The sequence below is a fragment of the Nitrobacter vulgaris genome, assembly GCF_002028545.1.
Lineage (GTDB): Bacteria > Pseudomonadota > Alphaproteobacteria > Rhizobiales > Xanthobacteraceae > Nitrobacter > Nitrobacter vulgaris.
The window spans coordinates 172,096-229,766 of record NZ_MWPQ01000040.1 but is presented as its reverse complement, the minus strand read 5'-3'; the positions used below and the strand labels follow the sequence as shown (position 1 = coordinate 229,766).

General features: G+C 59.6%; 48 protein-coding genes, 1 tRNA gene and 2 pseudogenes (2 of these 51 only partly in view). 34 read left to right on the top strand and 17 right to left on the bottom strand.

From position 1 onward, the window contains the following. The 8 genes from hsdR to B2M20_RS10255 all read left to right on the top strand — a co-directional run. On the top strand, nt 1-1,482 hold the 3' portion of the coding sequence (gene hsdR, locus B2M20_RS10290) for an EcoAI/FtnUII family type I restriction enzme subunit R (protein WP_079446935.1). The gene continues 957 nt to the left of window position 1, outside the view; the window shows 1,482 of its 2,439 coding nt (coding positions 958-2,439); its start codon lies off the left edge, out of view; the stop codon is at nt 1,480-1,482. 3 nt (nt 1,483-1,485) lie between these two features. Then, nucleotides 1,486-2,943, top strand: coding sequence for a type I restriction-modification system subunit M (locus B2M20_RS10285; RefSeq protein WP_079446934.1), 1,458 nt, complete (start codon nt 1,486-1,488; stop codon nt 2,941-2,943). Then, nucleotides 2,940-4,649 (top strand): restriction endonuclease subunit S, encoded by a 1,710-nt coding sequence (locus tag B2M20_RS10280; RefSeq protein ID WP_079446933.1) that lies wholly within the window; start codon nt 2,940-2,942, stop codon nt 4,647-4,649. Before B2M20_RS10285 ends, B2M20_RS10280 begins: the two co-directional genes overlap by 4 nt. Continuing rightward, complete coding sequence (locus B2M20_RS10275; protein ID WP_079446932.1) at nt 4,646-5,908, top strand: Mic19 family protein; 1,263 nt, start codon at nt 4,646-4,648, stop codon at nt 5,906-5,908. Before B2M20_RS10280 ends, B2M20_RS10275 begins: the two co-directional genes overlap by 4 nt. A gap of 2 nt (nt 5,909-5,910) precedes the next feature. Next, a complete protein-coding gene (locus tag B2M20_RS10270; RefSeq protein WP_201789016.1) occupies nt 5,911-6,249 on the top strand; it encodes a hypothetical protein in 339 nt (112 codons plus the stop codon). Then, nucleotides 6,246-6,695 (top strand): hypothetical protein, encoded by a 450-nt coding sequence (locus B2M20_RS10265; protein ID WP_079446931.1) that lies wholly within the window; start codon nt 6,246-6,248, stop codon nt 6,693-6,695. The genes B2M20_RS10270 and B2M20_RS10265 overlap by 4 nt, the downstream gene beginning before the upstream one ends. Before the next feature lie 45 nt (nt 6,696-6,740). Then, the gene (locus tag B2M20_RS10260; protein WP_173815975.1) at nt 6,741-8,369 is read left to right on the top strand and encodes a recombinase family protein; all 1,629 of its coding nucleotides are present in this window, start codon (nt 6,741-6,743) and stop codon (nt 8,367-8,369) included. A 556-nt stretch (nt 8,370-8,925) separates the two neighbouring features. Then, nucleotides 8,926-9,186, top strand: a complete 261-nt coding sequence (locus B2M20_RS10255; RefSeq protein WP_079446930.1) for a helix-turn-helix domain-containing protein — start codon at nt 8,926-8,928, stop codon at nt 9,184-9,186. Between the two features lie 650 nt (nt 9,187-9,836). On the opposite strand, the gene B2M20_RS10245 is transcribed toward B2M20_RS10255, so the two are convergent. Continuing rightward, nucleotides 9,837-11,519 (bottom strand): DUF262 domain-containing protein, encoded by a 1,683-nt coding sequence (locus tag B2M20_RS10245; protein WP_079446928.1) that lies wholly within the window; start codon nt 11,517-11,519, stop codon nt 9,837-9,839. Then, nucleotides 11,512-11,703, bottom strand: a complete 192-nt coding sequence (locus B2M20_RS18750) for a plasmid mobilization protein (protein ID WP_087881153.1) — start codon at nt 11,701-11,703, stop codon at nt 11,512-11,514. Before B2M20_RS18750 ends, B2M20_RS10245 begins: the two co-directional genes overlap by 8 nt. A 129-nt stretch (nt 11,704-11,832) precedes the next feature. Between B2M20_RS18750 and B2M20_RS10235 the strand changes: the two are divergent. From B2M20_RS10235 to B2M20_RS10225, 3 genes and pseudogenes are all read left to right on the top strand, one after another. Beyond that, a pseudogene (locus tag B2M20_RS10235) lies at nt 11,833-12,453 on the top strand (IS1 family transposase); the annotation flags it as partial. Nucleotides 12,454-12,863: 410 nt separating this feature from the next. Continuing rightward, entirely contained in the window at nt 12,864-13,262 is a 399-nt protein-coding gene (locus B2M20_RS10230) for a hypothetical protein (RefSeq protein ID WP_139372879.1), read from the top strand. Between the two features lie 104 nt (nt 13,263-13,366). Then, nucleotides 13,367-14,086, top strand: a complete 720-nt coding sequence (locus B2M20_RS10225; RefSeq protein WP_079446924.1) for a hypothetical protein — start codon at nt 13,367-13,369, stop codon at nt 14,084-14,086. A gap of 548 nt (nt 14,087-14,634) precedes the next feature. On the opposite strand, the gene B2M20_RS10220 is transcribed toward B2M20_RS10225, so the two are convergent. Further along, entirely contained in the window at nt 14,635-17,040 is a 2,406-nt protein-coding gene (locus B2M20_RS10220; RefSeq protein ID WP_079447040.1) for a heavy metal translocating P-type ATPase, read from the bottom strand. A 55-nt stretch (nt 17,041-17,095) separates the two neighbouring features. On the opposite strand from B2M20_RS10220, the gene B2M20_RS10215 reads away from it, so the two are divergent. The 6 genes from B2M20_RS10215 (at nt 17,096) to B2M20_RS19085 (ending at nt 23,460) form a co-directional block, all read left to right on the top strand. Beyond that, complete coding sequence (locus B2M20_RS10215) at nt 17,096-17,371, top strand: metal-sensitive transcriptional regulator (RefSeq protein WP_079446923.1); 276 nt, start codon at nt 17,096-17,098, stop codon at nt 17,369-17,371. A gap of 99 nt (nt 17,372-17,470) precedes the next feature. Next, nucleotides 17,471-17,839: a hypothetical protein gene (locus B2M20_RS10210; RefSeq protein ID WP_079446922.1), complete on the top strand. Its 369-nt coding sequence runs from the start codon at nt 17,471-17,473 to the stop codon at nt 17,837-17,839. A 97-nt stretch (nt 17,840-17,936) separates the two neighbouring features. After that, complete coding sequence (locus tag B2M20_RS10205) at nt 17,937-18,329, top strand: FixH family protein (protein WP_079447039.1); 393 nt, start codon at nt 17,937-17,939, stop codon at nt 18,327-18,329. Nucleotides 18,330-18,408: 79 nt separating this feature from the next. Next, nucleotides 18,409-19,830, top strand: a complete 1,422-nt coding sequence (locus B2M20_RS10200; RefSeq protein WP_079446921.1) for an efflux RND transporter periplasmic adaptor subunit — start codon at nt 18,409-18,411, stop codon at nt 19,828-19,830. Beyond that, the gene (locus tag B2M20_RS10195) at nt 19,827-23,000 is read left to right on the top strand and encodes an efflux RND transporter permease subunit (RefSeq protein ID WP_079446920.1); all 3,174 of its coding nucleotides are present in this window, start codon (nt 19,827-19,829) and stop codon (nt 22,998-23,000) included. The genes B2M20_RS10200 and B2M20_RS10195 overlap by 4 nt, the downstream gene beginning before the upstream one ends. A gap of 196 nt (nt 23,001-23,196) precedes the next feature. Further along, on the top strand, nt 23,197-23,460 hold the full coding sequence (locus tag B2M20_RS19085) for a hypothetical protein (protein WP_139372878.1): 264 nt from the start codon (nt 23,197-23,199) through the stop codon (nt 23,458-23,460). Between the two features lie 1,300 nt (nt 23,461-24,760). Here the strand turns inward: B2M20_RS19085 and B2M20_RS10185 are convergent. Both B2M20_RS10185 and B2M20_RS10180 read right to left on the bottom strand, forming a co-directional pair. After that, entirely contained in the window at nt 24,761-25,834 is a 1,074-nt protein-coding gene (locus B2M20_RS10185) for a DUF3616 domain-containing protein (RefSeq protein ID WP_079446918.1), read from the bottom strand. A gap of 81 nt (nt 25,835-25,915) precedes the next feature. Then, a complete protein-coding gene (locus B2M20_RS10180) occupies nt 25,916-28,219 on the bottom strand; it encodes a 3-keto-alpha-glucoside-1,2-lyase-like domain-containing protein (RefSeq protein WP_158081526.1) in 2,304 nt (767 codons plus the stop codon). Between the two features lie 75 nt (nt 28,220-28,294). Here B2M20_RS10180 and B2M20_RS19520 point away from each other — a divergent pair, with 75 nt between their 5' ends. After that, complete coding sequence (locus tag B2M20_RS19520) at nt 28,295-28,681, top strand: hypothetical protein (RefSeq protein ID WP_158081525.1); 387 nt, start codon at nt 28,295-28,297, stop codon at nt 28,679-28,681. Between the two features lie 75 nt (nt 28,682-28,756). Here the strand turns inward: B2M20_RS19520 and B2M20_RS10175 are convergent, their stop codons facing one another. The 7 genes and pseudogenes from B2M20_RS10175 to B2M20_RS10140 all read right to left on the bottom strand — a co-directional run bounded on the left by B2M20_RS10175 (nt 28,757) and on the right by B2M20_RS10140 (nt 38,949). Beyond that, nucleotides 28,757-29,647: a DUF1259 domain-containing protein gene (locus B2M20_RS10175; RefSeq protein WP_079447038.1), complete on the bottom strand. Its 891-nt coding sequence runs from the start codon at nt 29,645-29,647 to the stop codon at nt 28,757-28,759. Between the two features lie 71 nt (nt 29,648-29,718). Next, nucleotides 29,719-31,125, bottom strand: a pseudogene (gene chrA, locus B2M20_RS10170) (chromate efflux transporter). Nucleotides 31,126-31,858: 733 nt separating this feature from the next. Continuing rightward, a complete protein-coding gene (locus B2M20_RS10160) occupies nt 31,859-33,109 on the bottom strand; it encodes an MFS transporter (RefSeq protein WP_079446915.1) in 1,251 nt (416 codons plus the stop codon). 124 nt (nt 33,110-33,233) lie between these two features. Continuing rightward, a complete protein-coding gene (locus tag B2M20_RS10155; protein ID WP_079446914.1) occupies nt 33,234-33,608 on the bottom strand; it encodes a hypothetical protein in 375 nt (124 codons plus the stop codon). 35 nt (nt 33,609-33,643) lie between these two features. Beyond that, a complete protein-coding gene (locus B2M20_RS10150) occupies nt 33,644-36,763 on the bottom strand; it encodes an efflux RND transporter permease subunit (protein ID WP_079446913.1) in 3,120 nt (1,039 codons plus the stop codon). Nucleotides 36,764-36,771: 8 nt separating this feature from the next. Beyond that, on the bottom strand, nt 36,772-38,463 hold the full coding sequence (locus B2M20_RS10145) for an efflux RND transporter periplasmic adaptor subunit (protein WP_079446912.1): 1,692 nt from the start codon (nt 38,461-38,463) through the stop codon (nt 36,772-36,774). A 51-nt stretch (nt 38,464-38,514) separates the two neighbouring features. Further along, nucleotides 38,515-38,949 (bottom strand): hypothetical protein, encoded by a 435-nt coding sequence (locus B2M20_RS10140; RefSeq protein WP_079446911.1) that lies wholly within the window; start codon nt 38,947-38,949, stop codon nt 38,515-38,517. 296 nt (nt 38,950-39,245) lie between these two features. Between B2M20_RS10140 and B2M20_RS10135 the strand changes: the two genes are divergently transcribed. After that, nucleotides 39,246-39,482, top strand: a complete 237-nt coding sequence (locus tag B2M20_RS10135; RefSeq protein ID WP_079446910.1) for a hypothetical protein — start codon at nt 39,246-39,248, stop codon at nt 39,480-39,482. A gap of 251 nt (nt 39,483-39,733) precedes the next feature. Here the strand turns inward: B2M20_RS10135 and B2M20_RS10130 are convergent, their stop codons facing one another. Then, nucleotides 39,734-40,108 carry a DUF2934 domain-containing protein gene (locus B2M20_RS10130; RefSeq protein ID WP_079446909.1) on the bottom strand — a complete coding sequence of 125 codons (375 nt, stop codon included), beginning with the start codon at nt 40,106-40,108 and terminating at the stop codon, nt 39,734-39,736. A 427-nt stretch (nt 40,109-40,535) separates the two neighbouring features. On the opposite strand from B2M20_RS10130, the gene B2M20_RS10125 reads away from it, so the two are divergent. Next, a complete protein-coding gene (locus tag B2M20_RS10125) occupies nt 40,536-41,048 on the top strand; it encodes a hypothetical protein (protein ID WP_079446908.1) in 513 nt (170 codons plus the stop codon). 159 nt (nt 41,049-41,207) lie between these two features. On the opposite strand, the gene B2M20_RS10120 is transcribed toward B2M20_RS10125, so the two are convergent. Together B2M20_RS10120 and B2M20_RS10115 are read right to left on the bottom strand one after the other, a co-directional pair. Next, a complete protein-coding gene (locus B2M20_RS10120; protein WP_158081523.1) occupies nt 41,208-42,458 on the bottom strand; it encodes a tyrosine-type recombinase/integrase in 1,251 nt (416 codons plus the stop codon). A 186-nt stretch (nt 42,459-42,644) separates the two neighbouring features. Further along, nucleotides 42,645-42,719 (bottom strand) — tRNA-Asn (locus tag B2M20_RS10115). Nucleotides 42,720-42,969: 250 nt separating this feature from the next. Between B2M20_RS10115 and B2M20_RS10110 the strand changes: the two genes are divergently transcribed. The 6 genes from B2M20_RS10110 to surE all read left to right on the top strand — a co-directional run bounded on the left by B2M20_RS10110 (nt 42,970) and on the right by surE (nt 48,128). Next, nucleotides 42,970-43,635 carry a protein-L-isoaspartate O-methyltransferase family protein gene (locus B2M20_RS10110; protein ID WP_079446906.1) on the top strand — a complete coding sequence of 222 codons (666 nt, stop codon included), beginning with the start codon at nt 42,970-42,972 and terminating at the stop codon, nt 43,633-43,635. Nucleotides 43,636-43,796: 161 nt separating this feature from the next. Further along, complete coding sequence (locus B2M20_RS10105) at nt 43,797-44,009, top strand: twin-arginine translocase TatA/TatE family subunit (RefSeq protein ID WP_079446905.1); 213 nt, start codon at nt 43,797-43,799, stop codon at nt 44,007-44,009. Nucleotides 44,010-44,209: 200 nt separating this feature from the next. Further along, complete coding sequence (tatB, locus tag B2M20_RS10100) at nt 44,210-44,731, top strand: Sec-independent protein translocase protein TatB (RefSeq protein WP_079446904.1); 522 nt, start codon at nt 44,210-44,212, stop codon at nt 44,729-44,731. Next, complete coding sequence (gene tatC / locus B2M20_RS10095; RefSeq protein ID WP_079446903.1) at nt 44,728-45,537, top strand: twin-arginine translocase subunit TatC; 810 nt, start codon at nt 44,728-44,730, stop codon at nt 45,535-45,537. The genes tatB and tatC overlap by 4 nt, the downstream gene beginning before the upstream one ends. Nucleotides 45,538-45,642: 105 nt before the next feature. Continuing rightward, nucleotides 45,643-47,142 (top strand): serine--tRNA ligase, encoded by a 1,500-nt coding sequence (gene serS, locus B2M20_RS10090; protein ID WP_079446902.1) that lies wholly within the window; start codon nt 45,643-45,645, stop codon nt 47,140-47,142. A gap of 218 nt (nt 47,143-47,360) precedes the next feature. After that, entirely contained in the window at nt 47,361-48,128 is a 768-nt protein-coding gene (gene surE / locus B2M20_RS10085; RefSeq protein WP_079447037.1) for a 5'/3'-nucleotidase SurE, read from the top strand. Between the two features lie 80 nt (nt 48,129-48,208). On the opposite strand, the gene B2M20_RS10080 is transcribed toward surE, so the two are convergent. Then, a complete protein-coding gene (locus tag B2M20_RS10080) occupies nt 48,209-48,589 on the bottom strand; it encodes a response regulator (RefSeq protein WP_079446901.1) in 381 nt (126 codons plus the stop codon). A 224-nt stretch (nt 48,590-48,813) separates the two neighbouring features. Between B2M20_RS10080 and B2M20_RS10070 the strand changes: the two genes are divergently transcribed. From B2M20_RS10070 to chrA (B2M20_RS10060), 3 genes are all read left to right on the top strand, one after another. Further along, nucleotides 48,814-49,467 (top strand): protein-L-isoaspartate(D-aspartate) O-methyltransferase, encoded by a 654-nt coding sequence (locus tag B2M20_RS10070; RefSeq protein ID WP_079446899.1) that lies wholly within the window; start codon nt 48,814-48,816, stop codon nt 49,465-49,467. Between the two features lie 142 nt (nt 49,468-49,609). Continuing rightward, nucleotides 49,610-50,929, top strand: a complete 1,320-nt coding sequence (locus tag B2M20_RS10065; RefSeq protein ID WP_079446898.1) for a M23 family metallopeptidase — start codon at nt 49,610-49,612, stop codon at nt 50,927-50,929. Between the two features lie 254 nt (nt 50,930-51,183). Next, nucleotides 51,184-52,377, top strand: a complete 1,194-nt coding sequence (gene chrA, locus B2M20_RS10060; protein ID WP_079447036.1) for a chromate efflux transporter — start codon at nt 51,184-51,186, stop codon at nt 52,375-52,377. Between the two features lie 16 nt (nt 52,378-52,393). Here chrA (B2M20_RS10060) and B2M20_RS10055 read toward each other — a convergent pair whose 3' ends face one another. Continuing rightward, on the bottom strand, nt 52,394-53,365 hold the full coding sequence (locus B2M20_RS10055; RefSeq protein ID WP_079447035.1) for an ATP-binding protein: 972 nt from the start codon (nt 53,363-53,365) through the stop codon (nt 52,394-52,396). A 187-nt stretch (nt 53,366-53,552) separates the two neighbouring features. On the opposite strand from B2M20_RS10055, the gene yajC reads away from it, so the two are divergent. The 5 genes from yajC to B2M20_RS10030 all read left to right on the top strand — a co-directional run. Then, nucleotides 53,553-53,954, top strand: a complete 402-nt coding sequence (gene yajC / locus B2M20_RS10050; protein ID WP_079446897.1) for a preprotein translocase subunit YajC — start codon at nt 53,553-53,555, stop codon at nt 53,952-53,954. 42 nt (nt 53,955-53,996) lie between these two features. Further along, nucleotides 53,997-55,598 (top strand): protein translocase subunit SecD, encoded by a 1,602-nt coding sequence (gene secD / locus B2M20_RS10045; RefSeq protein ID WP_079446896.1) that lies wholly within the window; start codon nt 53,997-53,999, stop codon nt 55,596-55,598. A 16-nt stretch (nt 55,599-55,614) separates the two neighbouring features. Continuing rightward, the gene (gene secF / locus B2M20_RS10040) at nt 55,615-56,655 is read left to right on the top strand and encodes a protein translocase subunit SecF (RefSeq protein WP_079446895.1); all 1,041 of its coding nucleotides are present in this window, start codon (nt 55,615-55,617) and stop codon (nt 56,653-56,655) included. After that, the gene (locus B2M20_RS10035; RefSeq protein ID WP_079446894.1) at nt 56,652-57,038 is read left to right on the top strand and encodes an Mth938-like domain-containing protein; all 387 of its coding nucleotides are present in this window, start codon (nt 56,652-56,654) and stop codon (nt 57,036-57,038) included. The genes secF and B2M20_RS10035 overlap by 4 nt, the downstream gene beginning before the upstream one ends. Before the next feature lie 161 nt (nt 57,039-57,199). Beyond that, nucleotides 57,200-57,671 carry the 5' portion of a phytoene/squalene synthase family protein gene (locus B2M20_RS10030; RefSeq protein WP_079446893.1) on the top strand. 389 nt of this gene lie beyond the right edge of the window, so 472 of the gene's 861 nt are visible here — the first part of the coding sequence; the start codon lies at nt 57,200-57,202; its stop codon lies off the right edge, out of view.

The following is a 57,671-nucleotide window of genomic DNA, read 5'->3' as shown; positions in this document are numbered from 1 at the left end:
GCGGATTCGGCCTGGCGCGAAATCCTCGATCATTTCTCGGGTGCAACGCAGATCGGCCTCACCGCCACGCCGAAGGAAACCGAATACGTCTCCAACAGCGATTATTTCGGCGAACCGGTCTTCACCTATTCCTTGCGGCAAGGCATTAGCGACGGCTTCCTTGCGCCTTACAAGGTCATCAAGGTTCACATCGACCGCGACGTGGAGGGCTATCGCCCGGAACTCGGCCAGCTCGACCGCGACGGCAACGAGGTCGAGGACCGCATCTACAACGCCAAGGATTTCGACCGCCACATCGTGCTCGACGACCGCACGGTGCTGACCGCGAAGAAGATCACCGAGTTCCTGAAGGAGAGCGGCGACCGCTTCCAGAAGACCATCGTGTTCTGCGTCGATGAGGAGCACGCGGCGCGGATGCGGCAGGCGCTCATCAACGAAAACGCTGATCTGGTGGCGGAAAACCAGCGCTATGTCATGCGCATCACCGGCAGCGACAAGGAAGGCCAGGAGCAACTCCCGAACTTCCTCGACCCGGAAAATGATTATCCTGTCATCGTAACAACCTCTCGACTGCTCTCGACCGGCGTCGATGCACAGACCTGCCGGCTGATCGTGCTCGACCGCGCGGTGGGTTCGATGACCGAGTTCAAGCAGATCGTCGGACGCGGCACCCGCGTGCACGAGGACACCAAGAAGTTCTTCTTCACGGTGATCGACTTTCGCGGCGCGACCAGCCATTTCGCCGACCCGGATTTCGACGGCGATCCGGTGCAGATTTACGAGCCCGGCGACGACGATCCGATCACGCCGCCCGATGACGCGCCGCCCACCGGCGACGACGCGATCCCGCCCACACCCGGCGCGGATGAAACCGTGGTCGATCAGCCGGGCTTGCCGTTGCCGCCCGGCGATCCGATCCGCAAGATTTATGTCGATGGCGTCGGCGCGCGTATCCTCGCCGAGCGCGTCGAATATCTCGACGAGAACGGCAAGCTCGTCACCGAATCCCTGCGCGACTTCACCAAGACGGCGCTGAAAAAGCGCTTCGCCAGCCTCGACGATTTCCTCAAGCGCTGGAAATCGGCGGAGCGCAAGCAGGCGATCATCGAGGAACTGGAAGCCGAGGGCTTGCCGCTCGACGCCATCGCCGATGAACTGGGAAAGGGTCTCGATCCCTTCGATCTGATCTGCCACGTTGCCTTCGACAAGAAGCCGCTCACCCGCCGCGAGCGGGCCGAAAACGTGAAGAAGCGCGACGTGTTCACGAAGTATGGCCCGCAGGCCCGCGCCGTGCTCGACGCGCTTCTGGAAAAGTATCGCGATGAGGGAATGCTGAACCTCGACGATACGAACGTTCTACTGATCCCGCCCCTCAATACCCTCGGCACTCGGCGCGAGCTTCTTCAAGCGTTCGGTGGGAGGGTGGCTTTCGAGCAGGCCGTTCACGAGATGCAAGACGCAATTTATCAGGAAGCCGCATAGCCCATGATTGTCCGCACCACCGTCAAATCCATTCAGGACATCATGCGCCAGGACGTGGGCGTCGATGGCGATGCGCAGCGCATCAGCCAGCTCACCTGGCTGTTCTTCCTCAAGATTATCGACGATCAGGATCAGGACCTGGAGGAAACTTATTCCGATTATCGCTCGCCGCTCCCGAAGAAGTTCCAGTGGCGCAACTGGGCGGCGGACCCGGAGGGCATCACCGGGCAGGCCCTGCTCGATTTCATTAACGATGAACTGTTTCCGGCGCTGAAGGGCTTGCAGGTTTCAGCGAAGCCCGGCGACCGCCGCCGCGTGGTGCGCGACGTGTTCGAAGACGCCTACAACTACATGAAGTCCGGCCAGTTGCTGCGGCAGGTGGTGAACAAGATCAATCAGGTCGATTTCAACAATCTCGACGAGCGGCGGCACTTCGGCGAGTTTTACGAGCAGTTGCTCAACGACCTGCAATCGGCCGGCAATGCCGGCGAATACTACACGCCGCGCGCCGTCACCGCCTTCATGGTCGATCGCATCGACCCGCATCCGGGCGAAATCCTGTTCGATCCCGCCTGCGGCACGGGCGGCTTTCTCACCTGTGCCATCCGCCACATGGAAGCCAAGGGCTATGTCCGCACGCCGAAGCAGCGCGAGAAAATGCAAGGCGCCCTGCGCGCCGTGGAGAAGAAGCAGCTGCCGCACATGCTCTGCGTCACCAACATGCTGCTGCACGGCATCGAGGACCCGAGCTTCGTGCGCCACGACAACACGCTAAGGCGCGCGCTGATTAGTTGGACGAAGGATGAGCGAGTTGACATCATCGTCACCAATCCGCCGTTCGGCGGAAAGGAAGAAGACGGCATCGAGAATAATTTCCCGACTTTCCGCACCAAGGAAACCGCCGACCTGTTCCTCGCCCTGATCGTGCGCCTCTTGAAACAGGACGGCCGCGCCGCCGTGGTGCTGCCCGACGGCACGCTGTTCGGCGAGGGCGTCAAGACGCGGCTCAAGGAACATCTGATGGAGGCGTGCAACCTCCACACCATCGTCCGCCTGCCCAATTCGGTGTTCAAGCCCTATGCCTCGATCGGCACCAACCTGTTGTTCTTCGAGAAGGGCCAAGCCACCAAGGACATCTGGTTCTACGAGCACCGGGTGCCGGAAGGCCAGAAAGCCTATTCGATGACCAGGCCGATCCGGCTGGAGCATTTTCAAGAGTGCATCGACTGGTGGTGCGGCAAGGACCGGAAAGGCCGGCAGGTGTCGCCGCAGGCGTGGCGCGTCACGGCCGAGGAGGTGAAGGCGCGCGGCTACAATCTCGACATCAAGAATCCGCACAGCGTTGCCGACGATCACGGCGACCCGGAGATTCTGCTGGCGGACTTGGGCCGCGCCGAAGCCGAGACGGCGGGCTTGCGGGACCAGTTGAAGGCGATCCTCGCCGAGGCGCTGGCAAGATGAACGCGGATTGCCTGCTGGCGCATTACGAGAAGATCGCCGACGCGCCGGACGCGATCGCGCGGCTGCGCCGCTTCATTCTCGATCTGGCGGTGCGCGGCAAGCTGGTGCCGCAAGACCCGAACGACGAACCGGCGTCGGAATTGCTGAGGCGGATCGCGAAGGAGAAGGCGCGGCTGGTGAAAGCAGGCGAGATCAAGCGCGAGAAACCCACTGAGCGCGCCAGCGCCGACGATCTTGACTTCGATGCGCCTGCCGGATGGTCAGTAACTTGCCTGTCGGAAATCACGATTTGCCTTGACTACCGCCGAGTCCCTATCAACGGCACCGAACGGGACGCTCGGAATGTGGGCAAGTCGCAGAAAGAGCTTTTCCCTTACTATGGAGCCACACAGCAACAGGGCTGGATCGACGACTACCTCTTTGACGGCGAGTTCATCTTGCTCGGCGAGGACGGAGTGCCGTTCCACGATCAGCTCCGGACAAAAGCGTATCTCATTACTGGCAAGTCGTGGGTAAACAATCACGCCCATGTCTTTCAAGGCATTCTCGCGTCGCCCCGATTCTTGGTTCACTACCTCAATGTGTTTGACTACGCTGGGCGCGTCGTTGGCGCGACGCGCGCCAAGCTGAATCAGGCGCAAGCGGTTACGATACCTGTTCCCCTCCCGCCGCTCGCCGAACAACACCGCATCGTCGCCAAGGTCGATGAGTTGATGGGCCTGTGCGACCGGCTGGAGGCGGCGCGGGCAAACCGCGAGGGGGTGCGCGACCGACTGGTGGCGGCGAGCCTCGTCCGCCTCAACGCGCCCGATCCCGAGACCTTCCATGCCGACGCCCGCTTTGCCCTCGACGCGCTGCCGGCGCTCACCACGCGCCCCGACCAGATCAAAGCCCTGCGCCAGACCATCCTCAACCTCGCCGTGCGCGGCAAGCTGTTGACGCAGGATGAAAACGACGAACCGGCCTCGGAACTGCTGAAGCGGATCGCGAAGGAGAAGGCGCGGCTGGTGAAGGCGGGGGAGATTCGAAAAGAAAAGGCGCGGCCGCCTATATCGGATGACGACAAATCTTTTGACCCTCCGAACAGTTGGTCTTGGGTTCGCCTGGGAGACTTGAGTCAACTGGTGACGAGTGGTTCACGCGATTGGGCGCAACACTACGCGACCGAAGGTGCGATTTTTGTTCGCATGGGAAACCTGTCGAAGGATCACTATCGCCTTCGGCTCGATCATATTCAGCGCGTCAAAGCGCCAAGCGATGGCGAAGGCACCCGAACGCGATTGCAGCCAGGTGACATTCTGATTTCTATTACCGGCGATGTTGGAATGTTGGGGCTCATACCGGAGGGATTTGGCGAAGCCTACATCAATCAGCATACCGCGATGGTTCGGCCGATAACGGAAATAAAGGGCCGCTATCTCGCCGAACTGTTCCGTTCGCCATTCGCACAAGGGCAATTCAATCAGCCACAGCGCGGCATCAAAAATAGCTTTCGCTTAACTGATGTGACCCAGTTTGTGGTTCCCCTCCCACCACTCGCCGAACAGCACCGCATCGTCGCCAAGGTCGATGCGCTGATGGCGCTGTGCGACCGGCTGGAGGCGAGCCTCACCGCCACCGCCGCCACCCGCCGCCGCCTGCTCGACGCGCTGCTCGCCGAGGCGCTGGCGTCGGTGGAAGCGCGCGAACTGGAGGCGGCGGAGTGACAGACGCGCTTTTCCGTTCGCTCGATTCCGCCGCCATCGCCCGCGACATCCGCAAGGCCCAACATTCGGTGTGCTACGCGGCGCCCGGCATCCAGCAGGAACCCGCGAAAGCCATGGCGGAACTGGCGCGGCGGATAGGGCCGGAACTCATCACGGTTTGCCTGGATTTCGACGAGCGCGTGATGCGCATGGGTTTCGGCGACCTTGCCGCCGTCAAGACGCTGCTGGACGCGGGGATCGCCGTCAGTTCAACGCCCGGTTTGCGCACGGGCCTCGTCATCGTGGATCACGATGGATTCATCTTCACGCCGACCGCTCTCTACCTCGAAGCCGACGAGCGCCCTACCGAAGCGCCGAATGCACTGCGCCTGTCTCGCGATCAAGTCACGGAGGCGCTGGCTCGCCTGTCACCGGCTGCAAAGGCGATCGCAATGGTATTGGCGAAAACGCCCGCCGAGCGTGAACGCATTCGGGAACAAGCCGTCGAAGTACCTTCAACCGTTGTGATGGATGTTCAGTTCGCCGCAATCCAGACGAAGCTCGCCGAAGCGCCACCGGTTCAGTTTGACGTAGCGCGTCAGGTCCGCGTTTTCGAACCATACTTTCAGTATGTCGAACTTCGATTGACCGGCGCTGCGATCCACCGCCATCGCATAGCGATTCCCAAAGTCATCCAGAATTTCGGAGCCGATGAAAGCGTTCAATCGCGCCTCAAGACCACGTTCGACCTGATCGAGCGGGAAAGCGCTCTTTCCTCGAAGCCGATCGAGGACGAACTCAACACGATCAGGAAGAATTTAACGCATTCTCTGGGCAAGGATCACGGCCGCGTCCTTTCCAAAGCGCAAAAGCCGCTGTTCGAAAAGCGCCTGAGCGAGCTTCGGGCGAAACTGGAAAAATTCCAAACCGAGGTTCGCAGCAAACTTCAGGAGAAGCTCGATTCCTCGCGCGACGAGATCGTCAAGTATTATGTGACGCGCGTCGTCGAGAATCCTCCAGACGCTTTCGCGGGCCAACTGCTTACGGAGAAGCCGACCGAAGACGACGCGCGCCGATGGCTCGGCCTCCAGCTTGATCGCGTTTTCCCGAAAGCAGAGCAACTGATCCAGAAAATGGATCTTGAACAGACCTACAAGGACGTGACGTTCGAAACATTGAACAAGCCGGATTTCCTTTCGTGCATCAAGGTTGCCTTCCCGGGTGTCAATTGGGATCGCGCCTATGAGGAATATCGGGCAGCCGGCGAGAAGAAGGCGTAGCGGTGGCCGCCTTCGCTCGCACCATCGGCATCGTCTATTCGGGCGCGGAAACGCCCACTGCTAGCCTGAAGGGCTTGCGCGTCTATTTGGCCGATGGCGATGGGCTTCCGCTAGAAGTTCCGCCGCCGCCGAGTCCTCGGAAATACTGGACCCGTAAGGGCATCGCCGAATGGCTGGTGGAACGGCTTGCCGAAGACGTGCCGACGCTGGTCGGCATCGACCGCGGCTTTTCCTTTCCGCTGCGCTATTTCGAAACGCATGGGCTATTGCCCAACTGGGCGCGCTTCCGCGCGTTCACGCCCTCTTTGGCGCTGATAGTTGCTAGGTCCGACCCCGCATGAATACGGGGCCATCGACCTACCCAGGCGAGCTGGCGACGCCCGACCAAGTGAGACGCCTCGCCGATGAATATCGAAAGGCGGCTCACCACCTGTTGGGCTTGGGCCGCAAGGGAGAGCCGCTATCGCGGGCACCCTTCAGGTTTGCGGCGATTCACGCGGTCGAGCTGTATCTCAACGCCTTTCTACTGCAGCAAGGACAAGATGCCGCCTTAGTGCGGGGCCTTCAGCACAATCTCGCCGCCAGGACCGATCTCGCACTTCAAAAAGGGCTCGTCCTGCGCCAGCGTACGGTTGCTCACCTTCACTCGATGGCCACCAACCGCGAGTATCTCGTGATGCGTTATGGCCCGGAGACAACCGCCACGGCCTCGCAGGTGAACCGTCTGTCCGCGACGCTTGATGAGGTGGCGGCGAAAGTCACCACCGCAATACTGGTGACGAACTAACGTCCAGCCTTGCGATTCGAGTCTGTTTAGGTTATACTAAACGACATGAAAAGAGCCGCCAAACACGCACCCGCCGCCGATCCCGCCCGCAAGCAGGCGGTGATCTATGCGCGCGTCTCGTCGAAGGAGCAGGAGAAGGAAGGCTTCTCGATCCCGGCGCAGTTGAAGCTGCTCAAGGAATATGCGGCGGCGAACGGCTTCGCGGTGGCGCAGGAATACATCGACGTTGAAACCGCCAAGCAGACGGGCCGCGCCGCATTCGGCGAAATGGTCGCCTATCTCAAGGCGCACCCGTCGATCCGCGTAATGCTGGTCGAGAAGACCGACCGGCTCTATCGCAACCTCAAGGATTGGGTGACGGTCGATGAACTCGACGTGGAAATCCACTTCCCGAAAGAAGGGGTGGTGCTGTCGCGCGAGTCGCGTTCCTCGGAAAAGTTCATGCACGGCATCAAGGTGCTGATGGCGAAAAACTACATCGACAACCTGTCCGAGGAAGCCCGTAAGGGCATGCAGGAAAAGGCCGAGCAAGGCATCTGGCCGACCAAGACGCCGCTCGGCTACCGCAACATCACCGGCCCGGACGGAAAGAAGATCATCGCCGTCGATCCGACATTGTCGCCAATCGTGTCGCAGATGTTCGACTGGTATGCGCGCGGCGACATTTCGTTGAAGGAAGCGGCGCGCAAGGCCCATGCGGCGGGCCTCACCTATCCCAAAAGTGGCGCAAAGGTGCCGGTGAGCACGGTTCACACCATCCTGCGCAACCGGCTCTATACGGGCTGGTTCGAGTGGCACGGCAAGCTCATTCACGGCAAGCACGAGGCGCTGGTGCCGGTCGAGCTATGGGAACGGGTGCAGGGCGTGCTCGACGGCCGCTTCGCAAGCAAGGCCAAGCGCGGCAAACATGACTTCGCCTTTTCAGGGCTCATCGCCTGTCATGCCTGCGGTTGCGCGGTGGTTGGCGAGATCAAGAAGCAGCGCTACGTCTATTATCACTGCACCGGCTACGCGGATAAGTGCCAGGGCAACCCGGCATCCTGCCGCCGCAAGCATGTGCGCGAGGAAGCGCTCGAAGCGCAGTTTACCGAACTGCTCGGGCGGCTTCGCTTCGATGACGAGGTTCTGGAATGGGTGCGCGATGCGCTGCACGCCAGCCATGCCGACGAGCGCCGAGAGCACGAGGAGGCGGTCAAGCGCCATCAGGCCGAACACAAGCGGCTGAACGATCGCATTCACGCGATGTACGTCGATAAGCTCGACGGGCTGGTGGACACCGCGTTCTTCGAAAAAATGTCGAACCAGTGGCGCGAAGAGCAGAACCGCTGCCAGCGCGAGATCGAACGGCATCAAAACGCCGACAAATCCTATCTTTCCGAAGGCGTTGCGCTTCTGGACCTCGCCCGCAACGCTCAAAGGCTGTTTGAAAAGCAGCAACCGCGCGAAAAACGCCGCCTGCTGAACTTCGTGCTATCGAACTGCACTTGGGAGGATGGCGAAGTGGTCGCCACCTTCCGCGAGCCCTTTGACATGCTTGCGGAAACAACAACCGCCGCCGCCCGCATCGAGGCGGGCGAGGGAGCCATATCGGCGAAAACTGAGATTTGGCTCCCCGGGCTGGAGTCATACTACGCCTCGATCTATTTGGAAAAACGTCAGAAATCCGATAGTTGAGATCTGGATACCAACAAAGCTACCAACGACTGTTTGAGCTGGGGACGGCTTGACGCTAAAAGACGGTCGCGCAGCCGCCGTTAACGCTTCCTGTCCTCATCGCAGCGTTTCAAGAACCGCGTAGTTGGCGCGGGAGGCGTTCCATCGCTGCGTGCGGCAGCCTGCTCGTAAAGCAGGGACAGTTCATGCACATCTCGGTGGAGCCCGACGAGCTACTAACTTGGCTGGCACAGCCCGCTCCCGATTTGGATCAGTCAGCGACAATTCGAGTGCTTTGTCTCGCTTACGCACGCCAACAGCCTTTCGGCCGACTTGGGCTGCTGCTCAACATCAGCGATTCAGCAGCGGAATCTTCCTCTCCGAGATCTACGTGCTGTCGAAACGTTACGAGCCATAGGCTCTAGAAGCTGTGGATAGTCTCGGACGCGAGCAGAATAGAAGGCGGGCTATTCTGGACGATGCACCCAAGCTGCTCTACTAAAAATATTGTCGTAAAACACGGCATTTCGATTTTTTCTCCTGCGTAGGACGCGCTGGCAACCCGAAAGGGTCATCTATGCGCGTCACCCAGGCTCATTCTTCGGCCGAGCCAACCTCTTGCTCGGCGGATAAACAACCAACAATTCCCGTTCAAATCTCGAGCAGTCTCGAACGCCTCGCGTACGGAATTGCGGACGCCGCGCTCGTCTCTGGTATTTCGCGCTCGAAAATCTACGAGCTGCTCAACAGCGGTGTGCTGCCTTCGGTGAAAATCGGCGCGCGGCGACTCATCCGTGCGCGCGATCTTGCTGATCTGCTCGACCTCGGCTGCGGCTGACGGCACTCGACTCCATCATCATAGAGACATAGCCAGCCCGCCGTTGGGCCGAACCCTGGGAACATGACCGGGGGGAAGATTTGGAAGGGCATCCAAAAAAAGGGAAGAAGTTCCCAGGAGTGAGCAACGGCTTGCGCCGACTCACGGATAATCCCCAAGCTGGCAGATCGGCGAAGGGTGTTTCTGCGCCAGAGCAAGCGCGTGTAAAGGCCGACCGCCTGACCCCGGCCTTCCCATAAGGGTTGCGTCGATCTGCCTGTGACCGAGCCATACGCCGGCTCCGACGGTCATGGTTTCGCCGCCGAAGGCGAAGCTATGCCCAACCACCGCCTCACCAACGGTCATGGACCGGAGCAGACCGGAGCAGGTAGCTTCGAAACGAAGACGAACGAGTTGACGATCCCCGACGTGATTTTGTTTTTAGTAGCAGCCAGACGCCATACGTCGGCAGATCGATGACGGAAAATTGAAGCTCCGGCACTCCCGCGTAGATATTCCCTTATTGATACCAGCAGCCATGATACTTCCGGCCTCACCCACCGTACTGGAATGCCAGCCGCTCGGATGCCATATAGGAAATATGACCAAGACGCCCAAACGCCCGCGCGATCCGAATTAGCTTGCGAAGCTGATCATTGATCAGGCCAGGTCTAACGAAGCGGCCACGCCTTTAACGCAAGATCGGCAAGACGCTTCTGGCGCGCAACCACGTCCTCCGGAAGCCAGCGCGAATTTTCGCCGACCATCGAAGTTGTTTCATACGGCGATTGGCTTAATTGAGTTTGCTTGTCCGCGAACGACGAGCTTTTCAACGTCGAGTTTGCTTGCGCGGTGAGCAGAACCATGTTCCCAATTCGCTTCACGTAAGCCTTAACGTCATCAGCAGTCCACGATGGCCAGTTTGCTTCCGGCTTTTGAGGGCAGACGTGTTCCAAGGTAATAATGTTGGCATCGTCGTTCGGGATTAGCCAAGGTTCTGGCTCTTCCTTCGCTACGCGCTCTAGAGAGCGCAGATAATATCGAGCGAATTGCGCGTTCGATACCGTTGCGCTTTCGAACGCTTCTTTAAATTGCTGGTCGTTAGGTATGGATGGCGCGAGCGCGACAACGACGCCCTTACTATCCTTGATTTCCTCTTTCCAGATTTTCAGCGCAATGTCGCCTAATGGCTTCTCAACCGACTGAGTTGTGGTGCGTGATGCAATGATCAGCCGGACACCAATGGCCACAACCTTCTCGAAGGTCAGAGCGGCCTCATTCTTTGGCATCTTTTTCGCTGCCGCCAAAAGCAATGGCTTCAACGGCGCGATATCAAACAAATTCAAAACTTTGATGTTGTCGCGTATTTTGCTTGGGAATCCGCTCCAAACAGAACTTTCCGGGTTGGATAGCGCTACATAGTCGTTCGCCAGCGATTCCCATGTAGAAAGCAAAGCAATACTTGATTGCTGTCCTCTGGTAGTGCTTTGAATCTTGTCGTAAATGTTCTTCTGCTGAAGAAAGCCATTGGTTACTATAAGAGAATGACGAATGAAATTCATCATTATGTCTTCTTCGTCGAGCGCCTCCAGAGCGCCTTTCATGGAAGACCATGACTGTTGGGCGGTATCAATTCGAGGACCGGACTGCCCAAACACATAGTTTTTTATCAAATCAGACTGCGAAACCTTCAATCCACGATCGTTAAGAGTCTCAAACATTCTGAATGAGTTCGCTTCATTCGAAACGATAAGAAGAATAGCTTTCGTCTTATATTGAAAGTAATTTATCCACCCCTGAAAAGCCGTCCATTTCTCTTGTGACGGCAAAGGAGCTATTACCTTATTAAGGTGTGACTTAGCTAATTCATATGCCTGTTTGAGCAGTTGGTGGGACACACGGTTTTTTATATAACCCTCACCCACCTGACCAGTTACAATGAGGCTGTGAAATACGGATGTATCGGCGGTATTGAGGGATATATTCGGTCGCTCTTCGAGCGTACTCGTATCGATTGATGAGAGAAACCCATCGATAAGCTTGGTCAAATTAGGGTGTTGGCCCCCGACAATATTTCGCATGGCGGACAGGATCAACGCGGTTGTAGCTAGGCGCTGCTGCCCATCGGCTACCTCAAGCACATTATGAGGGCGCTTGATCGTCACCAGTGAGCCAAGAAAGTGCTGCGGCTCATCAGTTGAAATCGCAAGGGTGATGTCTTCCAACAGGTTTAGCACCTGGGACTCTCCCCATGCGTATTCACGCTGGTTTGGTGGGACGCGAAGGCGATGCCTTTTTAGAACATCGCCGATCCCGACCTGTTCAATTTCTATCGTGCTATCGTCACTAGCCATCGGCTTGCCCCAGCGGTTTGATAAATGGTGCGCGTAGCCCAGCCGTTTCGAGGTCGCGGATAGCAGCTAGCCGCAACCGCTCCCTTATCCATGCTGAGGTGGTTAGCCCCGCCAATTCTGCGGCCTGCTCGAAGCCCAGTTTCTCATCTGCGGTGAGCCGCAGCAAAATCGATTCACTCTTCATCACTCCCCATAGATATACATTCGATATGTAATTTGAAGGAAAGACCTTTACCGTATATCTAATAGATATATAACTGGCCCCGGGAACAAGGAAGATCGCGCCCGCATCCTTCACCTTCTCTGTGAGGGCATGAGCATTCGCGCGACACCCCTTGAGCGGAGCGAGCAAGAACACGGCGGCGAAGCTGCTCGTTGACGCTGGCAAGGCGTGCGCCGCCTATCACGCCGCCAATGTCCGCAACGTGAAGGCCGGTCGCATTCAGGTCGATGAGATTTGGAGTTTCACCTACGCCAAGCAAAGGAACGTCGCGACGGCGAAGGAAGCCCCAGAAGGCGCTGGCGATACATGGACGTGGACCGCGCTGGACGCCGATAGCAAGCTGATCGTCTCCTATCTCGTTGGCGGTCGCGATGCCGAATATGCGATGTGGTTTATGGACGATCTGGCGGCGCGTCTCGCCAACCGGGTCCAGCTTACCAGCGACGGCCACCGCGCCTATCTTGAAGCCTGTGGAAGGCGCGTTCGGCTGCGATGTGGACTATGTGCAGCTTGTGAAGAGTACGGCCCCACGCTTGGCTCACCGGGCCGCTACAGCCCCGCCGAATGGACCGGGAGCAAGAAAATCCGCCGCGAGGGCAACCCGGACATCGATTTCGTCTCGACCAGCTACGTCGAGCGCCAGAACCTTACGATGCGATTCATATGCGCCGCTTCACTCGCTTGACCAACGGCTTCTCAAAGAAGGTTGAGGAGGGGACGCCTGATGGCAGAGCATTGGTGGAGAGCATACAATAGCTCGATTGACCATCCGAAGCTCCTAAAGCTGTCAGATGCGATGCATCGTGCTTGGTACACGCTTCAGTGTGTAGCATCTGCAAATGGCGGCGTGCTGCCTCCTACAGACGACATTGCCGCGCGGTTACGAATGAAACCGTCCAAGGTGGCGGAGTGGATAACTAGTCTCGTTAAGGCTGGGTTGATTGACAACGACGGGGGGCTCGTTCCGCCCGCACAATTGGGACACCCGGCAATATAAAACCGATAAGTCTGACCCCACCGCCGCGGCGCGAACCAAGAGGTACCGTGACGCCAAGCGTGACGGTAGGCGTGACGGCGAGCCGCTCGTTAGCGATCAAGCGATCAAGCTGGCCGATGAGCTCATGGTGATCGCCGGCCACGATCTTCGCTTCGTGCCGCCCGGCTGGTGCGGTGCGGCCATGCGGGTCCAGACGTGGCTCGCGGACGGATGGTTCAGCGAAATCATTATCGCTGCAACGTCGGCTGCCGCGCGGAGGAAGCGCGGGACGTCAGCAAACAGCGTCCAGTTTTTTGAAAGGCCGTTGCGGAGGAGGTTGCGCCAAGCGGCGCCGCTCCCGCGGGTCGCAATTCGTCAACCAGAAACTCTCATGGTGACTGCAAATGGGGATCAGGAATCGTCGTTCATGCCGCCGACCGACCCGAACTGTGAGTGCACCAGCGCGCAACACTGGCTTGCCTCCATGCCGCGGCAAGGGGTGATGGAGGGGCGAATAGTCTCGCATAACCTCACCGTTGATTGAGGTGGTTATAGTTACGCACAAGGCATCCTTCAATTAGGCTCGATTTGTAACCAATCGTGACTAGTCATCTTGTGATCCCGCCGCGAACTAGTTACGCATAATGCATGGCGAAGAAGCGGCCCGCTCTAGAAAATTCCAAGCGCGACAGACGAGCGGACAATCCCGGCCGCCCACCGCGCTACAATCCCGACATCCACCCGAAAGCCGCAAAAGTGCTGTGCGCCAAGGGCGCGACGATTGCCGAGCTCGCCGCCGCGTTCAATGTTGCGATCAGCACGATATGGCTTTGGAAGACCAGCCATTCCGAATTTTTCGAGTCGTGTCGGCTAGGTCTTGAATCAGCGACCGATCGTGTCGAGCGTAGCATGTTCGAGCGTGCCGTTGGTTACACGCACGAAAGTACCAAGATCTTCCTGCCGGCCGGCGCGAGCAAGCCGGTCTATGCGCCGTACCTCGAACACGTGCCGCCCGATCCTCGCGCCGGAGAGTTTTGGCTGACGAACCGCGCGCCGGATCGCTGGAAGCACAAGCAGAAGATCGAGCAAAACGAGGCTACCGACAGTCCGCTTCGATTGCTCGCCGAGCAAATTTCCGGACACGCCATTCGCCCGCGCCTTCCAGAGCCCAAGGTTATCGATCACACCGAGTCGAGCATGGTCCGTCCGCAGCAGCCGCAGAGCGTAACCGGCGTAACCACTGGCGAGCCGGTTACGCGCGCCGCGGTGGTTACGCACCCCGTCCAGGACGATGACGATCGCCCGCGCGCACCGCGCATTCACACGATTTCACGTGAAGCTTACGAGGACTATGATGATGAAGAGTGACGCGACGTGACTTCTCAATCTCAAGAGCCACGTTGCGTTTCGCCATTCTGAGATCGTCATCGCCAATCGCGACTCGAAGATCTAGGTCCAGGAACGTGCAACTCCACGGTTCCCCGACTTTCATTGATGCCGTTCAAAATGCAGATAGCTGGTTCTTTTCTGGTGCCTCCCAGGCCGCACCCGAACTCGGGCGTTGTGATCTCGGCAGTGCAGTTCTGCTTACCGTCGTGAGGTGGGATGCTTAGACAGCCCGGCCTCCATGAGAGCGCAGAAATTAGGACATCGCCCTCGCGGCTGGACAAGGGCCGCTTCTAACGATGCTCAGCGAAGCCGCAAGCAACCGGCGCCGGCGGGCGCGTCACCGATAGACTGGAGTCATCGATGCTTGATAGGGCTGTCATTAGCCTCACTGTGTCCGAGGGGTTGCTTCTCCTTCGTCAGGGCAGTGATTAAAGCGAGCGGCGGCCGTGTCGGGTGGGACGCACGAATATACTGAGCACGGATGAACCGCCCCCTCGTCTTGGATCGGCCTTTGCCATCCGTTTATGTCAGATCCGCGCCGTCCGCAGCCGTAGAGCGTTGCCAACCACGCTGACTGAGGACAGCGCCATCGCCGCCGCCGCCACAATCGGCGAGAGCAGGAGACCGAAGGTCGGATAGAGCACGCCAGCCGCGATCGGAATGCCCGCGGCGTTGTAGGCAAAGGCGAAGAACAGATTCTGCCTGATGTTCCTCATGGTCGCGCGCGATAGCCGCCGCGCCCGAACGATGCCAGTGAGATCACCCTTTAGCAGCGTGACGCCGGCACTCTCCATCGCGACGTCGGTCCCTGTACCCATCGCGATCCCGACCTCGGCAGCAGCCAGCGCCGGAGCATCGTTCACGCCGTCCCCGGCCATCGCCACGATCCGACCTTGCTTCTGCAGCCGCGCGACAACCGCGCTCTTTTGCTCGGGCAAAACTTCGGCTTCCACGTCGGCAATGCCTAGTTGCCGCGCCACCGCCAGGGCGGTGGTGCGGTTGTCACCTGTGAGCATGATCACCTTCACGCCGTCGGAAGCCAGGTCGCGCAGGGCCTCCGGAGTTGAGCTCTTGACCGGATCGGCAATTGCCATGATGCCCGCGAGCTGGCGGTTCACCGCCATGTTGATGACGGTGGCACCTTCCCCGCGTTGACGTTCCGCCTCGGCTTCCATAACGGAGGTGTCAACTCCCTGAGAGCGTAAGAAGCTGGCGTTGCCGAGCAGCACTTTCTTGCCCTCGACCGTCCCGAGCGCACCTTTACCCACGGGCGAGTCGAAGTCCTGGACGTCGGCGGCCTGGATGCCCCGATCCTTGGACTCGTTCACGATTGCGTCGCCGAGCGGATGTTCGCTGGCGCGTTCAACGCTGGCAGCGAGCCGCAGCACCTCGGACTCGGTGTAATCCGGGACGGCTTTTACGGCGACAACCTTCGGCCTGCCTTCGGTCAGCGTGCCGGTCTTGTCGATGACAAGGGTATCGATGCGCTCCAGACGCTCCAGCGCTTCGGCGTTCTTGATAAGCACGCCGGCGTGGGCCCCGCGTCCCACGCCGACCATGATTGACATGGGGGTGGCCAAACCAAGGGCGCAGGGGCAGGCGATGATGAGGACGCTGACGGCAGCGACGAGACCGAAGGCGAAGCGCGGCTCAGGACCGTACGCCGCCCAAATCGCGAAGGCCGCGACCGCGACCACGATGACCGCCGGCACGAACCAGCTAGCGACCTGATCCGCCAGACGCTGAATTGGCGCTCTGGACCGTTGCGCCTGCGCGACCATCTGTACGATCTGGGACAGCATGGTGTCGCCGCCGACCTTCTCGGCGCGCATGAGGAAGCCACCGGACCGATTGAGAGTGCCAGCGATCACCTTGCCGCCGACCTCCTTGCTGACCGGCATAGATTCGCCCGTCACCATGGACTCATCGAGCGACGAGCGCCCCTCGGCGATTTCGCCGTCAACTGGCACCTTTTCGCCTGGCCGAACGCGAAGCCGATCACCGACCTGCAGGGCTGCAATCTCCACCTCTTCGTCAGTCCCGTCGGCCCGGATCCGGCGGGCCGTCTTGGGCGCGAGGTCTAGCAGCGCTTTGATCGCGCCCGACGTCGCCTCTCGCGCCCTGAGTTCGAGCACTTGGCCAAGGAGGACCAGTACGGTGATCACCGCGGCCGCCTCAAAGTAAACGGCAACGGCGCCGTCATGGGCCCTGAAAGTGGCCGGGAAGACACCGGGCGCGACGGTGGCGACGATGCTGTAGACCCAGGCGACTCCGGTGCCCATTGCGATCAGCGTGAACATGTTCAGGTTGCGGGTCATCAACGATTGCCAGCCGCGAACGAAGAACGGCCAGCCTGCCCAAATCACCACAGGCGTCGCCAGAACCAACTGAACCCAGTTCGAAACCGTTTGGTCGATCCAACCGTGGCCGCCCACCAGGTGACCGCCCATCTCCAAGATCACGACGGGTACGGAGAAGGCGAGGCCGACCCAAAAGCGGCGGGTCATGTCGATCAGCTCCGGATTGGGGCCGGTCTCCGCCGTCGCAAGCTCGGGTTCGAGCCCCATGCCGCAGATCGGGCAATTGCCAGGTCCGACTTGTCGGATCTGAGGGTGCATCGGACAGGTATAGATGGTGCCCTCCGGCACGTGTGCGGCCGGTTGTTGCTGCGGGTTTCCGTTGAGGTACCTGGCCGGATCAGCTTCGAATTTCGTACGGCAGCGTTCCGAACAGAAAAAGTAAGTTTGTCCGCCGTGCTCGAGCTTGTAGCGAGCGGTCGCAGGTTCGACCTTCATGCCGCAGACCGGATCAACCACGCTCGCTGCGGCATGATCGTGGTGATGAGTATGCTCGGCATCGTCGTGCCCGGCCGAATGCGAATGCCCGCAGCGGCTTCCACGAGCCTCTTCGGATTTGTTGTGCTGCTCGTCCATCTGCGACTCCATATCATCTCTTGCGGAATGTACCCTGTGGGGGTATATATGAGCCATGAGGAACGACATCAAGGCTTCGTGCCAGAAACGCTTGAACCGCATCGAAGGCCAAGTTCGTGGCCTTGCGAAAATGGTTAATGAGGACCGGTACTGCATCGATATCGTCACGCAGATCTCGGCGGTCCGTGCCGCCCTCAGGCGGGTTGAAGAAGAGATCCTTAAGGATCACGTGGCCCATTGCGTGGAACACGCCATCAACAGCGGCGACAAAGCCGATCAGCGCCGCAAGATCGCCGAACTGATGGACGTGGTAGGTCGGGTGGATAGGTAACGATGGCGGTGGTCACAAATGCTTGAGCGGATCAAAGACTGCGGTCCTCGCCTAAATATGCTACTCAAGCTCGGTCGGCCCCTGAAAGGTAAGTAGTCGATGCGGCTCGTCCGCACCATCGTTGCACTCGCGATCGCCATCTCGCTGGCAATACTGCCGCTCGGCGCATCGGCAGCCGTCGGTCACCCGATGTCGTCGAACAACCTGCAGAATGCCATGCACATGGCAGATCACGCCGACATGTCGATGGACGATTGCTGTTCGGACAACATGCAGGGAACGATGTCGCACAAGGACGGCAAGTGCGGGCTGGGTTTCTGCTGCATTGGCGGAGCCTTCGCGATCGGCGACGTTCGTGCTGGTGCACTCGCACTTTTCGCTGTCGCCGCGGCAGAGATCGCCATTCCCGTCGATCAGGTCCTGTCCTCCTGCGGCGGCAGTCCTCCCTTCCGACCTCCTCGAAGCTGATCTCGCAAAATCCGCGCGCGCACGCTTGCTCGCGCAGACGACTGACGTGCGGGCTCTAGAAGCGCCACGGCGGGAGATCAATTATGAGGACAAGACCATGCTTTCCAAATTCACGACCGCGGCTGTTGCCGCCACCCTTTCACTTGCCGCTTCTGCCGCCATAGCAGGCGCCGGCGACTACTCTTTCGAGCCGGTCAAACCGGAGATGAAGAAGGGCGACGACGTCACGCTCGCCGTCCGCCTGACCAATAAGCAGACTAGCAAGCCGGTGTCGGACGCAGTCATCTTCAAGACCCGCGTCGATATGGCTCCCGACGGTATGGCGGAGATGGAGTCGCCGGTCGCACCGCTGCCCTGGAAGGAGCCGGGGGTCTACGCCTTCAAGACGGACCTGCCGATGGCCGGCCGATATCAGGTGACGCTCTCCGCGAAGGTGCAGGGCGAGTCGGAGACCGTCACCGGCAAGGTGATTGTCAAGGCGACCAAGTGAGCCTCTGGGCGCCGCTCGACGGCGCCCGCAGTCCTCTTTCCGATTCACATAATGCGCGCCAGGCGCGCTGGATAACGCCATGAACACGCAGCGTCTTCTGACGGCACTCGCACTGACCGGCGGTCTCGCCTTCGGCAGCTTCTGGTACTGGGCCGGCGAACACTGGTCCGTATACGCGACCACCGCGGCGGCCACGGACCGAACTCCGCTCTATTATCGCGATCCTGACGGGGTGCCGCTCTGGTCGGCAGGTCCTAAGAAGAATGACGGCGGGCGGGACTACCTGCCGGTCTACGACGACGACAAGGCTATCCTAGACCCCATCAAGCCGAAGCAGCAGGTGGATACGTCGCGAAAGGTTATGTACTACCGCAATCCCATGGGCCTGCCGGATACGTCCCCAGTACCGAAGAAGGATTCGATGGGGATGGACTACGTTGCCGTCTACGAAGGCGATAACACCGACGACGGCAGCATCAAACTATCGCCCGGCAAGATCCAGCGCACGGGAGTGAAGTCGGAGCCTGCCGAACGGCTCCCGATCCGTGTCTCAATCAAGGCTCCCGGCACAATCCAGCTCGACGAACGCCGTGTCTCCGTGATCGCGATGCGCGCCGAAAGCTTCGTACAAAAGGTCGCCGACGTGACCACCGGCACCCTCGTGAAGGCGGGGCAGCCGCTGATGGAGATCTACAGTTCGGCGGTTGCCTCCGCGGCGGCAGATTATCTGGCGACGATCACCTCAGATACGGTGGGCCGCGTAGAGAGGTATAGGAACGGGTCGCGGCAACGGCTGACAAACCTTGCCGTGCCAGAGCAGGTCATCTCCGAAATTGACAAGTCCCATGTTGCGCCAGTGACCGTGCGCTGGTCGTCGCCACGGGACGGCATCGTGCTGGAGCGCAACGCCATCGAGGGGATGCGGGCCAATCCGGGCGACGTGCTGTTCCGGATCGCTGACATCTCGGCGGTCTGGGCTTTGGTCGATGTTGCCGAACGGGATCTCGGCAGCATCGAGGTCGGCCAGCCGGTTTCGATACGCGCCCGCAGCTTCTCGGGCCGAACCTTCTCGGGAAAGATCTCTGTCATCTATCCTCAGGTGAACCGCGACACCCGCACGGCCCGCGTCCGGATCGAGCTGGACAACCCGGACTTCGCGCTGCTGCCCGACATGTACATCGATGCCGACATCGACACCGCGGATGGTGCGCCGGTGCTGGCGGTGCCGGAGAACTCCGTGCTTGATACCGGCAGCCGCCAGGCCGTTCTGGTCGATAAGGGCGAGGGGCGTTTCGAACCGCGGGCAGTGAAGGTCGGCCGTCGCGGCGGCGGCTTCATCGAGATCAGAGACGGCCTTGCCGCGGGCGAGGCGGTAGTCACCTCGGCCAACTTCCTGATCGACGCGGAAAGCAATCTGAAGGCCGCGCTCAAAGGTTTCGCTGAGGCGACGCAGCAGCCATCGAACGGCGCGTCAGGTTACGCGATGGGAGATCATAAATGATTGCCCGCATCATCGCCTGGTCGGCCCGCAACCTGGTGCTGGTGCTGTTCGGCACTGGTTTCGCGGCAGCCGCCGGCCTGTATGCACTTGTTCATCTTCCGCTGGACGCAATCCCCGATCTCTCCGACACGCAGGTCATCGTCTACACTGAGTACCCCGGCCAGGCGCCTCAAGTCATTGAGGACCAGGTCACGTACCCTCTGACGACGGCCATGCTGACGGTGCCGAAGTCCAAGGTGGTGCGCGGCTTCTCTTTCTTCGGCGTGTCGTTCGTTTACGTGATCTTCGAGGACGGCACTGATATCTACTGGGCGCGGTCGCGCGTCATGGAGTTTCTGAACGGCGCCGCCTCGAGACTTCCGGCAGGCATCACGCCGACGATCGGCCCCGATGCGACCGGCGTCGGCTGGGTGTACCAGTACGCCGTCATGTCCAAGGAATTGAACCTGGCGGACACGCGCACCATTCAGGACTGGAACCTGAAGTTCGCGCTGGCTAAGGCGGAAGGCGTGGCCGAGGTCGCCAGCATCGGCGGCTTCGTCAAGCAGTACAACGTCGTCCTTGACCCGCAGCGGATGCGCGATCGCGGCATCAGCTTGCAGAAGATCCGCGACGCAATCCGTTCTAGCAACGCCGACGTCGGCGGCCGCACCGTCGAGCTCTCGGAGTTCGAGTACGTGATCCGCGGCCGGGGGTACATTAAGAACATCAACGATCTCGGCAACATCGTGCTGAAGACAAGCAACGGCACACCCGTGCTGCTGCGGGACGTAGCCCATGTCGAGCTCGGCCCGGACGAGCGGCGGGGCATCGCCGAACTCAATGGCGAGGGCGAGGTCGCGAGCGGCATCGTGCTGCAGCGCTTTGGCGTCAACGCTCTCGACGTGATCGAGAACGTCAAGAAGCGCTTTAAGGAGATCGCGAGCAGTCTACCGAAGTCCGTCGAGATCGTGCCGGTCTACGATCGATCGAACCTGATCTACTCCGCCATCGACACGCTCAAGCATACGCTGTTCGAAGAAAGCATCGTCGTCGCGCTGGTCTGCATCGTGTTTCTGCTGCATGTCCGCAGCGCACTGGTCGCGATCCTCATGCTGCCGGTCGGCGTGCTGATGGCATTCGGCGCCATGAAGCTGTTGGGGCTAGGATCCAATATCATGAGCCTCGGCGGCATCGCGATCGCTATTGGTGCAATGGTGGACGCCGCCATCGTCATGATCGAGAACGCCCATAAGCACCTCGAACGGGCCGAGCCCGAGCAATCGCGGGTCCAGGTCCTGATCGACGCGGCGTCCGAGGTAGGGCCGGCACTGTTCTTCAGCCTCTTGATCATCACTGTGTCGTTCATGCCAATTTTCACTCTAGAATCGCAGGAAGGTCGGCTGTTCAGCCCGCTCGCGTTCACCAAGACGTTCGCAATGGCCGCCGCGGCCCTGCTGTCAGTGACCCTGGTGCCGGCGCTGATGGTGATCTTCGTCCGCGGCAGGATCGTTCCGGAGCATAGGAATTTCATCAACCGCTTCCTGATCTGGATCTACCGGCCCGTGATCAAGGCCGTGCTGCGGGCGAAGACCATGGTGATCCTGGCGGCTGTAGCGGTACTGGCCATCACGATCTGGCCAGCACGGCAGCTCGGCACCGAATTCATGCCGACGCTCAACGAGGGCACGCTGCTGTACATGCCGACCACTTTGCCCGGCATCTCTATCACCAAAGCGGCCGAACTAATGCAGACGCAGGATCGGATCATCAAGTCATTCCCGGAGGTCGCCTCGGTCTATGGAAAGGCAGGACGCGCCGCGACCGCGACGGATCCGGCGCCGACCGAGATGTTCGAGACGGTGGTCAACCTGAAGCCGAAACAGCAGTGGCGACCCGGCGTGACCCTCGACGGCCTGGTCTCCGAGATGGACAAGGCGCTGCAATTCCCCGGCGTCTCGAATGCTTGGACAATGCCGATCAAGGCCCGCATCGACATGCTATCCACCGGCATCCGCACGCCGGTCGGCATCAAGGTTATGGGCACAGATCTGGTCGAGATAGACCGCCTAGCCAAGCAGATCGAGAGCGTCATCAAAACTGTGGCCGGCACATCGTCGGCCTACGCCGAACGGGGCATCGGCGGGTACTATCTCGAAATCATCCCGGACCGCGAGGCACTTGCCCGTTACGGGATCCTGGTCCAGGACGTCCAGGACACCATCGCGGCCGCCCTTGGTGGGCAGACGGTGACCACGACTGTGGAGGGCCGGCAGCGCTTCACGGTGAACATGCGCTACCCGCGCGATCTCAGGGACAATCCAAAAGCTATCGCTACCGACATCCTGGTGCCGATGCCCGCAGGCGGCGCCGTGCCGCTCGGCGAAGTCGCCAAGGTTGAGCCGGCGCGGGGACCGACGTCAATCCGAACCGAGAACGGACAGCTCGCGACCTACATATACCTCGACGTCCGTGATCGGGACCTGGGCAGCTATGTCGCCGACGCTCAGCGCGCCGTTACCGAGAACATCCAGTTTCCCGCCGGTTACTATGTGGTCTGGAGCGGTCAATACGAATATCTGCAGAGGGCTGCCGCTCGCTTAAAGATCGTGATCCCCGTCACGCTCGCGGTCATCTTCCTGCTGCTGTACCTAAACTTTGGGGCAATGACTGAGACCCTTATCGTCATGCTCTCGCTGCCCTTTGCTCTGGTCGGCGGACTTTGGATGATGTGGTTGCTCGGCTTCAATTTGTCCGTCGCCGTCGCCGTGGGCTTTATCGCGCTCGCTGGCGTCGCGGCCGAGACGGGCGTCGTGATGCTTATTTACCTCGATCAAGCCCTTGCCGAGATGAAGGCTAGGCGCGACGCCGAGGGCCGAATGTTGACTCGGCAAGATCTCCACGATGCCATCATGTCGGGCGCTGTCGAGCGTGTTCGCCCCAAGATGATGACGGTGGTTGCCATCATGGCGGGCCTTCTGCCTATCATGTGGAGCAGCGGCACCGGATCGGAGATAATGCAGCACATCGCGGCGCCGATGATCGGCGGGATGACCTCATCGACGCTCCTCACCCTCATCGTGATTCCGGCGATCTTCGGTCTCGCGAAGGGGCGCGGACTGCCCCGCCACGGCAAGGCCGCCGACACGCTGTCGAATGGTACTCCCCAAAACCTACCAAAGGCGGCATGAGTGGGGAACCGAATGAAAACAGATGACCACATGAACAGACATGCGACCAAAGGACTTGCCATGAACATGGCGGTCTTTTTTGCGGAGTGAATCTGACGCGATAGGCCGCCGCAGTTCTACGATAGCCTGAATATAAATGGTGTGAACGCAAAGCGTCCGTGCTATATTTGCCGGCAAAACCGACATGGAGTAAGTGATGAAAAACGCAGTTTCGGTAGCTACCCTTGTCGCCGGTTTGGCTTTTGGCTCGGCTTCCGCTTCGTTCGCTGGCAACGTCGATGCTGGTGCTAGTCCACGAAGCGGCGTGCCCACGGTCGGCGAGCAGGGCGCCAACACCGCCAGGGGAGTACACAGTGGTCCTCATTCTCATCCACAAAGCGGCTTACCGACCGACGCGGAAGGCAGCCGCATGAAACAGGATCCCACATCAAAGAATCGAAGGAAGAAAAACGAGCACTAAGAGAACTTATTCGACGTTGATCAACTAGTCATGGTGAATCGCAGCGCGACAGTTGTCACCTATTCAGGTCACTGATGCGCCCAGCTATTCCGTTGGCTGGAGCTGCCATTATTTATTTTGACCGGCGTGTCTCAAAGCGTTGGAGCGGGCCCTTGGTGCCGGACAGGTAAGCAAAGTTGATTGCCCCCCGTCGCAGCGCTCCGGCTTTGTCCTCGACCCAAATAATACGGACCGGATTGAGCAAAGGCCGTGGCGCTTGGCCAGCCGTGAAGCGCCTCGCCTCCCAGAAACGCCCGAGCGACTCGGCGCTTAACACAAGGCTTAGAAATCGGCGTCTCAGCATGGGCTTCTCCGAAAGCCCGGCCACTCGGGGGCGCTGCAGATGTGGTTCAGGAGTATGAAGCCCCTACCGCCGCGGGCATTGCGTGATCGATCTACTACGATGTGCCTGCGGCGCGCACTGGCCGATGCCGAGGGAACACGTGCGGGCTTCGGTCTCCTTTTCGAGCAGCTCTGTGCGGTGTCGCCCGGATTGGCGCTTGTTAGCCACCTAGCTGGAAGTTCCGAGTGCTGAACGGCGCTAGATGCGTTCCACGATCCGACACCCAAGTTGCCTGAGAAACTCGCCCGGAAACACGACGTTCGGGCCGTCAGCCGGCGCTCCTCACGTGACCTCGGTCGCCCTCGCGGAGGCCACCTTCACATCTTAATGTCACTACGCCTACGCGGTCTTAAAAAAATGTGCCTCGCTCCGCACCGCTTCGACACGCCATTCGCCCGCGCCTTCCAGAGCCGAAGGTTATCGATCACACCGACGTCGAGCCTAGCGATCCGTCCGCAGAAGCCGCAGAGCGTAAACCAATGCCGAGCCGGTTACGCGCGCCGCGGTGGTTACGTACCCCGTCCAGGACGACGACGATCGCCCACGCGCACCGCGCATCCACACGATTTCACGTGAGTCTTTCGAAGACTATGATGTTGAAGAGTGAAGCTCAACGTGACTAGGCCAACCACAAGAACCAGTTGCGTTGCTTGGGCAGCCGCGCCGTTCTAGCTGGAAGCCATGCCTGTCAGATGTGCTTCTGATCGCTTCTACATTTCGGAAGCAAATTTAAAAGGTCCAATAATCATAACTCACTGTGATCGCAAAAATCGTCGAGCAAGAGAAACAAGGCGCCCTGAAAAAAATACGCGCGTTGTCAATTTTGGGCGCACAAAAGTTTCTCGTCTATGACGAAAACGCCTGAATTTTCCCTACGCCTTGTCGTCACGTGTCTTCGGACCGTAAATATCGCGGCGTCTATCTCGGAGCTTTCGGACCTATAAACACCGAGTATTCAACCGGCGATCCGTTGGGGCTGCTGTCCGACAGGACCAGAAATTTCAGGTTCGACTTATCCTGACTGATATAAAGTATCGCTTCGGGCTTTCCCAAAGAGCCGTCGATCGCGGCAACCGGATTCGGAATTTCTTCGGGCTTTTCCGGATCAAATAGAAAAACTTGCGACCCGATTGCCTGGTCAAGTGTCGGTCCGCTCAGAATAAGAAGCCGTCCATCCGGAAGAGCCGCCAGATCCCTTATCCCTGCATGTGATCCGAGTGACACCAGCATCGGTTCCTTAAAGGGTCCTGCGAGCCGCTCCTTTCCGTCCTTGAAAAGGTTCTCCACGTTCGCGACGACGATCACAGCTTTGCCACCGATGAGCGGAGCCCGCAAACCGACATACATGCGCGAACCGTGCACTGCGATGCCTTCGATGTTCAGGCCCGAAGCGTCGCTGTCACCGTTCTGCTCCTTCAGAGCGTGAGTGAAGAAGGGCACGAGATCGCCGCGATTCAACACATCGGAAAGTCGGTAGGTGGTATCGACCGTTGCCACGTCTCCCGAGTTCGTCATGGCGACTCTCGCGAGAAGGAAGCTGGAGATGCGGAATTTCCCTTTTTTGCGCGAACAACCGTGCGATGCGGCGACGTAGAACACCTTTTTGGCGCTGTCCGCTGCCACGGCTTCACCGTCGAGATCGTCGAAGGAATCCCCGCCTGCCGGGCATTTGTTTTCGCCGGGCGGCGATCCGAGAGCAGAAGCTTGAGTGCTTTTCGTTAACAGCTTGAACCTGGCAGTCGGCGAGATGCCGTCACTCCCAAAGCGCGCGAGTTGCCCCTCCCTGTCTTCGTCGTTAATCAATAGGCAAATCGGCGACGGCCCGAGACCGTTCAGGCACGCGATGCCGCTGATATCCTCCGCCGGGTTGCCATCGTCGTCGAGGATCTGGGATAGCACGGGTATCTTTCTGGTTTGAACCTCGGCCATCGAAGTCGAGGCAAACTCCAATGACAGCGTGAGCGCGAGGCAAATTCTCGAAATCGTTATCATAGCCGCACCTATCCGTTGTAGCGCGTACGCCCGTACTGATTACTGATGCGCAGCCAGGTCTACACGACCAGCCATGCGTCATCAGCTTTTGATCCGAATGTGCCGCCAGGCCACGGTGCTTCCAGCATAGACCTGCAAGCCGATAAACCCAGGCGATGCGCCGCGGGGGCCGTCGGTGTTGTGGAAGGATGTCGTTTGCTTGCGCTCGCCAGTCTGGGTATTGGTGAGAAACACCGTGTAGTCATTGTTTTTTACAATCACTTCGTACTCGAACCAGACAGCAGGGGTGAGGGTCGGGCCGGGGGTGAAGGTTTGCCATTGCGGTTCACCGGGGTCGTCCGCCGGAATATTATAGATCGCCCCGGTCCGATGTTTCCGCAGACCGGAAGGTCGCGCGTTATCATCAATCTGCACTTCGAACCCGGTGATTACGGGTTTCCACGCAAAGTTACCGCGATCAAAGAATGGTTCACGTGCGATCCGACCCTCCGCATCGTCAATGGTCAAGTCGAAGGTTGGACGCGGAAACCGCACGAAGACGCCGCTGTTGTGGTTCGTAGAGTCAAAGATCTTGAACTGGAGCCGCAGCGTGAAATCGCCAAACTGCTCTGTAGCATAATAGAAGAGCCGTAAGCCCCCAGTTCCGTAGCTGACCATCTCACCATTAAGGTGAAGCATTCCCCCGCCCACCGGCCCCGCTAGGCGCCAACGCCCGAAGGTCGCTGCCGTGCCGTCGAAGAGAGCTCGCCAGGGCAATGGCTTGCCGGCCGCTGCTGCCGCCTGATTGTCAGCAAGCTCGTCAGGAGCGAAAGTAAACGGCGCCGGCTTTGGCAAGACGTCGCCGTTGAGTAGATCGCCCGTGCGCTTTGCAAGCGCAACGCCGGTCAGCATCGGGTTCGGCGAGCCAACGCTTGGGAAAAGCGCAGGACCGGCTACGTAGCAGTTTGTGGTGTCGTGAATACGTCCGAAATCGTTGGTGACCGCATCGGCGATGTCATCGCCCATGCGCATCGTTCCGGCATCGTGGTGCGTTGTGCCGAGGTCATCGCGGCGTGTATCGTCAAAAGGTGCCTGATTTGCGGCGCGCTTGATGACCTTTCCACTCCCTTTGTCGGTAAGCACCTCGTAAGGCTCACCGTTGGCAAAGATAAGGGCAATTTTGTCGGCGACCGCATCCATTTCTGCCCATGTCGTCCGGTCGTTTTGGGTCTGTGTGCTGCCGAGAAAGACGCCGGGATCGGCTTTGGCATTGCCAAGGTGAACCACGGCCTTTGGCCGATCGAAGTCGAGTTCAGGCGTGTTGATGTCAATGAAGCTGTCAGGATTGCGGGGGGTCATGTCGCCGATACCGCGAATCGTAATGACGACGGAGTTATCGGTGGCGCGGAGCATGGCCTGGAGGTGTTCGAGCGTGGGAATTTTCTTGAAGAGCTCCGCCTCGGATTCGATGCCCAGCTCATTGAGGCCCGAAGCGGTGATTTGAAAATGAAACGTACGTCCATTGGACGCTTTGCCTTTAACCAGGAGCGCTGAACATTGCAGACTCGGAATCAAGGTCTGGGGCAGGTTGGACTCAATGGATTTTCTAGGGATGCGGATTGTTAAATTCGAGCGCAAATGGGCAACCAGGTTCGTACCCATGCGCTGTGCTGCACGACCTGCTAACGACTGCTGGAAACTAGTAAGGGCTAGGCGAGTAGTCTCGACGGTGCCGAGGGCGATCACGACCGCGCTTTGTCCGCCGTCGCGCGGCTGCGCCAGGGGAATAACGACCGAGGCTCCATTTTGCCATACCCGCACACCCGTTATCCGGACCCAATTGTCGGCCTGAGTCTCGGTCACGAGGTCTTGCACGTGACAGTTCGGAACAATCATAATCCGCTTGCGCCCATCGCCGACGGCGTCGATGCCATCAGCCTCGGTGCCAGCGAGCCGAACAGAGCGAATTAGGCCGGGGACGGCGCTGTATTTGTTGGTCGGAAACTGACCCGGCAGGGTCGTCGAGGACACAGCTAGCGGAGCTTCCAGTTTAAAAAGCTCCTGCAACTCGGCCAACGGCGTTGCGTCCGTGGCGGGCAAACCGAGCCACTCTCGAAGCATCGCCGCTGTGAGGGATGGTTCACCGGGATCAGGATAGCGCACGGCCGGATGATCGAGAAGATCTGCAAACGTAAATCCTGTTTCGTTGCCGGGCTGCTTGAGCCCAGCATGAAGTTGGCTACGGAGTGCGACATGAAGCGGCCCATAGATGAAGTCGTTGGTTTCCTTTACCCCAATCTGCCGGCTGGCTTTGGCGAAATAGCCCCCAGCCGGATTAGCCGGAGGTACAGGGCGTAGCGCTTCGCGGACCGACTGTGGCCAGGTGGTCCATTCCTCGTCGAGCAATTCCGGCGACCAACCGCCCCACGTCAATGATCGCCCGCCAATTGCATATATCAATCCGCCGTATGTGAGCGATGAGTGATTCACCCACGGCACACGGAAGTTCGGCGCGCCCCCCTGAAATGGCATGTTCTGGACGTGCTCGGGCAGCACGAAAGGTCCGGCCTCGAGCACGAGGATTCGGCGGCTGCGCGTTGTATCGTTGACGAAAAGATGCTCTGCCATGACGGAGCCAAACGTGCCGCCGCCGATGATGATGACGTCGAAGTCGCGCTTTCGTCCTGCGATGACCTGGCCTGTGCTGGCAAAAGCCTCTTGCAAGGTATTGCAGAGGAAACGGCCCTGATGATCCAGGCTGAAGCTCGTTGTCTGGGCGAGCGTGTCTTTCGCTCCTTCGAACAGCTCTTTGATCATGATGGATTCCTTCCGTGTATGTCAGCCTTGTTGCGCGGCATGAGCAAATAGCAGCTCCGCGACGGCTCTAAAGCGAAGCCCGCGTCCATGAGAGCCAAGGCCACGCTCTAAACGCTGATCGCGATACTAGTTTGCCCTCCTCGCAGTTTTATCGATAGCGGATCGAAGACCTTGCGCGAGCTTGATCGCGTCGTCGTTCGCCCAGAAATGCACGAAGTAGAGTCGCGGTTGTTCTTCCAGCATGTGGCTATGGATCGCAGTTACCTCGATGCCACCCGAGCGCAATGCCTTGACCACCGGATTCACCTCGTCGCCCGTCAGGACGAAATCGCCGGTGATTGCTGCCTTACCGCCGCCGGTTGGCTGGAAGTTGATCCCGGTGGCCAAGCCCATTGGCCCCGCGGGGGCGATCGCCATCCCCTCCATCGTAATTTCCTCACGGCGGGCGACGCCGATCTGATAGACGCCAGCATTGGCATGTCCCTTCGCACCGATGATCTGGTCGATCTGAGCAGTGTCGAGATCGAGGGGAGAGGTTGCGGCGGCGGTAGTCGGTGTGGCGAGTGGGGTTTTACTCTGGGCGAGAGCGTCGTGGAGGGTGGAGGCCAACTTCACCGCGTCTCCATGTCCCCCGACATGCAGATAGAAAGTCGCGGGGGTTGCTCGGAGCAGGTGATTGTGAATCGCTGTGACTTCGAGGCCACCCTCGATGAGCTTCGACATCACTGGATTGATCTCGGTGTCGAGGAGGACGAGATCGCCCATGACCATAGTGCCACCGTGATCGGGTTTGAACGCAAGCCAGCCACCGAGTGCAAGGGCAGGTGCGATCGAAACCCCATCGAGGGTTACCTTAAGATCGTTTCTCGGAAAACCGTAACGATGAACGTCGCCGGATACGGCTGGCTTGCGGCCGAGCGTCGAATCCACCGTTTGCCAGTCAATGTCTTGGGCATTAGCTAATGTGGTTGAGACAAGGATAAGGCCACCAAGAAAAGCCGAAAATAGTGCGCGCATGTTCATCTCCATTTGAAAGGGAAATCCTGTTTTCAGACCCTGATCCGTATTGCGCCTCTTTGTTTTGGTCATCACCTCAACACCCCAGCGAGATGGAGACCGATGCCGACGGCACAACAGGCGCCAAGCGTCGGTATCATGCCGATCTTGAATCGGAAGATCGCAATCCGCGGCCGCGGCTGATAGTCCGAGCGCCCATGGATCGACGCTCGCCAGTTCGGCGCGTCGAAATTCACCAGAAATCCGTGAACCGGAATGGTCTCCCGAAAGATGGTGTGGATCGCGAACCAGACGGCAAGATTGAGAACCACCCCCACAACTGCAGCTATGATGGCGGAGAGTGCGGACGCCAGCGTCTTATTTCCTCGAATGACTTCGATGAATGGGGCGCCGAGGAAGATCCAAAGGAAGAATGGGGTGAACGTGACGCACGTGGCAAGCAATCCGCCTAGTGTCCCCGCTAGCATGGGCGATAGCGTGCCGGGATCACGATAGGCCGCCATGAATCCTACGAATTGCAGGACCATGATGAGGGGACCAGGAGTGGTTTCCGCCATGCCGAGGCCGTCCAGCATTTCGCCTGGCTTCAACCAGCCATAGTGATCGACGGCCTGCTGGGCGACATAAGCAAGCACGGCATAGGCGCCGCCGAACGTAACCATTGCCATCTTGCTGAAGAACACGGCGATCTGGCTGAAGACATTCTCGGATCCAAGCCATGCGAGCAGCACAATCACGGGAATGAGCCAAAGCACCAAACAGATTGCGGCTACGCGCAGAAAGCGGGGGAGGGTGGGTCGGGTATGTTCCGGCTGACTTTCGCCGAGCAGGCTGTCAACGAGGGCGGTGTTGCCTGTGTCGTTGTTTGATCCGTGGTCAGCCGTAACCTCGAATGCTTTGATTTCCAAGGCAGCGCCGAGAAACCCAATCAACGCTGCGCCAAAAACGATAATAGGAAATGGCACGTTGAAGAAGAAGATGCTGACGAACGCCACTGCCGCGAGCGCCTTCATGACGCGGTTCTTTAGGGACCGCTTGCCGATCCGCATCATGGCTTCGAGGACGATCGCCAGAACGGCGGCTTTCAATCCTAAGAACAGTGCTACGATGATTGGAATGTTGCCGAATGCAGCGTAGACGTAACTCAGTGCCATGATCGAAATGATGCCGGGGACGACGAAAAGGCCGCCTGCCAGCAAGCCTCCCACAGTCCGGTGCATCAGCCAGCCGACATAGGTCGCAAGTTGTTGTGCTTCCGGGCCCGGCAGCAACATGCAGTAGCTCAACGCATGGAGAAATCGATCCTCGGAAATCCATCGCTTCTCTTCGACGAGCACGCGATGCATGACGGCGATTTGCCCGGCGGGTCCACCGAAACTGAGTAGAGCTATGCGGATCCAAACAGGAATCGCCTGAGTGAGGGACACGCCATGCTTCGGCAGAGTGCGAGGTTTTCCAATGGTCGTTAACGCCGTCATGGACTTTCTCCACAATGATGTCCAAACCTAAGGCGTTGTTTCTGGCCCTCGAGACGACACCAATTGTACAGCGCTTGGTAGATGACGAGGCCGCGTCTCGACACGTCGTGGTCGCTGGGAGAGTTGGCTCCAAGCCCCGGGAACTCGAGAAGCACATTACATTTGGGTACGGTGACGCCCATGACACGCAGGGTTGAAACTCTTTGCCCATCGCTATGGAGCAACGGGTGAAAATTTGGCGGCCGTCCGGAAATTCGTCTCGCCATTGCTCGACGCTTTCCGAAGATCGGCGAAGAGCGAAACTTCGTGCCCCGGGTGAACCTGCAAAATCGGAACCGCCCGAAGCCAACAACAATTGGCTCGGCATCCGAACAGGGCAATAAGTGATGGGATAGGGAGAGCTTTCTTCCGTCCACGCGCAACCCCCTCGATAAATCGAGCGCCGCGCAGAGCTTGGACGGAAACCGTCTGATCGGGGAGTCTGCCTATCCCCTGGAGCGAGACTAGATCATAGTCACGCTTGGATTCAAGACCAGCTCGCCCGATCGTACAAATATTTCAGTGCTCTCTGTCGGAGTCTTTTTGGAGCCTAGCTAGCGGTGGCCTTATTTGAAGATGCCCGCGTAGGCAGGACAAAAAACAGCTCCGTATGCAAAGCTTGAATAGCCCGAGAGGAGCGATTTGTGAGGGCATCGTTGGACCAACTCTCTAGGACGCATCGGCATGATGAGGATCATAAGGTGACGTCGGGATGATTATTTTCGATGACCTCCGGCTCGTTCGCAGGCCACATCAGCGAGGCTCCTGTGACGCCGACAAGGGTTACGACCGCTAGCACGAGCGCCGTGAAAGATAGGCCAGCCGTCTCGCCGAGCCAGCCCGCCAGCGGATAGGTCAGAAGCCAGCACGCATGTGATAACGCGAACTGGGCGGCGAATACAGCAGGTCGGTCGGAGGTGTCCGCCGAGCGGCGGAGCAGCCGCCCGGTCGGTGTCTGCACTGCGCTGTAGCCCGCTCCCATCAGCGCCCACAGTCCAAGCAATAGCAGCCACAGGCTTTGTGGAGCGTTGCCGCGCAATATGGCGGAGAGGATCACGAGCTGAGCGATCAGCAGGCCAGCTGCGGAAATCATGACAGCGCGATCCGGCAGCCGGTCCAGCATGGACGGTAACAGCAGGGCTGCGAACATCGATCCGCCGCCAAAGCAAGCCAAAGCGATCGCGACATCCCCATCCGGCCGCCCCAGAACTCCGCGCACTAGAACGACGGTATTGACGATGACCATGGCACCAGCCGCAGCCACCGAGAGATTCAAAGCGAGCAGTCCGCGCAAGCGAGGCGTCGCCAGATAGATGCGGATGCCGCGTGCGATTTTGTTGCGAAAGGATTGACCGACACTCGCTGCTGTACTCTCAAGAGAGGGGAGTTGCACCGACAGGACGAGCAGGGCTGAAAACAAGAAACCGATGACGGTGCCTGCGAACAAGGCGTTGAACGAAATTACCGTCAACAGCGCAGCGGCCAGCGCCGGACTGAGAAGGTTCTCGAGATCGTAGGCAAGACGAGACAGCGACAGAGCACGGGTGTAGTCGCCTTCATCCGGAAGCACATCCGGGACGGTAGCCTGAAATGTGGGCGTAAACGCCGCTGAGGCGGCTTGTAGCAGGAAGATCAAAAGATAGATCTGCCAGACCTGCGTTGCGAACGGTAGTGCGATCGCAACCGATGCCCGGATCAAATCCATGGTCACGAGAAATGAGCGGCGCGGCACATGACCTGCAAGGCTGCCGGCGATTGGGGCGATGCCGACATAGGCTATCATTTTGATGGCAAGGGCGGTGCCAAGCACGGCTCCCGCCCTGTCGCCAGCAATTTCGAAAGCCAGTAGCCCGAGTGCTACGGTCATCAGACCCGTGCCGATCAAGGCGATGACTTGTGCCGCGAAAAGGTGCCGATAGATGCGGTTGGCAAGTATCGACAGCATTTTTGTCAGCTCCCAATGAGGTTAATCTGGGATGTCGTTCTCTCTCGTCGTTGGTCTTACTTTATTCGGGACCGTCCGAGCGACAGCCACGTTGGCTAACGACGGTCCCTCAGATCATTGGCGATCATTCGACCGTATATCGGGCGGTTAGGGAATGACCATGCACGTTGCCCGAGAATACGATGCGAGCCTGCGCTGCAAGTTCGGTCTCGGTCTTGCCGACCATCATGTTAGGATTAAGTGGCTTGAGCTGCACGGTGATAGTCTTGCCATCTTGCTGGATCGTTGCGCGGCCCTTCATCTCCTTGGTCGGTAAAGGCGATCCATCGTCATCACCGACATAGAAAATGACCTCCTGGCCCTTGTGAACGAACTCGATTGGATGGCCCTGCGAGGTGACGAGGGGGCCGCCGTGATCCCCCTTCTTCGTCTGGGCCATTGCCGGATCGAACGAGGCTGTCATCACGGAGATTATGGCCAGAAAACCGTACTTGAGCATCGCATTTCTCCCTTATTAGGGTTTGTGAGCCGATTTCAGAAAGCTTCCGCCAACCTGGAAGTTGCGGCGTGTTCGGCCAGAAGGCGACTCAAGGGTTTCCGGCCGAACAATAGGAACAGGATCGGCGTCACCACGGTGTCGAGCGCCGTTGCGCTCAGCAGGCCGCCGAAGATCGTGACAGCGACGGGATGGAGGATTTCCCGACCCGGCTCGTCGGCGCTGAGCAGCAATGGCGTCAGGGCGAGCCCCGCGCAAAGCGCCGTCATAAGAACGGGCGTCAGGCGTTCCAAACTGCCCCGCACGATCAGGCGGCGGCCGAAGCGTTCACCCCCGTGCACAGCAAGATTGACGTAATGAGATATTTTCAAAATCCCGTTGCGGGCCGAGATGCCTGCGAGCGTGATGAAGCCGATCATGGAGGCGACCGACAATGGCTCACCCGTGATGGTCAACGCGATCACGCTACCTATCAACGCCAGGGGGATGCCACCCATGATGATGAAAGCCAGCGCAGCCGATCGGTATCGACCGTAAAGAACGATGAAAATTATCGACAGCGACACCAACGACAAAACCCCGATCCGCCACGTCGCTTCCTCCTGCGCCTTGAACGCCCCCTCAAGGTTGGTCGTATATCCCTGCGGGAAGCTGATCTCGGCCAGGGCACGCCGGATGTCTGACGCGATCTCGCTCATGTCACGACGGCCGTCGCCGTTTCCGTAAACGACGATTCTGCGTTGCGTACCTTCCTTTTGGATCTGGTTTGGCCCATCGGTTTCGATGACCTTTGCGAGCTCCTTCAAGGGGATGAACCCCGACGACGTCGGAATCAGGAGATCCCGGAGACCACTGGTTGACCTGTCCTGATCGGACAGGCGCATGACAACGTCGAAACGCCTGTTACCATCGACGATTTGCGACACCTTGCGGCCGTTTGACAGGGTATCTAATGCCTGGGTAATGGAGGCGGGGGTGAGACCGTGAAGTGCCGCACGCTCATAATCGACTTGGATCCGAACCTGCGGAATGAGAACCTGTTTCTCCACCTGGAGATCGACCAGCCCGGAGATTGGTGACAACCGCTGGCGGGTGGTTTCCGCCAATTGGCGCAGCGTATCGAGGTCTTGCCCATAGATCTTGAGGACGATCTGGGCGCGAACGCCGGACTGCAAATGATCAAGCCGATGGCTGATTGGCTGTCCGATTGCGACGGAGGCGGGTAAGGCTGACAGTTTGTCCCGGATGTCAGCGTAAATTTCGGTCTTGGGTCGCTTCGACGGCGCGAGATCGACGTCGATCTCGCTGTAATGAACTCCTTCCGCATGTTCATCGAGTTCGGCGCGGCCGGTTCGGCGTCCGACTGATTTTACCTCCGGCACCCGTGACAGAAGCTGTTCGGCCGAGAAACCAAGTCGGTGCGACTCTGCCAGCGAAATTCCCGGATTGTACTGAAGGGACAGCACCAGCGTGCCTTCGTTGAATGGCGGGAGGAACCTGCGTGGCAACATCACCGCGGCATATCCAGCGACCAGAACCGCGATGCTGACTGCGCCGAGAACGAGTCTCCAGCGATCGAACGCCCAGGCGAGAAGCCGCCGATTGCCTTGCTTCAGCGTTCGCACGATAGTGCTGTCGCGCGCGCGGGAATGAGCCTTTCCAGCGAGCAGATAGTAGGAGAGGACAGGTGTAACGGTCACCGACGTCAGCAAAGACGCCAATATGGAAACGATGTAGGCGATGCCGAGTGGGGTGAACAGCCGCCCCTCGATTCCGGGAAGGGCGAACAATGGCACAAAAACCAGGACTGTAATCATCGTCGCATAGACGATGCCGGAGCGGACCTCCTGGCTCGCTAGTGCAATGACTTCGAGAACGGGTCGGGGGTTGGGCTGCGCGCGGTTCTCCCGTAGCCGTCGTAGGATATTTTCGACGTCAACGACTGCGTCATCGACCAGTTCGCCAATCGCAATCGCAAGGCCGCCCAACGTCATGGTGTTGATAGTGAGCCCGAAAGCGAAGAAAACCAGAGCGGTCACCAGGATCGATATCGGGATGGCCGTTAGCGACACGAAGGTCGCGCGTGCGTTGACGAGGAAAACGAAGAGGATCAAGGCGACAACGATCGAAGCCTCGACCAGGACTCGCTCGACATTGCGGATAGAGGTCTCAATGAACGTGGCCTGCCGGAATTGGACGTTGGTGACGGAGATTCCAGCAGGCATCGTGAGCTGCAAGTCTCGCAGTGTGGCTTCGATCTCACGAGTCAACGCCACGGTATCCGCTGCGGGTTGCTTCTGAACGCTCACGATGACGGCTGGCTTGCCATTGTAGCCGGCATCGCCTCGCTTGAGGCGCGGAGCAAAATCGACCCGCGCCACTTGCTTCAGCAAAATGGGCTGATGATCGAGCCCCGCAACAACGGTATTGCCAAGGTCGTCGATCTTCCTTGTTAGCCCCACGTTCCGGATCAAAAATTCCCGGCCGTGCTGATCGATGAATCCGCCGCCGGTGTTTGTCCCGAAGCGGGTGACAGCTCGCTCGATCTGTTCGTGTGTGACGCCGAGCCCCTGCATCGTCATAACGTTCGGTGTCACCCGGTATTGCCGGACCTCGCCGCCGATGGGAATGACCTGAGCGACGCCCGGAATGGCGAGCAACCGCGGCCTGACCACGAAATCGGCGATCTCGCGCACGTCCATCGCCGACGCCTTGCCCTCCGTGGTCAGCGCGATCAACATGATCTCGCCCATGATGGAGGTGACCGGGCCCATTCGTGGATTCACGGATGTGGGCAATTGATCGCGGATCAGCGCGAGGCGTTCCGAAACGAACTGGCGCGCCCGGTAGACATCGACGCCCCAATCGAATTCAACGTAAACCACCGAAAGTCCGACGCCGGAGACTGAACGGACGCGGATGACGCCTGGCATTCCGTTCATCGAGGTTTCGATTGGAAACGTCACGAGTTGCTCGACTTCTTGCGGGGCAAGCCCCTCCGCCTCGGTCAAGATATTAACTGTCGGTCGGTTGATATCCGGAAAGACGTCGATCGAGATGCGCGGAAGCACGAACAGGCCGTAAGCGATCAGGACTGCCGCTGCTGCCAGTACGAACAGGCGATTGCGCAAACTCGTCTGCACGATGAGCTTGAACATGATGGCTCCTAGCGGATCTGGTTGATGAGGTCCGCGCCGCGCACGACGACACGATCGGAGGCATTAAGGCCAGCTGCGACGATTATGTTTTTGGCATCGAGCGGCTCGATCCGGACGGGTTTTGGCTCGAAACGTTCAGGGGCGACATGCACCCAGACAACGCTCTCGCCGTTGTTGGTCTGGACCACGGCGTCGCGCGGATGGATCAGACCTTGCTTCGCCCTGCCGCCCTGGACGAGCACGGTGACAGGTTGACCGATACGAAGGCTCAACGGGGGCTGCGGAACGGAGAAGTGAACCACCGATGCGTGCTGCCTCAGCGCGCGGCTGGTTCCGAGATAAGACAAAAGAAACGAGGTACCGTCCGAATCTGACGCCGTCGCTTGGACAGGACCCGCGGGATCAAGCTCGTCGTAGGCCAATGCTTCGACCCAGAGTCCTTGAGGATCGGCGATTTCGAAGAGAACGTCTTGCGGCTGAACGACCTGACCAGGCACGGCCTTGGCCGCTGTGATGATGCCATCGGTCAATGCCCGCAAAAGCTCAAAGCCACCACGAGAGTTACGCATGGTCTCGCGTCGGGCCCGCAATCCTGCCAGTTCACTCTCAAGATCGTGGAGTTGACCCATCGGCGCGGCGCCGCGTTCAGCCAGCGGACGGAGGCGATTAATCTTGGTTTCAGCAACCGCGATGAGTTGGCCGATTTCCCCCATCTTCTCAGAAATCGTCGTGCGGTCTGCTACGGGAAGATAAGGTTCGATCCGGAGAAGTATTTCTCCTTTGGAGACCTTTTGCCCGATCCGAGGCAACGTGGCTTCGTTGGGGACGATGCGGCCGCCGTAGAGGCTTTGGACAATGCTGCTGCGGTTTGGATCGCCGATAATACGGCCGATCAAATTAAATGCTGGCCGCGCACTTCCGGGTTCGGCGGTAGCTGTGCGGATATCCAGTAGGCGCTGTGTCGGCTTGGCAGCAAACGCGGTGCCGTCCGGCAGCCGTCGTGGAGCATCGCTTTGAGCTTGTAGCTGTGGCGTGCTGGGCGACATTCCCGCGTTCTGCCATCCGGCGGATGCGACGGCCGCCAGAAACAAGCAAGCTCCAGATGTCAGCCCGGCGATGGAGGCCGCGTTGCGCCGTCCCCGACGTCTCAGATAACCGAACAGAATACCAATTATGCTTCCCGCTAGAAGAAGGACTGCCAGTGTCCCCATCGGGGAAATCCGTGTCGAATTGTGCCGCGTGTTCGGTTGGATCGGCTGAGAGGGCATGAAGGAATCGACGAGCAGGTCGTCACCCTTTCCACCACTGATCGCGAAGATCACCTCCGTCGATCCGGAATGGCCCAGATCAGGAAAGGGAATTGTATAGCCGTTCGGGCCGCGCTTGGCTTCGACCGCTTCGAAATCGCCGATCGTGACCTGCAAGTTGACATCCGTGACAGGTTGGTTGGACACAGCGTCATCGATGAAAATCAAAAAACTGCCGTTCTTCAGGATACCGACGACCTCGTAGCGTTCGGATTGCGCCGTCACCCGGGGAAATACAGCCGAGGCGGCTGCCGATTTTTGATCCTCGCCATGATCGTGCCCCTCATGGGCTATCGAAACGGAAATGCTGAGCACCAAGGCAAACAGACAGCCAAATCCAATGGCCCCAAGCCTTGCGAACTGCCCGCGCGGGCAGCATTGATTCAGGAACATTCAAAACCCCTTCAGACATGCGATTTTGCAGCAGCCGAAAGGCCGCCCGGACTACGCGATGCTGGGGGTACTTGGCGGACGGATCAGAGCGGCCGGATCGATGCCGTCGGCGCGCTCCGATGGAGGCAGTTGGACAAGGCCGACGAACCCAGTTGGATCAGACAAAATGGGTGCAGTCGGAATGGTAACGGACATGCAAAATAATATGCACAACAACGGTGCGAAGTCGCCATCATGGTGACGATCGGCCTGACTGTGAACGTGGCCCTCGGCGATGTCACCATGGTGGACGTGCACGTGGCCTGCGAGGTGGCCGTGGTAGTGCATAGAACCGCTCAGGACAACCGCCGGTTCAGGTAGTACGCCCGTGGCGGCCGACACCTGAGAAATCGACATCATCATAGTCTGAATCAAAAGCGTACCCACCGCCAGGAACATCATCATCCTGGCGAGAGGGAGAAATTTGAGGTACCGCTTGTGGTTCATTGCTGTCAAATTAGGAGAGAATGGAGCCGCAAACAAGGTGCCGCCTTAATGCACACGCGCGTGTCGTCTCGCCTTGTCGTATAGTCGGAAGGAATGCGAGCTCCTCGATACCTTTTCAAGCGACCGCTCCTCCATCGACCGGCAATTGACCACCTTACTTTAGAGCGTTGCGACGATAGTAGGGCCAAAATTGGGGCCTAAAAAAGAATCCGTGAAATATACCATTAAATTTCAATTACTTACGACGATAACTTGGCGGAGCCGATCTCCGAGTAACGATCGCCCATGCGGGCCCATTGAGGACCAAAGCCGGTCAGACGCTCCGCCGGCTACTTCTCGATCACGGCGAGGCGCGTCTGATCATTACGATGCGCACGATCGTGAAATCCTCTGGCCATGAATGCGCCCAGATGGCGGCCGGAATTCAGGGCGTCAGTGATTTCGTCCTTACACATCCGTCTTGGTCTGACCGCGGACTGGCCTGGAGCGAAGCATTCTACAATATCGATTACTCGAGTCTGCCAAGATGGTGAAGGTGAACCGCAAGGAGGTCCCGAAGCGTCTTCGTTGAGCTCTCGCCCGATCGTGTGCCAAGCCAATAGCTTCGAGGAGTTCCGCCCTGAGTTGAGCTCCTGAGGTAAGCTGAACTGCTTAAAGGCCGATGACGGGTGACGCAGGATGACGTCATTTCCCCATAAGTGCTACTCACGCGCGCGGGTGGTGCCGATAGTATCGAATGACAGTCATCTTGCGTCATCGGTCGTCTTCATGGGTCTTCTGCGGCTTAAGGCGAATACCGGGAGTTATCTCCGTGGCGCCTCTTAATCATCGCGTCAGCGGGCAGGGCACGCATCGCTTCGTCCCGCAATTCCTGCTCGGCCTGGAAGTAAAACTCCTTGTCCCTGCCTTCGGGGCAGCCGGCCTGCTCCCAGACGTTGATAACCTTTTCAGCCAGTGCGGGCGCTGAGGATGCTCGGGTTGCGGACGGTGCCGCGTACGCGCTTGGTGGCGTTGTGGAGGGCGAGGCAGTGGGGTCTGCGCGGGACAACTCGGCTAAGGCTCTGCGCGCAAGCTCCGTTCCCATCTCCAATTCAAGTACGGCGGCCGATAGCCCGACCGCTGCGGTATCCTTCACGACTTCTTCGATCTCATTTTGCATGGTAGTGGCCCGACATTCGATGGGCCGGCACTGCTGCGCCGGTCTGGTTAAACCAGCGGGCAAGAGGGCTTAGTTCCTGAAGGGCTGTGATCGATCTTCTCTTCGAAAAACCTAATAGCGCACGGTCCGCGACACTCGTGCGGGGATGAGCGCAGGATCCGTGCGGGGCCGCAACCAGATCAGCGGCCCTGGCGGAACAACTATTTTCGAAATAGCCTCGTTCCCATCCGCGAGCCGCACCGGCGCCGCAAGCGTTCCCGGCGAAGCCGCTTACCAGGCGAGTCCATAGTTTGAAACAAGGACGGCAAGTTCAGCAGCAGCGCGATGAGCGCGATCATGCCGATCATGATAGCGAGCATGAAATAGCGGAACATGCCGGCCAACGCCGCGCCGAAATTTTGGTTTCAAAGCGGACGGGCAACCCGCGATGGCCGCTGCTAATTCGGAGGCTGCAATTCCGGCGACGACACCCACCTCAGCACGCGCGGGTCGATCTTCATACAGCCTTGCTGCGGCCTGCGGCCTCGTCGTCCGGCTGCACGGTCTTATCCGAAAATACGATGGGTATCGAGAGAGCCTGTTTCAAGCGGCGCATTTGCATCACTCTCCTCCTTTCCGTCAGAGGAAGGGCGAAAGCGCGGGCAGCATTCCGTTCAAGGATCAAAGCCCCCACCGCGCGGTGACGCCGGAGAGCGCCCCGCAGCGCGGGCTCAAAGGGCGTCTATCCCGCAGACACTCACCGGATGCGCCGCTCTATGGCGCCTCTGATGAACTTGTCCTTGCCGGGATACTTGACCAGCTGCTCCCTGCGCTGGCGGTCGCGCTCCGCCACATGCCGTCGACATTCGCCAGCATCCGCTCAAGCAGCTGTTCCGCCGGCTTCCCGGCGCGCTGGAGGGCCCTGATTACGTTCCATCTGGCGCTGCAGCTGGCGGCATAACCCGCCGGTCCGGTTACGAAGGCCGTGCAACGCAATTCGGGCTGTAGCCCGACTCATCCGGGCGCGAAGCTGGTTCGAAGGCATGGCGCCCCTCGGCGATCCGGGATGCTGACTACTCACCCTCCGAATTTCTCGACAATCTGAAGTAAGTCGTGGCGATTAGGCTGTCGTGACCCGCTTCAGGGATAGAATACTGCCATCGCCTCGAAGCTCATCGAGTCGGTCAGCCCAGTGCTGCATAAGTAGGACGCGCTCAGGCCAGAGCTTCGCACGATTATAGATAGCGCGTACCTCGTCAGCGTCGGTATGGGCAAGCGAGAGCTCGACGACATCGGGATGCCACGCAGGGTCGCCGTTTGAGCGTCTCTCTCCATTCAGGAGCGTCGAAGCAGTCGTTCGGAAGCCATGGGCGCAATGTTCGTTAAGCGTACTATAACCCATCGTCCGCAATGCTTTGTTGAATGTGTTGTCCGAAAGGGGGCGGACAACGGCGAAAACATATCGAGGATTGCAAGTAATTGCGGGTTCTCTGAGGATCGCAATAGCCTGACGCGACAACGGCACTTCGTGGCTCTTGCGCATCTTCATCTTATCGGCCGAGATCGACCATTTCCCGTTCTCCAGGTCGAACTCAGTCCATTCCGCACGACGTACCTCACCCGGTCGGACAAGCGTGATCGCGAGAAATTGCAGAGCGAGCTGAGTGATCGCGTCCCCACCGAAGTTTTGGCGATAGGCCGCCACGTTGCGCATGAGTTCGCCCACAGCGCTCGGCTCTGTCAGACCGGGACGGTGCTTAACTTTTGGGGAAGTGAACGCTCCCGTGAGGGCGTGTGCAGGATCCGTGGCGCACTTTCCGGTCGCCATTCCATATCGGAATACGCGCGATGCTGCAGCGCGGCAACGAGCGACTGTATCGCCAAGGCCACGGTTTGCGAGTTTGGCGAGTCCATGGTGCAGCTCAGCGGTGTTGATCTCGGAGATGGATCGCTCGCCGATGGCCCGATAAAGATTTGTCAATAGCTTCTTATCGCGCGTTTGAGTACGAGAGCCCTTTATAGCGGCGTTCTTGCCGAACTTACCTTTCGCTTCCCACCACTCCTCAGCGACTTCCCGGAAGGAGCGGGCGGACTGGCGCTTTCGTTCTTCGTCCTTACGCGCCTGCGACGGATCAATTTCCTGACGGAGGAGGCCGCGCGCGGCGTCGCGTTGATCGCGAGCCGCTGCGAGTTTCACGTCTGGGTACGAGCCGAAAGAGATCGTCTTTTGCTTACCTCCAAAGCGGTAGGCGAATCGCCAGAGGCGCGATCCTTTAGTCGTTACGAGAAGAAACAGCCCGCCACCATCGCTGACCTTATACGGCTTGCTTTTCGGCTTGAGGTTTTGGATGGCGGTATTGGTCAACGCCACGGTTCTTCTCCCGCGCAGTGTTCGTGGTCCGTTTGTTCTGGATATACCAACAGAGTTACCAACAAAAATGCTGGCTGCCTCTGGACGGCAGTGAACTGCCGTGGACACAGAATCTAATTATGATGCTGAAAGATCAAGAGATTTGAGACTTAGATGGACGCCTGTGAACAAAAGAGAACAGGCGAGTGGCTCCCCGGGCTGGATTCGAACCAGCGACCATTCGATTAACAGTCGAATGCTCTACCACTGAGCTACCAGGGAACACGCGAAGCATCCTTCGCAAGAAGGCAGCCTATAACAAAGCCCCCAACGCTTGCAAAGCAGAAAAGGGCAATCCGGCGCCTCTGGACAAAGGTAAGGTGAATCCGGCGAGGATCGTGCATTTCCTGCGACCGATGGAAAACGCTGCGACAAAATGCGACGGCAAATCAGGCATGCTTAGCAAGGGCTTGCATCGACCATGGGGGTGTCTTAGTCCTCCGAGAACTTTGGCACGGGTTAAGGATCGCCGATGTCTGATTTTTCGACCGCTCGCGGAAAAATGGTTGACGGTCAGGTGCGGACCAGCGACGTCACCGATCCGCGGGTTATCGACGCGATGATGGCGCTTCCGCGGGAGATTTTCGTTCCCGAGGATCGCCGCGCGCTGGCTTACCTGGATCTCGATCTGGACGTCAGCGAAAGGGGGGCGCCGAAGCGGTATCTGATCAAGCCCATGGTCGTCGCCAAAATGATCCAGGCAGCTGAGATCAAAAGCACCGACAACGTCCTCGTGGTGGGCTGTGCCACCGGCTATACCGCCGCGTTGGCGGCGAAGCTCGCGGATCGAGTGACGGCGACCGAGAGCGACCCGGCGCTGGCGGCGAAGGCCTCGGACATTCTTGCAAGCCTCGGACTCGGTCACGTGACCATCGTTACGGCGGCGGCGTGCAAAGGAGCGCCCGCCCACGCACCTTACGACGTCATCATTTTGGAGGGTGCGACCGAGATTGCCCCAGATACGCTTTACGGACAGCTCGCTGGCGAGGGTCGCCTGGTTGGCGTGTTTGCCATGAGTGGCGCACCTCGGGCGGTCATCGTTACCCACTCGCATTCCGATTTCGGACGCAGGGCTCTCTTCGATGCGTCGGTTCCGGTCCTGCCGGGCCTCGAACAACCACCAGCCTTTGTATTTTAACGAAGCAGTTCCGGCGTCGCGCGCGGTCCGGTCAAAAGTCATAGGGTTATCGGGTTCTTATTGATGCCCGCCGGACCTGGAATCCTTGTTTTTGCCAACCCTCGGGCATACGTTCCGCATAGCTTCGGCCAAACGCCGGCCGCCGACTTGGAGGGTTGCAGATGGGTTCACTGAGCATCTGGCACTGGATCGTGGTGGTCGCGGTGATCCTGCTGCTGTTCGGCCGCGGCAAGATTTCCGACCTGATGGGTGACGTCGCGCAGGGCATCAAGGCCTTCAAAAAGGGCATGAAGGATGATGAGAATACTGCGGAAAAGCCCGAACCCGTGAAGACGATCGATCATAATGCGGATGGGTCCGGTGCGGCACGGTAACACCGGCAGCAAGGTCATCTAACGCAGGCTCCGCGCGAGGCCGTTTATCCGCAGTGATACATAATCGAGGCGCGACAACCAGGGATGCGGTACTATCGAAACACGTCGATCCCTGTGCCGGCTTAAAGCAAGATCTGACAAGACGGGACGTCGGCTGCGGTGCGGAAACCGACGCAAGCCTCGCGTAAGCGGAAAGTTTCATGTTCGACATCGGGTGGAGTGAACTGCTCGTCATTGCGGTCGTCGCGCTGATTGCCATCGGCCCCAAAGAGCTGCCTGGCGTGCTGCGCACGATCGGCCAGTGGATGGGCAAGGCGCGCAGGATGGCGGCTGAATTTCAGGGTCAATTCAACGAGGCCATGCGTGAGGCCGAAATGGCCGACCTGAAAAAATCCTTCGACGAGGTGCGCGACGCGACCAGCGGTCTGACCCGCGGCAACCTGATGACCCGGCTAACCGACTCGCTCGGCGAGCCGCCCAGACTCGAGGACCTCGACAAGCCATCCGCACCCGCCAACTCCGCTTCCGTGAGCGGGTCGGCGCCGCCGGAAGCGGGGGGTCCTGAGACTTTGATGCAAGCCGACGCCGAGGCGAGCGCATCCGGGCCGCTGGTGATCACGCCGGAGGTTCAGGATGCTCCCGTTGAACCGCCTGCGGCTGCGTCAGAAACGCCGCATGAGGCGGGCAGGGGCGAGACGATCAGGGACGCCAAAGCGTCATGAGCGACGAAGACATCGAGGCCAGCAAGGCCCCCCTGATGGATCATCTGATCGAACTGCGCTCGCGGTTGATCAAGGCGCTGGTCGGCTTCGGCGTGGCATTTATTGCCTGCTTCTTCTTCGCCAGGCAGATTTACAACATCCTGATATGGCCGTTTGTCTGGGTCGCGGGGCCGGAGAATTCGAAATTCATCTACACCGCGCTGCTCGAATACTTCATCACCCAGCTCAAGCTCGCGCTGTTTGGCGCCGCCTTCATTTCGTTTCCGGTCGTGGCGACGCAGATCTACAAATTCGTGGCGCCCGGACTCTACAAACATGAGCGCAACGCTTTCCTGCCTTACCTGATTGCGACCCCGGCCTTCTTCGTGTTGGGCGCGACGGTGGTGTATTTCGCGGTGCTGCCGATGCTGGTACGGTTCTCGCTCGGGATGCAGCAGATGGCTGGTCCCGAAACCGCGGAAATCCAGTTGCTGCCCAAGGTCGGCGAGTTCCTGTCGCTGACGATGTCGTTGATCTTCGCCTTCGGCATTGCCTTCCAGTTGCCTGTGATCCTGACTCTTCTGGGGCGGATCGGCGTCGTCACAGCGAAAATGCTGCGCGCCAAGCGTCGCTATTTCATCGTCGGCGCGTTTGTCATCGCGGCGGTGCTGACGCCGCCAGATGTTCTGAGCCAGATGTCCTTGGCGCTGCCGCTGCTCCTGCTTTACGAAGGCTCGATTCTCGCCGTGGCTGTCGTGGAGAAGAAAGCGGCTAAGCCGTCTGCCTCCGCCGCCACCTCGCCGCCAGCGGAAAACCCGGCGGAGTAGAGCGCCACTGTTTCCAATCGCAGCCGTTCAGGCTACTGAATGCCCGTTTTCGCGGGCAAAGACCTTCGTGGACTTCAACCGCTTTCTTTCCGGGGCCGATCTTCCATGCACGACATCAAAGCGATCCGCGACAACCCGCAAGCGTTCGACGCCGCGCTGAAGCGGCGAGGGCTTGAGCCGCTGTCGTCGTCGCTGCTCGCGATCGATGAAAAACGCCGCGCGGCAATTCTGGAGTCGGAGCAGGCGCAGGCGCGCCGCAACGCGGCTTCGAAGGAAATCGGCGAGGCCAAGAAGGCCAAGGACGACGCGCGTGCCGCGAAGCTGATGGCGGAGGTCGCCGAACTCAAGACCAACATGCCGCAGATGGAAGCGGCGGCGAAGGCGGCGGATGAGGAGCTCCGCAAGGAGCTTGCGCAAATTCCGAACCTTCCGCTCGACGAGGTGCCCGACGGCACGGACGAGCACGGCAACGTGCAGCATCACATCTTCGGAAAAAAACGCGACTATGCGTTTACGCCGAAACCGCACGACGACCTCGGCGGCGCGCTCGGCGACATGGATTTCGAGGCGGCGGCGAAACTGTCGGGCTCGCGCTTCGTGGTGCTGAAGCGGGGACTGGCGCGGCTCGAACGCGCCATCGGACAATTCTTCCTCGACGTCCACACCGGCGAGCACGGTTACACCGAGGTCAACCCGCCGCTGCTGGTACGTGACGCTGCGATGTTCGGCACGGCGCAATTGCCGAAGTTTCGAGAGGATCAGTTTTTGACAACTGCCGGTGATTTGGCTGAAGCCGTCAGCGCCTTGGCTGAGCAAGCTATAAAGGGTACGATAGAGGAGCTTCCTCGCTTGGCAACTGAAGTCGAACGGAGCCTTGGGGAAAGTGCATCAATCGAAACGGTTGCCGAGAGGATGTCAGAAATCCTAGCCGCTCATTTTCCAGAGTATCAGGCTGAAGTTCTCGATAGATGGATTTCGGATCGTTCGACGCATTGGCTCATCCCCACCGCAGAGGTCTCACTCACAAACCTCGTCCGCGACTCCATTCTCGATGAAAAAGAACTGCCGCTGCGCTTCACCGCATTGACGCCATGCTTCCGCGCGGAAGCGGGCGCGGCGGGGCGCGATACGCGCGGCATGATCCGCCAGCATCAGTTCACCAAGGTGGAGCTGGTGTCGATTACCACGCCCGAGGTATCGAAGGACGAACACGAGCGGATGTTGTCATGCGCGGAAGAAGTGCTGCGGCGGCTCGATCTGCACTACCGCGTGATGACGTTGTGCACCGGCGACATGGGATTCGCTTCGCAGAAGACCTACGACATTGAGGTGTGGATGCCGGGGCAGGGGGAGGGCGGCGCCTATCGCGAGATTTCGTCCTGTTCGGTGTGCGGCGATTTCCAGGCGCGGCGCATGGACGCGCGTTATCGCGCAAGCGACGGCAAGCCGCGCTTCGTGCATACGCTCAACGGCTCAGGCACCGCCGTCGGCCGCGCGCTGATCGCGGTAATGGAAACCTATCAGCAGGCCGATGGCTCCATCGCCGTGCCCGATGTCTTGCAGCCTTACATGGGCGGCCTGAAGGTGATTGCTAAAGGCATGTAGTGAGCGGGACCTTTGGCTCTCGGATTTGCCGGGACGGCGAGTTTGCCAGCCTCGGCCGGGCCGGATATGAGATGTCCCCGAACGGCTAGAGCCTTTCCGCTTCTGATAGAACAGAAGCGGGGCTCTATGGTTTTGATTTGGCGCGTTTTCTTCACGCGAACCGCTATCCACTTCGCTCGAAAACGCTCTCGCGGCGGCCGAAAGAGGCACTCTCACGAATGCGGATTCTCTGTACCAATGATGATGGCATCCACGCGCCGGGCCTCGAGATCATCGAGCAGATCGCAAAGGAGCTGTCCGACGATGTCTGGGTGGTCGCACCCGAGCACGATCAGTCCGGCGTCTCGCATTCGCTGACGCTCAACGATCCGCTGCGGCTGCGCGAACTCGGACCTCGCCATTTCGCGGTGAAGGGCACGCCGACCGATTGCGTGATCATGGGATCGCGGCACATTCTCGGCGACAAAGGGCCGGATCTCGTGCTGTCCGGCGTCAATCGCGGCCGCAACCTCGCCGAGGACGTGGTGTATTCCGGCACCATCGCGGGAGCGCTGGAGGGCACGATGCTTGGGCTGCCGTCTTTCGCGCTGTCGCAGGAGTTCAGCCTGGAGACCGGCGACAGGCCGGTGTGGGAAACCGCGCTTACGTTCGCGCCGCAGATCCTCCGCAAGGTGATCGATATCGGCATCCCGAAGAACACGGTGGTCAACGTCAATTTTCCGGCCTGCGCGCCGGAGGAGGTGGCTGGGGTGCTGGTGACGCGGATGGGGAAGCGCAATCTCGGTTTTCTCAAGATCCATGAACGGCGCGACGGCCGCGGCAATCCGTACTTCTGGATCGGATTCGAGAAGGCCGACGCCGTGGATACGCCCGCGTCGGGCACCGATCTCGCGGCGATCGCGGCGCAATGCGTTTCGGTGACGCCGCTGCGGTTGGACCGCACCGACGATGCATTCGGCGAAATCCTGAAGGCGCGCTTCAAGTAGACTTGCTTGGTGTCTTGTCGCTTGCAGAAGATAAAGACGCCCGACTTCAAAGCGGCCATTCGCCGCCTTGTTCGGCTGGCTCAGGCCGCGGCGCTGCCCTTGAGCGTGCGCTGGATCACGGCGGCAAGACCATCCATCTGGAAGGGTTTCTGCAAGGATGGACGGTTGCGATATTCGGGCGGAAGCCCTTGCGTGCCATAGCCCGTTGCGAAGATGAAGGGCCGGTTGCGGCCCGCGATAACCTCGGCCACGGGCGAAATCAGCTTCCCGTTGACGTTGACGTCGAGAATCGCGACGTCGAAGTTTGTGGTATGCGCGAGCTCCAGAGCTTGCTCGATGTCGCCCGCTTCGGCGGCGATGCTATAGCCGAGTTCCTCCAGCATATCCGCAACCATCATACGGATCATCACCTCGTCTTCGACGAGGAATACCGAGCCGCCGGGCGGCCTTGTTGATACCATGGTAGAAATCTCGATCTTTCGGCCAACGCAGGGTCGCAAATTATGCGGACGAACGCAATCCGTGCCGTTGTCGCGCCCGGGCAGGACGGCCTGAGCCGTCGCGGGCTGTTTCCGCCGGAACAAATACTTGTCCCGCCGGATTGACCCGGCGGGTGATCTGCGCAGATTGCGTCAACTTATCGTGGTAATCGTTCGGCGAAGCGCCAGCGCTTGAGAGTTCGCCCATGCCCCCCGCGGATCGTTTGCCGCCCGAAAAGATGATGTTTCAGCTAAACCTGCGGCGACGCGGTATTAGCGATCAGCGCGTGCTTCGCGCGATGGATAACGTCCCGCGCGATGCTTTCGTCGAACAGGACGATCGCGAGGATGCCTGGTGCGATACCGCGCTCGGCATCGCCTGCGGGCAAACCATCAGCCAGCCTTTCGTTGTCGCCTACATGACCGAGCGGCTGGAATTACGTGACGATGACCGGGTGCTGGAGATCGGCACCGGCTCAGGCTATCAGACCGCTATCCTGTCGCGCCTTTGCCGCGAGGTCGTGACTATCGAACGATATCGGGTGCTCGCGGATCGCGCCCGTGTCCGGCTGGAGCAACTCGGTTACGATAATATAGAAGTTCTGCTGGGGGATGGCTTCGACATTCCTGCCGGAGCAGGGCAGTTCGACCGCATCATGGTGACTGCGGCAATGGAGCAGATTCCAGAGGCGCTGACGACCCGGCTTGAGCCGGAGGGGCTTTTGATAGCACCTGTCGGTCCGCAGAACGGACGGCAGACACTGATCCTCCTGCGACGTGCCGCCGCCGGAATTATCCGCAAGGAGCTGATCGACGTCCGCTTCGTGCCGGCGCTGCCAGGTATCGCCCGCGAACTCTAACCCGGCCCCCCGTCCGGCGGCTGCCGCAACACATTGTTCCAGCGATGTTAATTTTGAAGGCCGCGGCGTGTCAGGGTTAAAGGCTTGTTTACTGCCGGGGGTGTTTACTCAATTTGTATCAAGTTGCGTATGAGTGAGTAACATGTCCCGTGTCGTCGAGTTGCTTTACTCGCGTCGCGTACCGCAAGTAGCGGTGCTGGCGCTGGTGTCCATCGGTTTTGCCGGATGCAGCGCGGACATGTCCTCGCGCCTCGCTCAAATCGACCCCCAGCAATCAAATTTCGGATGGCAGCGTGACACGACCGGCGCGGTGCCTGCGGCGCCCGCCGCTCCCGTGGCTCCAATTCAACGCAACGAGTTGCCGCAGTATTCGCGCCCGCAATACCAATCCCAACCGCTGCCTCCGATATCGACGCCAAAATCCTATCCGGTTGCATCGGGCAATGAACGCAGCGTCGTTTCGCATTCGGCTCCCGTGCACCCGATCGAGCCCGCCAGTGCTGTCACAGCGCGGGACGGCTGGAATCATAGCGGCAGCACCCCGATCATTGTCGGCACCAGCGATACGCTGGAAGGATTGTCGCGCCGATATGGCGTATCCACTGCTGAAATCCTGAAGGCCAACGGCTACCACGGTCCTCGCCGGTTGCAACCTGGCCAGCGGCTGATCATTCCGAAGCGCGCGTCAGTGGCGGAGACCCAAACTGCTCCGGCCGCGAAGCCTGTGGGCGCTATGGCTGCGTCCGGTACCCACTACGTCAATCGCGGCGACACGCTGATGAGCATCGCGCGCCGCAATCACGTTTCCGTCGGAGAGCTTGCTCGCGCGAACGGATTACAATCGGGCGCGAAACTGACGACCGGCATGAAGATCACGGTGCCGACGAAGGTTGCTGTGGCGTCCACGCAGCCTGTTGCCGTTCCGACTGCACCCCTTGCTACACCTGCGCCTATGCCGGCAGTTCACGCGGCTGCTGCGCCCGCTGGTCCGGTGCAGAAGGTCAACCTCGCGGTTGCGACGGCGACACCCGAAGCAGCCGTGGTCAAACATGCGGTGAAAGACGCAGAGGCAACCGGCGCTTTGCCGACATTCCGCTGGCCGGTGCGTGGCCGCGTGATCACGGCCTATGGCGCCCGGACCAACGGTAAATCCAATGACGGCATCAACGTCGCCGTACCCGAGGGCACACCGGTAAAGGCTGCCGAGGATGGCGTCGTTGCTTATGCCGGCAACGAACTTAAGGGCTATGGCAACCTGGTTCTGGTTCGGCATTCCAACGGCTACGTGACCGCATATGCCCATGCGAGTGACGTGCTGGTGAAGCGCGGAGATTCCATCAAGCGCGGACAGGTCATTGCCAAATCGGGTCAGTCGGGCGAAGCGGGGTCGCCGCAGCTTCACTTTGAGATCCGAAAGGGATCGACACCGGTTGACCCACTGAACTTCCTTAATGGGGCATGAGATTCTCAGCGGTTCCGTTAGCCTAGATTATTATACACCTGAGTTGGCCGCGAAGTCCGCTTCGCGGCCAACTCCGTTTTGATACTCGCTGCAACGATGTTTGCGCGATCGAATCGTGAATTCCGGATAAATATAACGCTTACGGCAGTATAGGTTCAGGATGACGTCAACCGAGACGGATTTGGCGCACGAAGGGTGTCGGGCCGGGGACCATTGAACTTGTGGGAATCAATGCTCATGGCAGCTCCTATCGCATGACGTCCCATGTGCGTGGGGAGCGGCGCGCGGTCGAGGTATTTGCGGCATTTTTGAAGCTCGGCCTGACAGCGTTCGGCGGTCCCGTTGCTCATCTCGGCTACTTCCGCGATGAATTCGTGATCAAGCGGAAATGGCTTGAAGAAAAGGACTTCGCCGATCTTATCGCGCTGTGCCAGTTCCTGCCGGGCCCTGCATCCAGCCAGGTCGGCATAGCCATCGGTCTGGCGCGCGCCGGTTACGCCGGAGCGGTCGCGGCGTGGACGGCGTTCACGCTGCCGTCGGCTCTGGCACTGGTTACATTCGCCTACGGCATATCCTTGTTCGGGAGCGCGTTGGGCAGCGGGTGGCTGCACGGCCTTAAGGTGGCCGCCGTCGCAGTGGTGGCGCTCGCGATTCTCGGCATGGCGCGAACGCTGACGCCCGATCGCGAGCGCGCCAGCGTCGCGGCGTTGGCAGCCGTCACGGCGCTGGTGATCGATTCAGTCTGGGGGCAGATCGGCGCGATCGTTGTCGGTGCGATCGCCGGCATGACCGTGTTGAAGCGCGAGGCCGTACCGGCGGATCACTTCGGTGCAACACCGCGGACGAACAGGGCGATTGCGATATTCGCGCTGGCGGTATTCGTCATTTTGCTCGTGGGATTGCCTGTCGTGTCGGCCGTCTCCGGCAATGCGGACTTGCGGCTCTTCGATACCTTTTTCCGCACCGGTTCGCTTGTGTTCGGCGGCGGACATGTGGTGCTGCCGCTGCTCCAGGCGCAGGTGGTGCCGCCGGGATGGGTGAGTAACGATGCGTTCCTGGCGGGCTATGGCGCTGCGCAAGCCGTGCCGGGGCCGCTTTTCACGTTTTCCGCCTATCTCGGCGCGGCGATCGGCGGCTGGAAAACGGCTGCGCTGTGTCTTGTTGCGATCTTCCTGCCGTCCTTCCTGCTCGTCATCGGCGTGATGCCGTTCTGGGACGCATTGCGGCGGCGGACCGCGACGAGGGCGATGCTGCGCGGCATCAACGCCGCGGTCGTCGGCCTTTTGCTGGCCGCCTTTTACAATCCGGTCTGGACTTCGGGCATTCTGTCCAAGGGAGACTTCGGACTGGCTGTGGTTGCCTTTGTGTTGTTGCTCGTGTGGCGAACGCCGCCCTGGCTGGTCGTTGTCGGTTGCGCCGTCTGCGCGGAGCTGCTGGCGGCGCTGTGAATTTGCAGCAGGTCGATTACGTCGCGATCCGCACGCCAAGCCGGCCTGCGAGCTCCTGCGTGAACTGCCAGGCAACGCGGCCGGAACGCGATCCGCGCGTGGCCGACCATTCCAGCGCCTCTCGTTTCAGTTCAGCATCGTCGAGCCTGATGCCGAAGTGGGAGCAATATCCGCGCACCATCGCGAGATAGTCATCCTGGCTACATTGATGAAAGCCGAGCCAAAGGCCGAAGCGGTCAGATAGTGAGACCTTTTCCTCGACGGCCTCGCCGGGATTGATCGCGGTCGATCGCTCGTTCTCGATCATGTCGCGCGACAGCAGGTGACGACGGTTTGATGTCGCATACAGGATGACGTTGCCGGGGCGTCCTTCGATGCCGCCCTCGAGCGCGGCCTTCAGCGACTTGTACGAAGCGTCATTGCCGTCGAACGACAGATCGTCGCAAAATACGATGAAACGAAACTCAGATGAGCGAAGCAGTTCCATCAGGCTGGGCAGGCTTTCGATGTCCTCACGGTGAATTTCGATCAGCTTGAGCAGGCCGCCGACTTCGGCATTGACACTGGCATGTGCCGCCTTCACCAGCGACGACTTGCCCATGCCGCGCGCTCCCCAGAGCAGGGCGTTGTTCGCTGGCAGGCCCTTGGCAAAGCGAACAGTGTTCTCCATCAGGATGTCGCGCACTCGGTCGATGCTCTTGAGCAGGCCAAGATCGACGCGGCTGACTCGCGAAACCGGCATCAATCGTCCGTCAGGATGCCAGACGAATGCGTCGGCGCGCGTCATTGCAGCGTGATTGTCGGTCCGTTCAGCGGCGGCAGTCGTGGCGGCGGCGATCACTTCGAGAGCACAGGCGATCCGGTCCGCGGCATCGGACGCAACGGCCGCTTTCCGACCTTTTGTCGCGCCCCCCCGACGACCGGAGTGATCTCCTGGTACCTTAAGAGGGGTTTTTCGAAGGCTTGTTTTCCGAGACTTTTTTGCCATCTTTGCCTTTCCTGAGCGCACACCCTTAGCGAGGTGACCTGGCTCCTGCAAGCAGCGGAATAATGAGGCCCGATCAAGGGTCTGGTGGCGTTGCAATTGGGACCGTGGCCGTTATAGTCCGCGCGAATTTGCCCTTGATCGGCCTGACTCTGTGCTCGTGCCGGTTTGCTCCCAAGGAATAGCCCGAATGTTTATTACCCCTGCCTTTGCCCAGGCCGCCGGCGCCACCGACACCAACAACTTGTTGATGTCGCTGCTGCCCTTCGCGCTGATCTTCATCATTATGTATTTTCTGATCATCCGGCCCCAGCAAAAGAAGGCGAAAGAGCACAACGAATTGGTGAAAAATATCCGTCGAGGTGACACCGTCATCACGTCAAGCGGTCTCGTCGGAAAGGTCACCAAAGTGGTGGATGACGACCAGATCGAGTTCGAGATCGCGGACGGCGTCCGGGTGCGGCAGATGCGGCAGATGATTTCGATTGTCCGCGCCAAGGGCGAGCCGGCCAAGGGCGAGCCGACAAAAGGTGAATCGGCAAAGGGCGCCGCTAAAGGAGATGGCTCCAAGGACGACGCCGCGGCGAGCTAGGTGGTCCAGGCGATCATTCCTCGAATCTGACGAGTTATCTCGATGTTGTATTTTACACGGTGGAAGGCGCTGGCGATCATCATGACCGCTCTCGCGATCTGCCTGTGCGCCGTGCCTAACTTCTTTCCCGAGGCACAGGTCAAGACATGGCCGAAATGGGCGCAACGCCACATCGTGCTCGGACTCGATCTTCAGGGCGGTTCATATCTGCTGCTTGAGGTCGATTCCAACTACGTCAAAAAAGAGAAGCTTGATCAGGTTCGCGATGACGCCCGCAAGGCGCTACGCGACGCACGGATCGCTTATACCGGCCTTGCCGCCAAGAATGGCGCCGTCGAGGTCCGTATCAGCAAAGAGGAGGAATTCCAGACCGCGCTAGGCAAGTTGCGTGAGTTATCGCAGCCGCTTGGAGGTCTGCTCGGCTCGAACGGCCAGCGTAGTCTCGAAGTCAGCAGCGCGGACGGCGGGCTGATCCGCCTGACGGTGCCGCAGGCTGCTATCACTGACCGCATCCGCCAGTCGGTTGAACAATCGATTCAGATCATCGAGAAGCGCGTCAACGAACTCGGCACCGTTGAGCCCCTGATCCAGCGTCAGGGCGCCGACCGCATTCTGGTACAGGTGCCGGGATTGCAGGACCCGACGCGGCTAAAGGAAATCCTCGGCAAGACCGCCAAGATGGACTTCCGCATGGTCGATTCGAGCGTTTCTCCCGATCAGGCCGTGCAGGGCCGGGTGCCTGCCGATTCCGACGTGTTGATGAGTTCGCAGGCGCCCAAGACGCCTTACGTCATCAAGAAGCAGGTGCTCGTCTCCGGCGGCGATTTGACTGATGCTCAGCCAGGATTCGATTCGCGTACCAGCGAGCCGATCGTGACTTTCCGCTTCAACAGCAACGGCGCGCGAAAATTCGCCCAGGCGACAACCGAAAACGTCGGACAGCCGTTCGCCATCATCCTCGACAATGAGGTGATTTCGGCACCGGTCATCCGCGAACCGATCACCGGCGGCTCCGGTCAGATTTCCGGGAATTTTACGGTGCAGGAGGCCAACGATCTTGCGATCCTGCTACGTGCCGGCGCGTTGCCGGCGCCGCTGACAATCATCGAGGAGCGCACAGTCGGACCCGGCCTCGGACAGGATTCGATCGAAAAGGGCGAACTCGCCGCCTATGTCGGATCGATCATGGTGATCCTGTTTATGCTGCTGACTTATCGGCTGTTCGGGGTATTTGCCAACATCGCCGTCGCCATCAACGTCGCCATGATCTTCGGCGTGCTATCGTTGCTGAACGCGACACTGACGCTGCCCGGCATTGCCGGCATCGTGCTGACCGTGGGCATCGCGGTCGATTCCAACGTGTTGATCTACGAACGCATCCGTGAAGAAATCCGGGGCGGTCGTACTGCTATTTCAGCCATCGACGCCGGCTTCAAGCGAGCGCTGGCAACGATTCTGGATTCCAACATCACGACGTTCATCGCTGCCGCCGTGTTGTTTTATATCGGCACCGGCCCGGTGCGCGGGTTCGCCGTAACGCTCGGCATCGGCATCATTACAACGGTGTTCACTGCATTCGAGGTGACCCGGCTGATCGTCGCGACCTGGGTGCGCTGGAAGCGACCGCAAACCGTGCCGATCTGATGACCCGGAGCCGGCTGTGACCCAATGGATCTTAATCGGGCTCGGTGCCCTCATCGTCGTACTGACCATCGTCAGTTGCTTCGGCCTGCTGCCTTCGCTGCGGATCGTTCCCGACGACACGCGTTTCGATTTCACGCGCTTCCGCCGCATCAGCTTTCCGATTTCCGCCGTGCTTTCGATCGTCGCGATCACGTTGTTCTTCACGCATGGCTTGAATTTCGGCATCGACTTCAAGGGCGGCACGCTGCTCGAGGTGCAAGCCAAGACGGGCGAGGTTGACATCGCGGCGATGCGCTCGACGCTGAACGGTCTCGGCCTCGGCGATGTCCAGCTTCAACAGTTCGGCGGCCCGACGGAAGTTCTGATCCGCGTCGCAGAGCAGCCGGGCGGAGACGCCGCACAGCAGGCTGCGGTGCAGAAGGTGCGCGGCGCGCTGGGCGACAGCGTCAACTATCGCAGAGTCGAGGTGGTCGGGCCGCGCGTGTCCGGCGAACTCCTTGCCTACGGCATGGTCGGCCTGATGCTGGCGATCCTCGGCATCCTGATGTATCTCTGGTTCCGGTTTGAGTGGCAGTTTGCGCTCGGAGCCATGGTCGCGAACGTCCATGACATCGTGCTGACCATCGGCTTTATGTCGATTTCGCAGGTCGACTTCGACCTCACAAGCATCGCGGCGCTTTTGACAATCCTCGGCTACTCGCTCAACGACACCGTCGTTATTTACGACCGGATCCGCGAAATGCTGCGGCGTTATAAGAAAATGCCGATGCCCGAACTGCTCAACGCGTCGATCAACTCGACGCTTTCGCGCTCGATCATCACTCACGTCACGGTGACCTTGGCGCTGGTCGCTTTGCTGCTGTTCGGCGGACCGGCCATCCACAGCTTCACCGCGGTGATGACCTTCGGCGTGGTGCTGGTCGGCACCTACACCTCGATCTTTATCGCGGCTCCGATTTTGATCTACCTTGGCGTCGGTGAGAGCCGTGCCGATGTCGAGGAGAAGCCGGCCAAACCCGAGAAGCCGGCTAAATCGCAGAAGCCAGCAAAGCCGTGAGTGCCGACCCGCCGGGCGTGCCGCATCTTCCGCGGCCGGCCGTCATCGAGGCTTATGGCAACGGTGGCTTTCGCTTCGACACCATGTCGCATCGCGGATCGCTGCTTTGCCTGCCGGACGGCGTCTGGGCGTGGCCCGTAACGCGCGCGGATGACATCGACCGTCATGCGCTGGCGCGTGTGTTTGCGGGCTCGCCTCTAATCGATACGCTGTTAATCGGTACCGGGACAGAGGTCTGGCTTGTTCCCACCGAGCTGCGCACAGCCCTGCGCCGCGTTAACATCGGAGTGGACACCATGCTCACGGGACCGGCGATCCGGACTTACAACATCATGCTGGGCGAACGGCGCAGAGTCGCGGCGGCGCTGATAGCCGTTCCATGATTTCCTCCCGCCATCGGCAGCGCCTGACGGCGCTGATAGCCGTTCCATGACAAACGCTAAATCAAGGCAGCTCCTGACGGCGTGATCGCCGTATAGTGGCAAGCGTCATGTTGATGAGCTCCCTATAGGTGAAAAACTCTAGCGCGCATGATTGTGGTGTCATGAACGGTACAACGCAGAACACGTCCGCGGCGTTTTGTGCGGAACTCGTGCGAACTCATGACTTCGACAACTATGCGACGACTTTGTTCGCACCGCTCCGGTGTCGTCGTGCTCTGCTGGCTCTCTATGCTTTCAACGTGGAGATCGTCAGGGTACGAGAGCAGATCACCCAGCCGTTGCCGGGCGAAATCCGCCTGCAATGGTGGATCGATATGGTTAGCAGCACTGGACATGGGGGCGTTGAAGGTAATCCAGTCGCGGCAGAACTTTTGCTAGCGATCCGGGATCATGGTCTGCCGGTCGAGCTGTTGTCGCGACTGATCGAAGCGCATCAGTTCGATCTTTACAACGATCCGATGCCGGACATGACGGCGTTAGAACGATACCTCGGCGATACATCGTGCGCGCTGTTTTCGCTCGCCTCGCGCGTCGTCGGACACCGATCGGAGGAGGCGGATCATCTGGCGCGAC

What these genes read in the sequence shown, in the direction of transcription:
- B2M20_RS18750 (WP_087881153.1), bottom strand. Translation starts at nt 11,703, where the DNA reads ATGAAGAGTGAATCGATTTTGCTGCGGCTCACCGCAGATGAGAAACTG.
- chrA (WP_079447036.1), top strand. Translation starts at nt 51,184, where the DNA reads ATGACGTCCCATGTGCGTGGGGAGCGGCGCGCGGTCGAGGTATTTGCG.
- B2M20_RS10185 (WP_079446918.1), bottom strand. Translation starts at nt 25,834, where the DNA reads ATGATAACGATTTCGAGAATTTGCCTCGCGCTCACGCTGTCATTGGAG.
- B2M20_RS10130 (WP_079446909.1), bottom strand. Translation starts at nt 40,108, where the DNA reads ATGCAAAATGAGATCGAAGAAGTCGTGAAGGATACCGCAGCGGTCGGG.
- B2M20_RS10150 (WP_079446913.1), bottom strand. Translation starts at nt 36,763, where the DNA reads ATGTTCAAGCTCATCGTGCAGACGAGTTTGCGCAATCGCCTGTTCGTA.
- yajC (WP_079446897.1), top strand. Translation starts at nt 53,553, where the DNA reads ATGTTTATTACCCCTGCCTTTGCCCAGGCCGCCGGCGCCACCGACACC.
- B2M20_RS19085 (WP_139372878.1), top strand. Translation starts at nt 23,197, where the DNA reads ATGAAAAACGCAGTTTCGGTAGCTACCCTTGTCGCCGGTTTGGCTTTT.
- serS (WP_079446902.1), top strand. Translation starts at nt 45,643, where the DNA reads ATGCACGACATCAAAGCGATCCGCGACAACCCGCAAGCGTTCGACGCC.
- B2M20_RS10200 (WP_079446921.1), top strand. Translation starts at nt 18,409, where the DNA reads ATGAACACGCAGCGTCTTCTGACGGCACTCGCACTGACCGGCGGTCTC.
- B2M20_RS10145 (WP_079446912.1), bottom strand. Translation starts at nt 38,463, where the DNA reads ATGTTCCTGAATCAATGCTGCCCGCGCGGGCAGTTCGCAAGGCTTGGG.
- B2M20_RS10280 (WP_079446933.1), top strand. Translation starts at nt 2,940, where the DNA reads ATGAACGCGGATTGCCTGCTGGCGCATTACGAGAAGATCGCCGACGCG.
- B2M20_RS10265 (WP_079446931.1), top strand. Translation starts at nt 6,246, where the DNA reads ATGAATACGGGGCCATCGACCTACCCAGGCGAGCTGGCGACGCCCGAC.
- B2M20_RS10125 (WP_079446908.1), top strand. Translation starts at nt 40,536, where the DNA reads ATGGCCGCTGCTAATTCGGAGGCTGCAATTCCGGCGACGACACCCACC.
- B2M20_RS10285 (WP_079446934.1), top strand. Translation starts at nt 1,486, where the DNA reads ATGATTGTCCGCACCACCGTCAAATCCATTCAGGACATCATGCGCCAG.
- B2M20_RS10175 (WP_079447038.1), bottom strand. Translation starts at nt 29,647, where the DNA reads ATGCGCGCACTATTTTCGGCTTTTCTTGGTGGCCTTATCCTTGTCTCA.
- B2M20_RS10065 (WP_079446898.1), top strand. Translation starts at nt 49,610, where the DNA reads ATGTCCCGTGTCGTCGAGTTGCTTTACTCGCGTCGCGTACCGCAAGTA.
- secD (WP_079446896.1), top strand. Translation starts at nt 53,997, where the DNA reads ATGTTGTATTTTACACGGTGGAAGGCGCTGGCGATCATCATGACCGCT.
- B2M20_RS10260 (WP_173815975.1), top strand. Translation starts at nt 6,741, where the DNA reads ATGAAAAGAGCCGCCAAACACGCACCCGCCGCCGATCCCGCCCGCAAG.
- B2M20_RS10160 (WP_079446915.1), bottom strand. Translation starts at nt 33,109, where the DNA reads ATGCTGTCGATACTTGCCAACCGCATCTATCGGCACCTTTTCGCGGCA.
- B2M20_RS10255 (WP_079446930.1), top strand. Translation starts at nt 8,926, where the DNA reads ATGCGCGTCACCCAGGCTCATTCTTCGGCCGAGCCAACCTCTTGCTCG.
- B2M20_RS10110 (WP_079446906.1), top strand. Translation starts at nt 42,970, where the DNA reads ATGTCTGATTTTTCGACCGCTCGCGGAAAAATGGTTGACGGTCAGGTG.
- tatB (WP_079446904.1), top strand. Translation starts at nt 44,210, where the DNA reads ATGTTCGACATCGGGTGGAGTGAACTGCTCGTCATTGCGGTCGTCGCG.
- B2M20_RS10080 (WP_079446901.1), bottom strand. Translation starts at nt 48,589, where the DNA reads ATGGTATCAACAAGGCCGCCCGGCGGCTCGGTATTCCTCGTCGAAGAC.
- tatC (WP_079446903.1), top strand. Translation starts at nt 44,728, where the DNA reads ATGAGCGACGAAGACATCGAGGCCAGCAAGGCCCCCCTGATGGATCAT.
- B2M20_RS10155 (WP_079446914.1), bottom strand. Translation starts at nt 33,608, where the DNA reads ATGCTCAAGTACGGTTTTCTGGCCATAATCTCCGTGATGACAGCCTCG.
- B2M20_RS10205 (WP_079447039.1), top strand. Translation starts at nt 17,937, where the DNA reads ATGCTTTCCAAATTCACGACCGCGGCTGTTGCCGCCACCCTTTCACTT.
- B2M20_RS10195 (WP_079446920.1), top strand. Translation starts at nt 19,827, where the DNA reads ATGATTGCCCGCATCATCGCCTGGTCGGCCCGCAACCTGGTGCTGGTG.
- B2M20_RS10245 (WP_079446928.1), bottom strand. Translation starts at nt 11,519, where the DNA reads ATGGCTAGTGACGATAGCACGATAGAAATTGAACAGGTCGGGATCGGC.
- B2M20_RS10070 (WP_079446899.1), top strand. Translation starts at nt 48,814, where the DNA reads ATGCCCCCCGCGGATCGTTTGCCGCCCGAAAAGATGATGTTTCAGCTA.
- B2M20_RS10225 (WP_079446924.1), top strand. Translation starts at nt 13,367, where the DNA reads ATGGCGAAGAAGCGGCCCGCTCTAGAAAATTCCAAGCGCGACAGACGA.
- B2M20_RS10220 (WP_079447040.1), bottom strand. Translation starts at nt 17,040, where the DNA reads ATGGACGAGCAGCACAACAAATCCGAAGAGGCTCGTGGAAGCCGCTGC.
- surE (WP_079447037.1), top strand. Translation starts at nt 47,361, where the DNA reads ATGCGGATTCTCTGTACCAATGATGATGGCATCCACGCGCCGGGCCTC.
- B2M20_RS10230 (WP_139372879.1), top strand. Translation starts at nt 12,864, where the DNA reads ATGGTGATCGCCGGCCACGATCTTCGCTTCGTGCCGCCCGGCTGGTGC.
- B2M20_RS10140 (WP_079446911.1), bottom strand. Translation starts at nt 38,949, where the DNA reads ATGAACCACAAGCGGTACCTCAAATTTCTCCCTCTCGCCAGGATGATG.
- B2M20_RS10210 (WP_079446922.1), top strand. Translation starts at nt 17,471, where the DNA reads ATGCGGCTCGTCCGCACCATCGTTGCACTCGCGATCGCCATCTCGCTG.
- B2M20_RS10215 (WP_079446923.1), top strand. Translation starts at nt 17,096, where the DNA reads ATGAGGAACGACATCAAGGCTTCGTGCCAGAAACGCTTGAACCGCATC.
- B2M20_RS10105 (WP_079446905.1), top strand. Translation starts at nt 43,797, where the DNA reads ATGGGTTCACTGAGCATCTGGCACTGGATCGTGGTGGTCGCGGTGATC.
- B2M20_RS10055 (WP_079447035.1), bottom strand. Translation starts at nt 53,365, where the DNA reads ATGGCAAAAAAGTCTCGGAAAACAAGCCTTCGAAAAACCCCTCTTAAG.